Source organism: Prosthecobacter fluviatilis (assembly GCF_055388355.1).
In genome coordinates this window covers 6,142,751-6,199,728 of record NZ_AP043782.1, presented here as the reverse complement: position 1 = coordinate 6,199,728, position 56,978 = coordinate 6,142,751, and the positions used below count along the sequence as shown (strand labels likewise).

General features: G+C 62.6%; 49 protein-coding genes (1 of these 49 cut by a window edge). 24 read left to right on the top strand and 25 right to left on the bottom strand.

Features of this window, described 5'->3' with window-relative positions:
* Positions 1-69 carry the 5' portion of an SET domain-containing protein gene (locus tag ACZ5WW_RS24290; protein WP_377163825.1) on the bottom strand. 582 nt of this gene lie to the left of the window's left edge, so the window shows 69 of its 651 coding nt (coding positions 1-69); its start codon is at positions 67-69; the stop codon falls past the left edge of the window.
* A 182-nt stretch (positions 70-251) separates the two neighbouring features.
* Here ACZ5WW_RS24290 and ACZ5WW_RS24285 point away from each other — a divergent pair, with 182 nt between their 5' ends.
* The 3 genes from ACZ5WW_RS24285 to ACZ5WW_RS24275 all read left to right on the top strand — a co-directional run bounded on the left by ACZ5WW_RS24285 (position 252) and on the right by ACZ5WW_RS24275 (position 3,044).
* Positions 252-1,763 (top strand): peptidylprolyl isomerase, encoded by a 1,512-nt coding sequence (locus ACZ5WW_RS24285; protein WP_377163823.1) that lies wholly within the window; start codon positions 252-254, stop codon positions 1,761-1,763.
* A 30-nt stretch (positions 1,764-1,793) separates the two neighbouring features.
* On the top strand, positions 1,794-2,135 hold the full coding sequence (locus ACZ5WW_RS24280) for a tetratricopeptide repeat protein (RefSeq protein ID WP_377163821.1): 342 nt from the start codon (positions 1,794-1,796) through the stop codon (positions 2,133-2,135).
* 138 nt (positions 2,136-2,273) lie between these two features.
* A complete protein-coding gene (locus tag ACZ5WW_RS24275) occupies positions 2,274-3,044 on the top strand; it encodes an SDR family NAD(P)-dependent oxidoreductase (RefSeq protein WP_377163819.1) in 771 nt (256 codons plus the stop codon).
* A 259-nt stretch (positions 3,045-3,303) separates the two neighbouring features.
* On the opposite strand, the gene ACZ5WW_RS24270 is transcribed toward ACZ5WW_RS24275, so the two are convergent.
* Complete coding sequence (locus tag ACZ5WW_RS24270; RefSeq protein ID WP_377163817.1) at positions 3,304-4,014, bottom strand: class I SAM-dependent methyltransferase; 711 nt, start codon at positions 4,012-4,014, stop codon at positions 3,304-3,306.
* Positions 4,015-4,124: 110 nt separating this feature from the next.
* On the opposite strand from ACZ5WW_RS24270, the gene ACZ5WW_RS24265 reads away from it, so the two are divergent.
* The 6 genes from ACZ5WW_RS24265 to ACZ5WW_RS24240 all read left to right on the top strand — a co-directional run bounded on the left by ACZ5WW_RS24265 (position 4,125) and on the right by ACZ5WW_RS24240 (position 7,761).
* Entirely contained in the window at positions 4,125-4,982 is an 858-nt protein-coding gene (locus ACZ5WW_RS24265; protein WP_377163815.1) for a hypothetical protein, read from the top strand.
* A 29-nt stretch (positions 4,983-5,011) separates the two neighbouring features.
* A complete protein-coding gene (locus ACZ5WW_RS24260) occupies positions 5,012-5,503 on the top strand; it encodes a hypothetical protein (protein WP_377163813.1) in 492 nt (163 codons plus the stop codon).
* A gap of 18 nt (positions 5,504-5,521) precedes the next feature.
* Positions 5,522-6,091 carry an anthranilate synthase component II gene (locus ACZ5WW_RS24255; RefSeq protein ID WP_377163811.1) on the top strand — a complete coding sequence of 190 codons (570 nt, stop codon included), beginning with the start codon at positions 5,522-5,524 and terminating at the stop codon, positions 6,089-6,091.
* Between the two features lie 20 nt (positions 6,092-6,111).
* A complete protein-coding gene (locus tag ACZ5WW_RS24250) occupies positions 6,112-6,969 on the top strand; it encodes a hypothetical protein (protein ID WP_377163809.1) in 858 nt (285 codons plus the stop codon).
* Positions 6,970-7,057: 88 nt separating this feature from the next.
* Entirely contained in the window at positions 7,058-7,300 is a 243-nt protein-coding gene (locus tag ACZ5WW_RS24245) for a DUF6868 family protein (protein WP_377163807.1), read from the top strand.
* A gap of 62 nt (positions 7,301-7,362) precedes the next feature.
* Positions 7,363-7,761 (top strand): hypothetical protein, encoded by a 399-nt coding sequence (locus ACZ5WW_RS24240; RefSeq protein ID WP_377163805.1) that lies wholly within the window; start codon positions 7,363-7,365, stop codon positions 7,759-7,761.
* Positions 7,762-7,903: 142 nt separating this feature from the next.
* Here ACZ5WW_RS24240 and ACZ5WW_RS24235 read toward each other — a convergent pair whose 3' ends face one another.
* Together ACZ5WW_RS24235 and ACZ5WW_RS24230 are read right to left on the bottom strand one after the other, a co-directional pair.
* On the bottom strand, positions 7,904-9,685 hold the full coding sequence (locus ACZ5WW_RS24235) for a glycine--tRNA ligase (protein WP_377163803.1): 1,782 nt from the start codon (positions 9,683-9,685) through the stop codon (positions 7,904-7,906).
* Between the two features lie 377 nt (positions 9,686-10,062).
* Positions 10,063-10,956: a LysR family transcriptional regulator gene (locus ACZ5WW_RS24230; protein ID WP_377163801.1), complete on the bottom strand. Its 894-nt coding sequence runs from the start codon at positions 10,954-10,956 to the stop codon at positions 10,063-10,065.
* Between the two features lie 93 nt (positions 10,957-11,049).
* On the opposite strand from ACZ5WW_RS24230, the gene ACZ5WW_RS24225 reads away from it, so the two are divergent.
* A complete protein-coding gene (locus ACZ5WW_RS24225; RefSeq protein WP_377163799.1) occupies positions 11,050-12,345 on the top strand; it encodes a cation:proton antiporter in 1,296 nt (431 codons plus the stop codon).
* Between the two features lie 110 nt (positions 12,346-12,455).
* Here ACZ5WW_RS24225 and ACZ5WW_RS24220 read toward each other — a convergent pair whose 3' ends face one another.
* The 3 genes from ACZ5WW_RS24220 to ACZ5WW_RS24210 are packed head-to-tail and all read right to left on the bottom strand — an operon-like array spanning position 12,456 to position 16,784.
* Positions 12,456-14,015, bottom strand: coding sequence for an NAD(P)/FAD-dependent oxidoreductase (locus tag ACZ5WW_RS24220; RefSeq protein ID WP_377163797.1), 1,560 nt, complete (start codon positions 14,013-14,015; stop codon positions 12,456-12,458).
* A gap of 28 nt (positions 14,016-14,043) precedes the next feature.
* Positions 14,044-15,495: a cation:proton antiporter domain-containing protein gene (locus tag ACZ5WW_RS24215; protein ID WP_377163795.1), complete on the bottom strand. Its 1,452-nt coding sequence runs from the start codon at positions 15,493-15,495 to the stop codon at positions 14,044-14,046.
* Between the two features lie 38 nt (positions 15,496-15,533).
* Positions 15,534-16,784 (bottom strand): NAD(P)/FAD-dependent oxidoreductase, encoded by a 1,251-nt coding sequence (locus ACZ5WW_RS24210; RefSeq protein ID WP_377163793.1) that lies wholly within the window; start codon positions 16,782-16,784, stop codon positions 15,534-15,536.
* A 181-nt stretch (positions 16,785-16,965) separates the two neighbouring features.
* Between ACZ5WW_RS24210 and ACZ5WW_RS24205 the strand changes: the two genes are divergently transcribed.
* Positions 16,966-18,261, top strand: a complete 1,296-nt coding sequence (locus tag ACZ5WW_RS24205; RefSeq protein ID WP_377163791.1) for an alginate export family protein — start codon at positions 16,966-16,968, stop codon at positions 18,259-18,261.
* 62 nt (positions 18,262-18,323) lie between these two features.
* On the top strand, positions 18,324-20,867 hold the full coding sequence (gene hrpB, locus ACZ5WW_RS24200) for an ATP-dependent helicase HrpB (RefSeq protein ID WP_377163789.1): 2,544 nt from the start codon (positions 18,324-18,326) through the stop codon (positions 20,865-20,867).
* Between the two features lie 7 nt (positions 20,868-20,874).
* Here the strand turns inward: hrpB and ACZ5WW_RS24195 are convergent, their stop codons facing one another.
* From ACZ5WW_RS24195 to ACZ5WW_RS24175, 5 genes are all read right to left on the bottom strand, one after another.
* Positions 20,875-21,984 carry a hypothetical protein gene (locus tag ACZ5WW_RS24195; RefSeq protein WP_377163787.1) on the bottom strand — a complete coding sequence of 370 codons (1,110 nt, stop codon included), beginning with the start codon at positions 21,982-21,984 and terminating at the stop codon, positions 20,875-20,877.
* A gap of 54 nt (positions 21,985-22,038) precedes the next feature.
* Positions 22,039-23,115, bottom strand: a complete 1,077-nt coding sequence (locus tag ACZ5WW_RS24190) for a L,D-transpeptidase family protein (protein WP_377163785.1) — start codon at positions 23,113-23,115, stop codon at positions 22,039-22,041.
* A 39-nt stretch (positions 23,116-23,154) separates the two neighbouring features.
* A complete protein-coding gene (locus ACZ5WW_RS24185; RefSeq protein ID WP_377163783.1) occupies positions 23,155-24,474 on the bottom strand; it encodes an outer membrane protein assembly factor BamB family protein in 1,320 nt (439 codons plus the stop codon).
* Positions 24,475-24,548: 74 nt separating this feature from the next.
* Entirely contained in the window at positions 24,549-25,463 is a 915-nt protein-coding gene (locus tag ACZ5WW_RS24180) for a hypothetical protein (RefSeq protein WP_377163781.1), read from the bottom strand.
* A gap of 6 nt (positions 25,464-25,469) precedes the next feature.
* Positions 25,470-26,720 carry an OmpA family protein gene (locus ACZ5WW_RS24175; RefSeq protein WP_377163779.1) on the bottom strand — a complete coding sequence of 417 codons (1,251 nt, stop codon included), beginning with the start codon at positions 26,718-26,720 and terminating at the stop codon, positions 25,470-25,472.
* A gap of 164 nt (positions 26,721-26,884) precedes the next feature.
* Here ACZ5WW_RS24175 and ACZ5WW_RS24170 point away from each other — a divergent pair, with 164 nt between their 5' ends.
* The 4 genes from ACZ5WW_RS24170 (at position 26,885) to accC (ending at position 30,885) form a co-directional block, all read left to right on the top strand.
* Entirely contained in the window at positions 26,885-27,796 is a 912-nt protein-coding gene (locus ACZ5WW_RS24170) for a PfkB family carbohydrate kinase (protein WP_377163777.1), read from the top strand.
* Positions 27,797-27,924: 128 nt separating this feature from the next.
* The gene (gene menB, locus ACZ5WW_RS24165; RefSeq protein ID WP_377163775.1) at positions 27,925-28,737 is read left to right on the top strand and encodes a 1,4-dihydroxy-2-naphthoyl-CoA synthase; all 813 of its coding nucleotides are present in this window, start codon (positions 27,925-27,927) and stop codon (positions 28,735-28,737) included.
* Positions 28,738-28,842: 105 nt separating this feature from the next.
* On the top strand, positions 28,843-29,424 hold the full coding sequence (accB, locus tag ACZ5WW_RS24160) for an acetyl-CoA carboxylase biotin carboxyl carrier protein (protein ID WP_377163773.1): 582 nt from the start codon (positions 28,843-28,845) through the stop codon (positions 29,422-29,424).
* A gap of 105 nt (positions 29,425-29,529) precedes the next feature.
* Complete coding sequence (gene accC, locus ACZ5WW_RS24155; protein ID WP_377163771.1) at positions 29,530-30,885, top strand: acetyl-CoA carboxylase biotin carboxylase subunit; 1,356 nt, start codon at positions 29,530-29,532, stop codon at positions 30,883-30,885.
* Positions 30,886-30,968: 83 nt separating this feature from the next.
* Here accC and lepB read toward each other — a convergent pair whose 3' ends face one another.
* The 4 genes from lepB to lepA all read right to left on the bottom strand — a co-directional run bounded on the left by lepB (position 30,969) and on the right by lepA (position 35,803).
* Positions 30,969-32,189 carry a signal peptidase I gene (gene lepB, locus ACZ5WW_RS24150; RefSeq protein ID WP_377163769.1) on the bottom strand — a complete coding sequence of 407 codons (1,221 nt, stop codon included), beginning with the start codon at positions 32,187-32,189 and terminating at the stop codon, positions 30,969-30,971.
* A gap of 84 nt (positions 32,190-32,273) precedes the next feature.
* Positions 32,274-32,678, bottom strand: a complete 405-nt coding sequence (locus tag ACZ5WW_RS24145; protein WP_377163767.1) for an ACT domain-containing protein — start codon at positions 32,676-32,678, stop codon at positions 32,274-32,276.
* A complete protein-coding gene (locus tag ACZ5WW_RS24140) occupies positions 32,675-33,823 on the bottom strand; it encodes a histidine decarboxylase (RefSeq protein WP_377163765.1) in 1,149 nt (382 codons plus the stop codon). Before ACZ5WW_RS24140 ends, ACZ5WW_RS24145 begins: the two co-directional genes overlap by 4 nt.
* 183 nt (positions 33,824-34,006) lie before the next feature.
* Entirely contained in the window at positions 34,007-35,803 is a 1,797-nt protein-coding gene (lepA, locus tag ACZ5WW_RS24135) for a translation elongation factor 4 (RefSeq protein WP_377163763.1), read from the bottom strand.
* A 103-nt stretch (positions 35,804-35,906) separates the two neighbouring features.
* Between lepA and ACZ5WW_RS24130 the strand changes: the two genes are divergently transcribed.
* Positions 35,907-36,203 carry a 4a-hydroxytetrahydrobiopterin dehydratase gene (locus ACZ5WW_RS24130; RefSeq protein WP_377163761.1) on the top strand — a complete coding sequence of 99 codons (297 nt, stop codon included), beginning with the start codon at positions 35,907-35,909 and terminating at the stop codon, positions 36,201-36,203.
* An 18-nt stretch (positions 36,204-36,221) separates the two neighbouring features.
* Here the strand turns inward: ACZ5WW_RS24130 and ACZ5WW_RS24125 are convergent, their stop codons facing one another.
* Positions 36,222-38,732, bottom strand: a complete 2,511-nt coding sequence (locus ACZ5WW_RS24125; protein ID WP_377163759.1) for an Amuc_1098 family type IV pilus outer membrane protein — start codon at positions 38,730-38,732, stop codon at positions 36,222-36,224.
* A 211-nt stretch (positions 38,733-38,943) separates the two neighbouring features.
* On the opposite strand from ACZ5WW_RS24125, the gene ACZ5WW_RS24120 reads away from it, so the two are divergent.
* The 4 genes from ACZ5WW_RS24120 (at position 38,944) to ACZ5WW_RS24105 (ending at position 46,007) form a co-directional block, all read left to right on the top strand.
* Positions 38,944-39,927, top strand: a complete 984-nt coding sequence (locus ACZ5WW_RS24120) for a malate dehydrogenase (RefSeq protein WP_377163757.1) — start codon at positions 38,944-38,946, stop codon at positions 39,925-39,927.
* A 95-nt stretch (positions 39,928-40,022) separates the two neighbouring features.
* Positions 40,023-41,435 (top strand): DUF1501 domain-containing protein, encoded by a 1,413-nt coding sequence (locus ACZ5WW_RS24115; RefSeq protein WP_377163755.1) that lies wholly within the window; start codon positions 40,023-40,025, stop codon positions 41,433-41,435.
* A 64-nt stretch (positions 41,436-41,499) separates the two neighbouring features.
* Positions 41,500-44,601 carry a DUF1553 domain-containing protein gene (locus ACZ5WW_RS24110; RefSeq protein WP_464694193.1) on the top strand — a complete coding sequence of 1,034 codons (3,102 nt, stop codon included), beginning with the start codon at positions 41,500-41,502 and terminating at the stop codon, positions 44,599-44,601.
* Positions 44,598-46,007, top strand: a complete 1,410-nt coding sequence (locus tag ACZ5WW_RS24105) for a DUF1501 domain-containing protein (protein ID WP_377163751.1) — start codon at positions 44,598-44,600, stop codon at positions 46,005-46,007. The genes ACZ5WW_RS24110 and ACZ5WW_RS24105 overlap by 4 nt, the downstream gene beginning before the upstream one ends.
* An 85-nt stretch (positions 46,008-46,092) precedes the next feature.
* On the opposite strand, the gene ACZ5WW_RS24100 is transcribed toward ACZ5WW_RS24105, so the two are convergent.
* Both ACZ5WW_RS24100 and ACZ5WW_RS24095 read right to left on the bottom strand, forming a co-directional pair.
* On the bottom strand, positions 46,093-47,688 hold the full coding sequence (locus ACZ5WW_RS24100; RefSeq protein ID WP_464694192.1) for a hypothetical protein: 1,596 nt from the start codon (positions 47,686-47,688) through the stop codon (positions 46,093-46,095).
* A 441-nt stretch (positions 47,689-48,129) separates the two neighbouring features.
* Positions 48,130-49,125: a ThuA domain-containing protein gene (locus ACZ5WW_RS24095; protein ID WP_377163747.1), complete on the bottom strand. Its 996-nt coding sequence runs from the start codon at positions 49,123-49,125 to the stop codon at positions 48,130-48,132.
* A gap of 101 nt (positions 49,126-49,226) precedes the next feature.
* On the opposite strand from ACZ5WW_RS24095, the gene ACZ5WW_RS24090 reads away from it, so the two are divergent.
* Positions 49,227-50,759, top strand: a complete 1,533-nt coding sequence (locus ACZ5WW_RS24090) for an outer membrane protein assembly factor BamB family protein (protein WP_377163745.1) — start codon at positions 49,227-49,229, stop codon at positions 50,757-50,759.
* Between the two features lie 306 nt (positions 50,760-51,065).
* Here ACZ5WW_RS24090 and ACZ5WW_RS24085 read toward each other — a convergent pair whose 3' ends face one another.
* The 6 genes from ACZ5WW_RS24085 to ACZ5WW_RS24060 all read right to left on the bottom strand — a co-directional run bounded on the left by ACZ5WW_RS24085 (position 51,066) and on the right by ACZ5WW_RS24060 (position 55,183).
* Complete coding sequence (locus ACZ5WW_RS24085) at positions 51,066-52,034, bottom strand: peptidylprolyl isomerase (protein ID WP_377163743.1); 969 nt, start codon at positions 52,032-52,034, stop codon at positions 51,066-51,068.
* Positions 52,035-52,083: 49 nt separating this feature from the next.
* Positions 52,084-52,404, bottom strand: coding sequence for a hypothetical protein (locus ACZ5WW_RS24080; protein ID WP_377163741.1), 321 nt, complete (start codon positions 52,402-52,404; stop codon positions 52,084-52,086).
* 203 nt (positions 52,405-52,607) lie between these two features.
* On the bottom strand, positions 52,608-52,838 hold the full coding sequence (locus ACZ5WW_RS24075) for a hypothetical protein (RefSeq protein WP_377163740.1): 231 nt from the start codon (positions 52,836-52,838) through the stop codon (positions 52,608-52,610).
* 101 nt (positions 52,839-52,939) lie between these two features.
* Positions 52,940-53,296: a dihydroneopterin aldolase gene (locus tag ACZ5WW_RS24070; RefSeq protein WP_377163738.1), complete on the bottom strand. Its 357-nt coding sequence runs from the start codon at positions 53,294-53,296 to the stop codon at positions 52,940-52,942.
* A 120-nt stretch (positions 53,297-53,416) separates the two neighbouring features.
* Positions 53,417-54,472, bottom strand: coding sequence for an NUDIX domain-containing protein (locus ACZ5WW_RS24065; RefSeq protein ID WP_377163736.1), 1,056 nt, complete (start codon positions 54,470-54,472; stop codon positions 53,417-53,419).
* Positions 54,473-54,595: 123 nt separating this feature from the next.
* Positions 54,596-55,183: a PEP-CTERM sorting domain-containing protein gene (locus tag ACZ5WW_RS24060; RefSeq protein WP_377163734.1), complete on the bottom strand. Its 588-nt coding sequence runs from the start codon at positions 55,181-55,183 to the stop codon at positions 54,596-54,598.
* Positions 55,184-55,331: 148 nt separating this feature from the next.
* On the opposite strand from ACZ5WW_RS24060, the gene ACZ5WW_RS24055 reads away from it, so the two are divergent.
* Positions 55,332-55,967 (top strand): hypothetical protein, encoded by a 636-nt coding sequence (locus tag ACZ5WW_RS24055; protein ID WP_377163732.1) that lies wholly within the window; start codon positions 55,332-55,334, stop codon positions 55,965-55,967.
* Positions 55,968-56,098: 131 nt separating this feature from the next.
* On the top strand, positions 56,099-56,962 hold the full coding sequence (locus ACZ5WW_RS24050) for a sugar phosphate isomerase/epimerase family protein (protein WP_377163730.1): 864 nt from the start codon (positions 56,099-56,101) through the stop codon (positions 56,960-56,962).
* Positions 56,963-56,978: the final 16 nt, after the last annotated feature.

The following is a 56,978-nucleotide window of genomic DNA, read 5'->3' as shown; positions in this document are numbered from 1 at the left end:
AAAAATGCCGCGGTTATGGATGGAGGAGGAACGAACGGTCCAGTAGCGTTTCGTGGGGGCTTGGGGCATGAGAGCGGGCAGTCGGCAGAAAAACGGAGCGCATGAAGTGTGCCGGGCTCCTGCAATGTCAAGGGATGAGGCCGAATGTTTCCCGCCTTCGCCTTCTCTATTAGACGGAGGGACACCACTTTCCGGTTGCCGCCGGGGTGCGGTGGGGCTTATTGCGCGCCCTTCAACCGCCCCGAACTACCATGCTTGAATTTTTCCGCCGCCACCGTGGTGCCTTTCTCATCACCCTGACGACTGCCATCATCATCTCCATGTTCTGGTATGGGGTTTCGCAGACCTTCCAGAACAGCGAACGGAAGATCCTCCCCACCGACGTGGCCCTGACGGTCTATGGCAAAGACTACACCGTGGCCGATGTGCAGCGCACGCAGCGCGCCGTGGAGTTTTCCCAGTACTACCTGCAGAGCAGCGAGATGCTCTCGATCATGAGGATCACCCCCTCCTCCGGCGGGCTGGACTCCTTTGCCAACCTCTTCGTGGCACGCCACCTCATGGAAAAGCTGGGCATCCGCCCCAGCGCTGCGGAAGCACGCGCCGCTCTGGAAAAGCTCCCCGCCCTGCAGGACAACGGCAAGCTGGACGTCTCCCGCGCGCAGATGCTGGAGCAGCTGGCGGCCTCCATGGGCTTCGACAGCGAAGCCCTGCTGGACATCATGAAGGACATCGTCGGCCTGCGCAAGCTGCGGGACGTGGTGACCAAGAGCTACACGGCCTCCCCTCTTTCCGCCGAAAAGCAGTATGCCAGCAGCTACCAGACCTTCAAGGGCTCCAAGATCGTCTTTGAGACCGAGACCTACAAGAAGGCCGCAACCGTGACCGACGACGAGATCAAGAAGTACTACGACGAGAACAAGGACGGCTACAAGACCCAGGAGAAGCGCGCCGTCAGCTACGTCTTCTTTGAAAACCCCAAGGACCTCGAAAAGAAGCCGCTGGAAGAGCGCGAAAAGGCAAAAACCGATGTGACCAAGCGCGTGAATGCTTTCATCGACCTCACCACCAAGAAGCAAAAGAGCCTGGCTGACGCAGCCAAGGAGACGAAGGAAAAGGTCGAAACCACGCCCGCCTTTGACCAGGTGAGCCCCCCTGAGGCCTTCAAAAACGAAAGCGATGTGGTCTCGCAGATCTTCGCACGGGCCAAAGATTCCAAAGCTTCGACGGAAGTCGTGGAAGGCATCAAAGGCTGGTATGTCTTTGAAGTGAGCAAAATCGAGGAACCCAAGCAGCAGGCGCTGGCCGACGTGAAGGACAAGATCAAGGACGTGCTGCTGGGCCAGAAGGCCGACGAGGCACGCACCAAGGCAGTGAACGAAGCACGCCTGGCGCTGGCCGAAGGCCTGAAAGCCGGCAAGAAGATCGAAGACCTCGTGAAGGCGCAGAAGCTCACCCTGCAGCCCCTGCCAGAGATCGACGCAGCCAACCCGCCGCAGGAAGTGCCCAACAGCTTTGACATCGCCCAGGAGGCGGCCCTCACCGCCGTCGGCGGCGTCTCGCGCGCCGTGGATGTGGACAACGGCAAGGCAACGCTGCTGGTCTATGTCAGCGCCAAGGAGCTCCGCAAACGCCCAGACTCGGCAGATGTGCGCAAGTTCCAGGTGGAAACCATCTCCGGCATGGAGCGCGCCCAGCTTTTCAAGGCCTGGTTCAAGAAGCAGCACGAAACAGCCCGCATCTCCTACGCCAAGCTGGGCTGAGGCCGCGCCTTTCCAAGCCAATCGACGCGCATGAGCGACACGCCAGCCACCGTCGAAGAACTGTACGATGAAGCCAGCGGGCACGTCGCCCTCGGGGAGCTGCCGGAGGCCATCGCGCTGTACCGGCGCTGCGTCGCGCTGGACCCGAACCACTTTGAGAGCTGGCATGCCCTGGGCATGGCGCTGCTGCGCCATGGCGAGGTGAAGGAAGCCATCGGCGCCGGGCTGATGGCCACGACGCTGCAGCCCAACGACCTGCTGGCCTGGACTGCGCTCTCGCAGATGTATGTGACGAACAAGCAGATCGCCGAGGCTGAGGATGCCAAAGGCAAAGCCCGCATCCTTTCCCTGGGCGGCAAGGTGGTGAAGTAACCGGATTGGAACTTCTTAAATCAAAAATCGATTGTTGATTTTTGAAGTGTCCAGACTGCGCCAGACACCACCAGCCTACGGTCACAAGAGCCGCGCTTTCCACTCGCGCAGGACAGGCGCGCATGCTAAACCGCGCGCATGTCCTCCCCACTCTTCAACCTCTCTGGAAAAACAGCACTCGTCACCGGCGGCAGCAAAGGTCTTGGCAAAGCGATGGCTCGCGGCTTTGCCGAAGCCGGCGCGGATGTCTTCATCTCCAGCCGCAGTGCGGAGGAGCTGGCCGCAGCTGCAGCGGAGATCGGCGCAGGACTGAACGTGAAAGTCGAGTGGATGGTGGCCGACATGGCGGACCGCGCGGCCGTCAAGGCGCTGGCCATGGAGGCGGAGAAGCGTCTCGGCAAGATCGACATCCTCGTGAACAACGCCGGCATCAACAACCCGCAGGCCATCGACGAAATCACGGACGAAGTGTGGGACCGCAATGTGGAGGTGGACCTCACCGCCGTGATGTCCCTCACCCGCGCCGTGGTGCCCGGCATGAAGGCGCGCCAGTGGGGCCGCATCATCCACATCTCCAGCGTGCTCGGCGTCGGCGGCCGTTTGAAGCGGAATGTGTATTGCGCCTGCAAGGCGGCCCTCATCGGCCTGGCACGTGCCAGCGCGCTCGATCTCGGGCCCTACGGCATCACCGTGAACTGCCTCTGCCCCGGCCCCTTCCTCACAGACATGCCCGGCAAGCTGCTGAACGACGAGGAAAAAAAATACTTCGCCGACCGCACCGCCCTCAAGCGCTGGGCCGCCCCCCGCGAGCTCGCCGGCCCAGCCCTCATGCTGGCCAGCGAAGCCGGCGCGTACATCACCGGACAAGGCATCGTGGTGGACGGTGGCGCTGCGGTGAACGTGCTGTAATCGAATCCACTGCTTTCTCCCACTTATCCACTTCCCCATCAGGAAAGCAGAAGAGAGGGGATAAAGAAAGCCACGAGATACGCGGCTGCTGCTTGAGGACAAGCAGCCCTACCGCCACCAGTCCTCGCATGCCCGGCGCAGGCAGGGCGGGCTGTCCCCTGCCTGCCGTCGCCGGAGCCCAGAGCGTGCTTGAAACGGATCGGCACCATGAGATGCCTCACTGCGCTTTCAGAGAGCGCGAAGGGGAAGATTTCACTGTCTACTTCACCTGTGGTGCAGGCGTTGACACCGCACCCTTCTCGTCCTTCCCAAAGAACATCAGATGCTGCCAGGGCAGGCCGTCGTACTCGCGCACGAGCTTGAAGCCGTTGGCGTTCATCTCCTTGTTAATTTGAGCCTTGCTCATCTTGTGCTCGGGCTTGATCGGCACGTTTTCATCCTCTGCACGGAATTCACAGAGCACGAGCTGCCCGCCGGGCTTCAGGGCGGCGCGCATGGCGGCCAGCATCTGCACCGGGTGACTGAACTCATGGTAGACGTCCACCATGAGAATCATGTCGCAGGTGTTCGGCGGCAGCTTCGGGTCATGGTAGAGACCGTCGATGGGCACGATGTTTTTCAGCCCCTTGCTCGCGATGTTCTGCTTGAGCATCTCGATCATCTCCGGCTGCACATCCACGGCATAGACCTTGCCCTTCTCCCCCACCATCGCGGCCAGGGGGAGGGTGTGGTAGCCGTTGCCGCAGCCCATGTCACACACCACCATGCCGGGCTTTACCTGGAGCTGCGCACGCATCTGGGAGGGGCCCTCCTCCTGCTCGCGCACACGGCGTATGAGCCACTCCGCGCCTTTCCAGTGCATGGTCCTGGCGATCACGCGCCCCTCATATTCCGTGAGCGGAGGCGGGGCCTCCTGCGCGGGCAGACAAGGGCAGGAAAGCAGCAGGAGGAGCGGAAGGAGCAGACGCATGGCGAGAGCAGTAAACGGCGGAAACCATGCAAATGTAGCGAATGGAAAGCTTCAAGACTTTTCCAGACTCGCACTGGAAATCCCGGGGCGGCTCCGTATCATCTCCCATCATGACTCGTCGTTTCATCGCCCGCCTGCTGCTGCCCCTGCTGGGAGCCGCCAGCATCGCCGCGCTCAGCGCCCAGGATGCCCCGGTGCCCAAGCCCCCTGAGAGGCCCGCCATCCCCGAGGATGTGGTGGGAGATGAGCATGTGCGCGAGGAATACGGAGTGAACCAGTTCACCACGCCCTCCATTCGCAAGCTCTTCGACATGCTCAACAACGTGGGCAAGCTGCGCTTTGACAGCCTCAAGCGCCCCTTCACGGACAAGACGCCCGCAGACCGCGTCGTCGTCGCCATGGGCCTGGGCACGCTCATTGCAGACGGCTTTCTCATCGTGCAGTGCGAGCGCGTGGAGGAGATGGAGTCCGTAGGCCGCGCCATGATCAAGTACGGCAAGGCGCTGGGCGCCGGCAACCGCATGAACAAGCACACCGGCAGCCTCTTTGAGTACAGCCTGAAGGGCAACTGGCAGGACCTGCGTGTGGAGCTGGCCAAGACCCAGTCTGACGTGGAGGCCGAAATGGTCATGCTGCGGGATGTGGACATCGCGCACCTCATCAGCCTCGGCGGCTGGCTGCGTGCCCTCGAGATCGCCACCAAGAGCATCAGCGAAAACTACGCTGAGGAAAAGACCCGCCAGCTGACGCGCCGCGACATCGCCGAGTATTACATGATGAGCCTCGACAGCCTGCACCCGCGCATCATGAAAAACCCTTCTCTGGTGGAAATCCGCAAAGGGCTGGAAGGCATGCTGCCGCTGCTCGATGTGCCAGAGGGCAAGTCCCTGAAGCTGGAGGAAGTCAAGGCACTGTACCAGAAGGCCTCCGCTATCTGCCACATCATCACCGACAAGATGAACGGCTGAAGCCGTTCGCGATACGTAAACCATCTCTCATGGCCAATCTCACTCCACAGCAGCGCCAGCTCGTCGAACAATGGGCGGCTGAAGGTGCCTCCCTCAATCAGATCCAGGACCGCCTGCGCAACGAATGCGCCACGACACTGACGTACATGGAGACACGCCTGCTCATCTTGGAGCTGGGCGTGAAACTCCAGGACAAGCCCCGTGAAGCCCCCCCGGAGGAAAAGCCCGGCCCGGCACCTGCACCCGCCGAGTCTCAGGAGGACGCCGTGGCGGATGAAGTGCTGCCTCCCGATGGCTCCGCAGGCGGCGCCCTCAAAGTCTCCGTGGATGACCTCCCGCCTCCCGGCGCCATCATCAGCGGCAAGGCCACCTTCAGCGATGGCGTCACCGTGCAGTGGTTCATGGACCAGCAAGGCCGCTTTGGCATGCGTGGCCCCGCCCCCGGCTACCAGCCGCCTGCCGCCGACATTCCTGCCTTTCAAAGCGAGCTCGACACCATCCTCCAACTGCGCGGCTTCTGATTTCGCCGCATTTTCCGCATGCTTCTGATCATCGACAACTACGACTCCTTCACCTACAACCTCGTCCAGTACTTCGGCGAGATGGGGGCCGTCATGGAAATCCGCCGCAACGACCAGGTGACGCTGGATGAGATCGAGAAGCTGAAGCCCGACCACATCTGCATCTCCCCCGGCCCGTGCACGCCCAAAGAGGCAGGCATCAGCTGCGCGGTGATCGAGCGCTTTGGCAAAAGCACGCCCCTCCTCGGCGTCTGCCTGGGCCATCAGGCCATCGGCCACGTCTTCGGCGGCGATGTCGTCCGCGCAGGCCGCCTCATGCACGGCAAGACCTCGATGATCAACCATCAGGGCGAGTCCGTCTTCAAAGGACTGCCGCAGCCCTTTGAGGCCACGCGCTACCACTCCCTGCTCGTCAAACGCGACACCCTGCCCGACTGCCTCGCCATCACCGCGACCTGCAGCGACGACGAGTCCGAGATCATGGGCCTGCGCCACAAGGAGCTGCCCATCCACGGCGTGCAGTTTCATCCCGAGTCCATCCTGACGCAGGAAGGCAAGCGGCTGCTGAAGAATTTCCTGGAGATGTGAGGCAGAGATAAGGTGAGCCCATGGACGACGCAGAACATCTCCGCCGTTTTGAGGATCACTCGTTTCCGCACGAGCAGTGGAACCACCGTGCGCACCTGAAGGTGGCGTATCTCTACCTGCAGCAGTTCCCCTTCCCCGAGGCCCTGGAGCGCATGCGCACCGGCATCAAGGCCTACAACGCCGCCCACGGCATCCAGGACACGCCCACCGGCGGTTATCACGAGACCCTGACGCAGGTGTGGCTGCAACTGGTGTCCACGACCCTGCGCCAGTTTGGCCCGGCTGATACGGCGGATGCGTTCTTTGACGCCCAGAGCCAGCTCAGCAGCAAGCGCGCGCCGCTGCTTTTTTATTCGCGTGATCTCATCATGTCCGCCGAGGCGAAGCGGGCATTTGTAGCGCCGGATCTGGCTGCGCTGCCGCAGCCGCCCGCCACGGAAAATCTCCGCGCCGCCCCTACTGCGCCAGCCCGCTCTTCAAAGCCGAGCACGGTCACGATCGCCGTTCGCCTGCTGTGGCTTTCGCTCGCAATCGGGGTTCCGCGACTGTGGATCGACTTACCGATCATACAGCACATGGAATATCCCGAATTAGTCGGGCTCACTTTCCTGCTGACGTTTGGTTTTTTGGCGTGGTTGACCACAATGATTGATGAAGGTTTTCACTGGGCGCGCGTCACCTTCCTGATTCTCCTGGCCCTCGGCCTCCCTTTCTGGTTAATGCATTTATTTAAATACTTTAACTATTCATTCTTGTCAGGAATGTTCAACCTCGTACAGAGCGTGCTACAGGTGGCAGGAGCGGCCCTGCTCTTTACCGCCAGCTCCCGCCCATGGTTCCTTCCATCGACGCCCCCCGACAAAGCGCAGGCAGCGTGAATGCACTCAGCGTAGCAGGCAGACCTCCTCCGCCCGCACGCCCACGACAAAGCACCTGACAAACCCGCAAACGGACGGATGCTCCCCCATGAGCATTGAGACCACGCGCAGCTTTCTCCTGTGGTGCCTCGGCATCAACTACGGCGTGCTCATGCTGTGGTTTCTGGCATTCAGCCTGGCACACGACACCATCTACCGCCTGCATGTGCGATGGTTTCGCCTAACGGTGGAGCAGTTTGATGCGGTGCATTACGCTGGCATGGCGGTCTACAAGATCGGCGTCCTTCTGCTGAATTTGGTGCCGTATGTGGCGCTGAGGATCATGGGTTGAGGAGCAACCCCAGAACGCTCGTTCGAGCCCGACAGGTATGTCAGCCATCCACTCGTCCAAAAATGCCCGGTTCTACTGAAGTCTTGAAGCGCATGCTGAAAGACAGCAACGGTGCGTACTCCGATTTCGAGTATGTGCCAAACTCGACGGAGACGGATCTCATGATCGACTGCGGCGTGCTGTTCCTCATGGCGTTTTGGTCGGGACCGGCGGTCATGGGATTCAAAAACCTCTGCGAATCGCTGCACGCCATCGAGCTTCCGAGTGGTTTCCTCTTTCGAGTTTTGGATTGGGATGGCGCGACTCACTTCCTCGACCGACTTTCTCAACATGATTTGATCATCGGGGGAAACGCCGAGGCTTTCTGGTTTCGTAAGGGGAAGATCATCGCCGCGACTCACGTGGGGACATCGTCGCCGGAACGGATTATGAAGATCATTGACCGACTCGCTCAGTCATGAGCCAGGAGTTCGCCAGCCGAACCTCCCCACAGCGCTGCGAATGATGGCCACTGGAGAGGGATCATCCTGATCCCTCCACACTCCGAGTTCACCCGCTGTTTCCAAAGTGGGGGATCAAGATGATCCCCCTCCTAGACATGGTTTACGACACCAGCGGCAGCAGTTTGCCCAGCAGATCGCTGATCTTCACGCGCTCCTGCTCGCCGCTGTCGCGGTGGCGGAGGGTGACGGTGTCGGCGAGTTCGGGGCCTTTTTCGCCGCAGGTTTCGAAGTCGATGGTGACGCCGAAGGGAGTGCCGGCTTCGTCCTGACGGGCGTAGCGGCGCCCGATGGCGGCGGTCTCGTCGTAGAAGCAGTTCATGTGCTTCTTGAGGAGCGCATAGACTTCGCGAGCCTTGGCGACGAGTTCGGGCTTGTTCTTCAGCAGCGGGAAGACGCCCACTTTGACCGGAGCCACACGTGGATGCAAGCGCAGGATGGTGCGAGTCTCAACCTTGCCATTCACATCAGCTTTTTCTTCTTCGACAAAGGCTTTCGCGAGAACGGCCAGCGCCATGCGGTCGAGACCGGCGGAGGGCTCGATGACGTGGGGGACGTAGTTGCCTTTGAAGAGGCGCTCGAACCAGGCACGCACATCGGCTTCGGGCATCGGCTCGCCCTTGGTCTTGGCGGCTTCAGCGGCGAGGCGCTTCTGGATGAGGGCTTCCTTCTGCTCTGGCGTGAGCTTGGCAGCGGCGGTCTTGAGTTCTTCGTCGAAGACTTCGAGCGACTTGGTGCTGTGCTTCTGGTGCTGGGAGAGGTCGAAGTCGCCACGGGCGGCGATGCCCTCCAGCTCTTCGGTGCCGAAGGGGAATTCGCAGAGGATGTCCACGCAGGCGCGGGCGTAGTGGGCCAGGTCTGCAGGCGTCTGCCAGTAGTACTCCAGCACATCGCCGAGGCCGATGCCTTCGTAGAACTTGGTGCGCTGATCCACCCAGTAGCGGTGCCACATCTGCCAGCCCCAGTTGGGCTTGGGCTCGCTGAGGTCCGCACCTTCGCTCCAGGCCATGACTTCGCCGGAGATGATCTCCACGGCTTCGTCGGGCTTGATGAAGAATTCGAGCTCCATCTGCTCAAACTCGCGGCTGCGGAAGGTGAAGTTCTTCGGCGTCACCTCATTGCGGAAGGCCTTGCCGATCTGACCGATGCCGAAGGGCACCTTCACGCGGCTGGAGTCATACACGTTCTTGAACTGCGCAAAGATGGCCTGTGCGGTTTCAGGGCGCAGGTAGGTGACGTCCGCCTCGGTCGCGGTGGGGCCGAGGTAGGTCTTGAGCATGAGGTTGAAGGGACGAGCCTCGCCGAGTGCGCCGCCGGTTTCGGGGTGAAAGTCCACGCTGCCAGTCATGGCGTCGATCTTCTCCTCATTGAGCAGCTCGATCTCCTCGGGCTTGCCTGCGGCTTCACCGGCGTTCTGGGCGATGAGGGCGCGGATGCGCTTGCGGAAGCTTTCGATGTGCTCGCCGTTTTTCAGCAGGGCGGACACGGGGCGGTCCCAGCGCCAGCCGGTGGGAGAAGTTGCACCGCTGTATTTCATGACGACGCCGTCCTGCGGCTCCACATGGTCGGCGCGCACGCGCTTGTTGGTCAGCGAGCACTCACGCATGAGGTCGGCAAAGGTGTCCACATGGCCGCTGGCCTTCCAGATGGCGGGATTCATGAGGATGCTGGCATCCAGGCCCAGCACGTCCTCGCGCTCGCGGGTCATGGTGTTCCACCAGACGTTGCGCAGGTTGCGCTTCAGCTCGGCACCGAGGGGGCCGTAGTCCCACACGCCGCCACAGCCGCCGTAGATCTCGCTGCTTTGATAGATGAAGCCGCGGCGCTTGCAGAGGGAAACGATCTTCTCCATTTGCGCGATAGAGTTCTTGGCGTCGGTGGACATGATAGGTAGTCGATTGAGGGTATGGGATGTGCCGAATGGCTGGACTGCCACCGGCGAGATGGGGGCGCGAAAGGAGCACCGCCACGCCTGCGGTGCAACGCTTTTCAGGAGAAGACGGAGGGCTCTATCCTGCTCGCACTCTTTCATTGCGTATCGCATCGCCGCGGAGGAGAGCAATGGGGAATGCAAGACTGCTGGCTGATTGCGGGAGCGCTGATCGGCAGACAGGAGCGTCCGTCGTGCTTCCCCGGCTTGCGCTGGCAGGCAGTACGACAGGCACTCATGCCTGTCGATCAGCGCATGATGCCCCCCCCCTGGCGGCAAAGCACTCACGAGCGACTCTGCAAGATCGAAGACGAGGACGGTTCATTCCCGCCTCACTCCCACAACCGCCCATTCTTCAGCCACTCTTTGACGAGTCCGCGAAAGGCCGCCACGGCGGGGTCTTCGCCCTCCTTGGCCCAGACCATCACCAGCGGGATGGTCTGCTGAGGCTTCAGCGGAATGAGGGCGAGGTTTTTGTTGGCTGTGCTTTCCGGCACCACGCCCACACCGGCACCGGATTCCACGTATTGCAGCACCGTGCCGATGAGGCTGGGCATGTGCTTCACGCGTGGCACAAAGCCCGCAGCCTGGCACGCCGCCTGAATGGCATCGTGAGAGCCTGCGCCCTCGCGCCGCGCCAGGATGATGAGCGGCTCTCCGACCAGCTTTTTCCACGGCAGCGAGGCCAGCCTGGCCCAGGGGTGATCCAGCGGCACGGCGGCGCAGAATTTCTCCTCCCGCAGCAGCAGGGTCTGCAGGCCCAGCGCCTCATGCGCCAGCACGGGGCGCGTGAGGCCCACGGAGAGACGCCCTTTGGAAACCATCTCCCACACGCGCTCCGGGGTGCGCTCCTCCAGGATCACCGTCACACGCGGATAGCGCCTGCCGTATTCCTTGAGCAGGCGCGCGAGAAACGGACGTGTGGGCGGCCCGATGTAGCCGAGGCGCAGCTCGCCCTCCTCGCCCTTGGCGGTGCGGTGCACGCGGCGCAAGGCCTCGTCCAGACGCTCCAGGATGAGCCCAGTCTCGTGCAGCAGCACATTTCCCGCAGGCGTCAGGCGCGGGGAGCGGCGCTCGCGCTCGATGAGCTGCGCGCCCAGCTCACGCTCGATCTCCTGCACCGCACGGCTCAGCGCCGGCTGGGCGATGCGGAGCCGCCGCGCCGCACGGGAGAAGCTCAGCTCCTCCGCCACGGCCTGGAAATATTTCAAATGTCGCAGTTCCATGATGTGTGCATTCTATACCGAACGGGCATCAAAGGTATATCAAAAGTCTATTTTCGTTACTGAAGCACCTGATCCACAAATGGGCCTCGCGCAATGAACAACGTCTCCCTCGCCGTACAGTTTTTCCTCCAGATCGCCGTCATCCTGCTGGCCTGCCGTGTGGTGGGCGCCATCGCGGCGCGCTTCGGCCAGCCGCAGGTGGTGGCGGAGATGATCACCGGTGTGCTGCTGGGGCCATCGCTCTTCGGCCTGCTGGCGCCGGAGTGGCAGCAGTGGCTCTTTCCCTGGGACAAGGCGCAGAAGCTGCGGGACACCTCCTGCTACCTCTTCCCCGCCTCGCAGCTTGGTCTGGCGCTTTATATGTTCATCGTCGGCATGGAGTTCCGCATGGACATCGTCAGCAAGCGCATGAAGAGCAGCGTGGCCGTCTCCATCGCGGGCATGGTCACTCCTTTCCTCCTGGGTGCAGGGCTGGCCTGGGTGCTGTTTCACCACACGGAGCTCTTCCCCAAGAAGACCTCCCTCACCGAGGCCATGCTCTTTCTGGGGGCGTCCATGTGCATCACCGCCTTCCCCATGCTGGCGCGCATCATCCACTTCAAAGGGCTGGCCGGCACGACCATGGGCACCGTGGCCATCGGCGCGGGTGCCATCGATGATGCCACCGCCTGGATCCTCCTGGCCGTCGTCCTAGCCAGCTTTGACAACAACATCGGCCACGCGCTTTACAACATCGGCGGTGCAGCAGGCTTTGTCACCGTAGCGCTCCTGATCATCCGTCCGCTGCTGTCACGCTTCTCTTCCCTGCTCATTGAAAAAGACAAGCTCAGCGACGCCGGCCTCGTCATCGGTCTGGCCATGATGTCTCTGGGAGCGTGGTTTACCGACATGATCGGCCTGCACGCCGTGTTTGGCGCTTTCATCATGGGCGCGGTGATGCCACGTGGCATCATGGTGCGCGATCTTTGCGCCCGCATCCAGCCGCTGGCCGTGGCGCTGCTGCTGCCGCTCTTCTTCACCTACTCCGGGCTGAACACCAAGATCGGCCTGCTCAATACCTGGTACCTCTGGGGCATGTGCGCCGCCGTGCTGGCCGCCGCCGTGCTGGGCAAGTGGATCGCCTGCACGCTGGCTGCACGCGCCACCGGCATCTCCGGCCGCGAGGCCATGGGCATCGGCATCCTCATGAACGCCCGCGGCCTCATGGAGCTGATCATCATCAACATCGGCCTGCAGCGCGGCATCATCTCCGAGGGTCTCTTTGCCACGCTCGTGATCATGGCGGTGGTCACCACCCTCATGGCCTCTCCCATCTTTGAGCGCCTCGTCGGCTCCGGCACCTACAAGCCCGAACCTGAGCCCGACGCCGAGCCTCAGCTGAGCTTCTGAAAAGCTGCTGTGTGAGTGCAGCCTGAGCCTTGAACATGGTGAGCGGCCACAGGCACCGCCGGGCTGATCTGCCGTGACTGCAACCGCGCGGGGCCCACGCCCCGGTGCCCTCAGAGAACTGCGGGCACCGTCTGTGGTGGCAGGTGAGAGGCGGCCACGTCCTCGGCTGTCTCTCCCCAGCTCTTCCAGCCTTCCCTGAGCTCCAGCACCGCCCACTCGGCCAGCATGCCAAAGAGCTTGATGGCGTCATGGCGGTGAATCCTGAAGCCCCGGATGAGGCTGCGGCGGTTGCGGTTGGTTTTGCCGAGCTCCTGGTCACGGCGGCGGCGGCGCGCGATCTGGGCGAAGCGCCGGTTATAGGTGCTCATGATTTTGTAGATCAGGCCTTCCCCGGTGGCAAAGGGTGGGGTGTGGAGGGCTTTGTCCCCCTGCTCAAACGGATGACGTGCCACGCCCCAGTAGTACAGACCGAGATCGAGCCGGTAAGCCAGGTCCATGAGATCAAACTCGCCCATGTACTCATACTTGTCCCTGTAGAGGGCACGGAACCAGCAGCGGTGGCTGGTGGAGAAGGTATGGTTGTACTCCGGCACCAGCCAGGCCATGGAGGCCCCTCTGCGCTGCTGCGTGATCAAATTCGCGGCGCTGCTGGTGGTGTAGGAGATCCAGTCCATGCCGGGGCTGTAAAAGGGGTCCATGAAAGCAGCGGCATCTCCCACCAGCACAAAGCCGTCTCCGGCAAAGGTGGTGCTGTAGTAGGCGAGGTTCTTGCGCCAGTGCACATCGCTCTCATCAAACTGGGCGTTCTCCAGCAGATCGCGTGCGACGGGGTGCTTCATCAGGAAGGTCTTCAGCCGCTCACCCACCTTGCCGCCGTCCTGCGGGAAATCGACGACACGCTGGTCAAAGACCACGCCCACGCTCATGTCTCCGCCTTTCAGCGGAATCCACCAGCTCCACCAGCCATCGCCGATGACGTGGTTGGTGGCTGTGCCGCGCACGCAGTAGAGCGCGGCAGACCACTCCGGGTATTTTTCCGCCAGCTCGCGGCCGTCCCAGTCCCGCACGCCTTTCCAGCGCGACCACGCGGCGGTGGTGGGATGCTCGAAGTTGGACTTCCACCAGTCGTTCTTGCGGGCGATGAGCGCGGCCACGCCGGAGGCATCCACGATCCATCGCGCCTGCACCGTATGGGTCGTGTCTCCCTGTTTGTAAGTGACGGTCTGCAGACCGCCGCTTTCCAGCTGCACGCCGTTGATGGTGACCGGTCGCAGCAGCGTGGCTCCGGCTGCGCAGGCGCGGCGCAGCACCTCCTCATCAAAGGTGGAGCGATCGAGCTGGTAGGAAGGGAGCTTGACCTGGTATTTGGAGCCGAGCTCGCTGGCCTCGGCGATGGAGGCCGTGTCCTTGTTGGCAAACCAGAAGCGCAGGCCCTGCTTGCAGATGTGGGACTCATTGAGGTACTGCGTGAGGCCCAGCACCCTGCCCATGAAGTAGGCGCTGACCTCCACCGTGGCCTCTCCCACGCGGCGGCCCAGCCTTTCGTTCTTTTCCAGAATGAGCACCCGTATGCCTGGATTGTGCCGCAGCAGCAGCGTGGCGGTGGCGGCCCCGGAAAGAGCACCGCCCATGACAATGACGTCGTAAGTGGCGTTGGTTTCAGAATTCATGGCGTTCATGGATGGTGCGAGATCACGCTCACGCAGCCAGAGTTGTGCGTGAGTCGTCCATCACCGTCTGCCTGCTGCCAAACAGCGTCAGCAGCGGCCCCGTGAGCATGGTGGTGGCCAGCGCCATGATCACCAGCATGGCAAAGATGCGCGGCGAGAGAATGCCGAGGTCATAGCCGATGTTCAACGCGATCAGCTCCATGAGCCCGCGTGTGTTCATCAGCGCCCCGAGCTGCAGGGACTCGCTCCAGTTCATGCCCGTCCAGCGCGCGGCGATGGCGCTGCCGCCCAGCTTGCCCACGGTGGCCACGGCGATGATGCCCAGGCACAGCGCCCAGCCCTGCACATCATTGAGCAGACCGATCTGGGTGCGCAGCCCGGTGAAGGCAAAGAACAGCGGCAGCAGCAGCACGGAGCTGAAATTCTCCACCCGCACGCTCAGCTTGTGCCGGAAGCCGCCCGCCTCTGGCATGATGGCCCCTGCCAGGAATGCGCCAAACAGCGCGTGGATGCCGATGACCTCCGTGGCCAGCGCCGACCCCACCACCACGCAGATGACCGTGGCAAGCACGCCACGCGAGGGCGCCTCGCTTTCCATCCCCTCATTGCCAATCCAGCGCGGCAGCAGCAGCCGCACGCCTTTGATCATGATGGCGATGAAAGCCAGCACCAGCAGCAGATTCAGCGCGGAGGCGCCAACGCTCGTGGCGCGTGCGATGGCCACCACAAAGGCCAGGATGCTCCACGCCGTAACGTCGTCAACCGCAGCGCAGGTGATGGCCGTGCTGCCGAGAAAGGTGCGGCTCATCCCGCGCTCCTGCAAGATGCGCGCCAGCACCGGAAAGGCCGTGATGCTCATGGAGATGCCCATGAAAAGCGCGAAGGCCATGAAGCCCGTACCCGGCTGCGCGAGGTCCGTGTACAGAAAATACGCCAGCACCACACCGAGGAAGTAGGGCAGCACAATGCTCGCGTGACTCACGATCACGGCGGCCTCCGCCTTTTTCCGCACTTGCCCCATGTCCACCTCCATGCCCACCACAAACATGAACAGGCACACGCCGATCTGGCTCAGCAGCTTCAGCACTCCGAGGGACGTGGCGGGAAACACAAACTGAAATGCGTCCGGTGCCACCCAGCCAAACAGAGACGGCCCCAGCAGAATGCCCGCCGCCATCTCCCCCACCACCGCAGGCTGCCCGCAGCGCACAAACAGCATGCCCGCGAGCCGCGAGGCCACGATGATGACGAGGAGCTGCACAAACAGATGGCTCAGGGGATCATTCACATTGGCACTCAGCCCGGAGAGTACCGCGGCCACGGCGGAACCCGCCGCTGCCCCGCTGGCATGTGGCGCAGCCACCTTGGCGGCCACTGCCCCCTGAGGCGCAGGCAGCGCTGCCCCCAGGTGCAGCACCAGCAAAATGCCTGCACCAAGTACAGAAAGCGTGACGAGATAAAACAGAGCGCTGCGTTTCACGGGGGAGGTGGTTAAAGGTGGAAATCACAGGAAGCCGCTCACGCCGCCAGCAGCGGCTCGCCGTAGGGCAGGTCGTCTGGCAGCGGCACAAACTCGCGGATCTGGCTCCAGAGCACGCTGAAGTCCTTGTTCACGTCGCCTGAGAGGCAGTCGGTGATGGAGCCTGCGGCGTCCGGGAAGCGCTTGATCACCTCACGGAAGGAGAAGTCCGGATTGTAGAAGGCATAGACAAGCTTGCGCATGTTTTCCACGCCCTGCCGGATCGTCTCGCCATACTCGGTGAAGCGCGCCGGAGAGAGATCCCCTTCGAGAATGCCCTGGTGGATGGTCTCACCGGAAAGCACGCCGCATTTCAGCGCCAGCATGACGCCGCTGCTGAAGACGGGATCGAGAAACGCAAAGGAGTCCCCCACCAGCAGCAGCCCGGGGCCGGCGCAATGCCGCGCGTGATGCGAGTACTCGCTGGTGATGCGGTATTCACCATTGGAAACGCCCGTGCCCAGGTGGTCTTTAATCCACTGGTTTTCCTCCACCTCGCGCTTGAAGATTTCCTTCGGATCCTTCACACCGCCACGCGTAAGGTACTTGCCCTCCGCCACCACTCCCACGCTCACCATGTCATCGTGCTGCGGGATGTGCCAGAACCAGCCTTTGTCAGGAATGTAAGCGACCATCGTCTGGCCTTCGTCGATGCCGGGCTCGCGGGTGGAGCCCTGGTAGTACGTCCACACCGCCACTTTGTTGAGGTAGGGGTCGCGCATGCGCCAGCCGTTGCGCGTGGCGGAAAAGGCTTCCTTGCCGGTGCAGTCCAGCGTGATCTTGGCGCGGTATTCGGTGACGTTGCCGTCCTTGTCTTTGGCACGTGCGCCAGCCACGCGACCGTCTTCCTTGATCAGTTCCAGCACGGTCGTCTCCTCCTTCACCTCAGCGCCTTTTTCGCGTGCATTGTCCAGCAGCATCTGGTCAAACTCCGAACGCAGAACCTGCCACGTCTGCGCCACGCTTTCGCGGTCATAGCGGTTGAAGAAATAGAAGGGCTGCGAGGCCTTGCCGCTGGGCTGCACAAAGGCCACGCTGTACTTCTTCACAAAGTGGGACTTCTTCATCTTCGGGATCATGCCCAGCCGCTCCAGCGGTCCGTAGGTGAAGGGAATGAGCGACTCGCCAATGTGGTAACGCGGGAATTTTTCGCGTTCGAGGATGAGTACCTTGTGGCCGTATTCAGCCAGAATGGCGGCAGCGCTGGAACCCGCAGGCCCGGCGCCAATGATAAGCGCGTCGTAGTTCATGGAATGAGAGATCGCCTTTGGGGCCCGCATGAATAACCGCCCGCCCATGATAACGGAAATCTCATCTCGCTATGGCTTTGATGCCACTTCGGCATGCACCAACCACCATAACAACCCAGCATCAAAACCATGCCGAAAGTCTATTTCCGTTATTGCGCCATCTGTTGAAAAAATGAAGCTCATGCGCACTTCCCTGCTCCTGCCTGCACTCCTGCTCCTGACCGCCCACGCACGGGCCGAGGGCATCGCCGACCAGCTCAAATGGAACTTCCAGGCCCGCACCCGTGCCGAGTCACGCAACAACACCTTCGATTTCAACTCCGCGAAAAACTCCGTCACGGACGACACCTTTGTGCTGGCTCGTGTGCGGCTCGGGGTGGAATGGCAGCCGGATGCGTGGGTACGCATCGCCCTGCAGGGGCAGGACACGCGTGAGGCTTTTTCCAAGCGCGCCAACGTGCCGCTGCAAAACGGTGCGGAAGGAGACGACAGCTTTGACCTCCGACTGGCCAGCATCGAGCTGGGAAACCCAAAGCACTTCACCGTGAAAGCCGGACGCCAAGTGCTGAGCTATGGAGACGAGCGGCTCGTCGGCCCGCTGGAGTGGCAGAACTTCAGTCGCACCTTTGACGCCGTGAAGCTGCACTACCAGGCGCCGACCTGGTGGCTGGATGCCTTCACCTCCAGCGTGGTGCGCATCCGCCGTTCGCAGTTCAATGTCTCGGACTGGATCAACGACGCCGCCTCACGAAACCAATTTTTCAGCGGCCTCTACTTCAGCAGCCAGGCCATCCCCTTTCAGACCACGGACCTTTACGCCTTTCACCTGCACGAGGAAAACGCTGCGGGCGTGTCCAATTTCGTGACCTTCGGCACCCGTCACAAAGGAGACCCCACCAAGCTGCGCGGCTGGGACTACACCGTGGAGCTCGTGGGCCAGGTGGGCCAGCTCAGCGGCAAATCCCTCACCGCCTACGCCTACCATCTGGAGGGCGGCTACAACTGGCTCAAAACCCCGTGGAAGCCCCGCCTCGCGCTCGAATACAGCGCAGGCAGCGGTGACAGCAATCCCAACGACGGCCACGCGCACACCTTCCAGAACCTCTTTCCCACCAACCACCCTCCCTACGGCTTCATGGATCTCTTTTCCTGGCAGAACATGCAGAACGTGGCGCTGCGCCTGGCCGCCAATCCCACCGCCAAAACCAAGACCACGCTGGACTTTCACTCCTTCTGGCTCACCACCACCGGAGACGCCTGGTACCGCGCCAACGGCACCACCACCGTGCGCCCCGTCAGCCCCAATGCCAACAGCCACGCCGGATGCGAACTGGACCTGACCGTGAGCACCAAGCTCACCCCGCACCTCGATCTCCTGCTCGGCTACTCCCACTTTTTTGCCGGTGCCTACCTCGCCGCCACAGGCCCGAGCGATGATGCCGACTTTGGCTACTGCATGCTGACGCTGAACTATTGAGCGCCAGCAGGCTCATTTTTTCGTGTATTTGATGGCATTCATGGGCCACCACATGGGCGTCCATGTCCAGCCCAGCCACGCTTCCCATCTTCGAACTCCGCCAGACCTTCACCGCCGCGCTTCTTGATCCGGCGCTGCCGAATCTGCTCATCAAAGCGCCCACGGGCTCCGGCAAGTCCACGCAGATCCCGCAGTTCGTGCTGGACTCCGGCCTGCTGGCGGAGGGAAAGCGCTGCATCGTGCTGCAGCCACGCCGAATCGCCGCACGCATGCTGGCCCAGCGCGTGGCGCGCGAGCGCAATGCACGCCTGGGCGGCGAGGTGGGCTATCAGGTGCGCTTTGAAAACATCACCAGCAAGGAGACGCGCCTGAGCTATGTGACCGAGGGCGTAATGCTGCGCCAGATGCTGGAAGATCCGCAGCTCGAACGCGTGGGCTGCATCGTCATCGACGAATTCCACGAGCGGCATCTCGATGGCGATCTCGTGCTCGCCTTTGCGCGCCAGCTTCAGCGCACACGGCGGCCCGATTTGAAAATCATCGTCATGTCCGCCACGCTGGTGCCGGGACCGCTAGTGGATTTCATGCAGCCCTCCAAGCTGCTGGAATCCGAAGGCCGTACCTTCCCGGTGGAGGTGCACTACCAGGCCCCGCTCCAGCTCAAGACCGGCTACCCGGAGCCGATCTGGGACCAGGCCGCGCGTGCCTGCGAAGACCTCGCAAACTCCCCCGGCTTCAGCGGAGACATGCTCGTCTTCATGCCCGGCGGTCATGAAATCAGGAAGACCATCGCCGCCATTCAGGGCCGCAGCTTTGCGCATGGCCGCCGCGTGGTGCCGCTGCATGGCGAGCTGACACCGCAGGATCAGGATGCCGCCGTCACACCCGGCGAGCAGCCCAAGATCATCGTCAGCACCAACGTCGCGGAAACCTCCCTCACCATCGAAGGCGTGCGCGCCGTGGTGGATGGCGGCCTGGCCCGCACGGCCTCGTATGATCCGCGCCGTGGCATCAATACGCTGACTGTGCAAAAGATCAGCCGAGCCTCCGCCGAGCAACGTGCCGGACGTGCAGGCCGTCTTGGCCCCGGCATCGCTGTGCGACTGTGGACTCAGCGCGAGCATCTGCTGCGGCCCGAGAGCGAACTGCCCGAAGTGCAGCGCCTCGATTTGAGCGAGGCGTTGCTCGCATTGCGCGTGCTTTCACGCGAGCCCTTCGACTGGTTTGAGCCGCCCACGCCTGCCTCGCAGTCGCGTGCCGAGGGTCTGCTGCACGATCTCGGAGCACTTGATCACGAAGGGCACATCACCGCTCTGGGAAAACAGATGAGCCGATTCCCACTGCATCCGCGCTTTTCCCGCATGCTGCTCGCCGCCGCGCAGTTTGGCTGCCTGCGTGAGGCCACGCTCTGCGCTGCTGCTGCACAGGGGCGGGACATTTTGCTCGTTGGCAAAAACAACGCCTCGCACAAAAACGAGGACCTGTGGGAACACGACGATGTGACGGAGTTTCAGGCCATCCTGCGCGCCTTCATCCGCGCCGAGGCCATGAACTTCAACCCCGATGAGTGTGCACGCTACGGCATCCATGCCACCGCCTCGCGCGAGGCCGCACGCAGCGCCGATCAATTTCTGCAACTCGCGAAACGATCCGGCCTGCTTATCAATGACGAGGTCGCCGATCCCGTCGCGCTCGCCAAAACCCTGCTCGCCGCATTCAGCGACCACCTCGGCGTGGAGACCAGCACCGGCATCCGCATCTACCGCCTCGCGGGTGGTTACAGCGGCCACCTTGGCAAGGACGCACACATCCGCCCGCCGCGCCTCATCGTCGCCTCCGAAATCGTCGAGGTGCAGGGCAAGGCGCTCACCGTGCAGCTCAACAACTGCACCCGCATTGAAGAGGAGTGGCTGCGTGAGCTCTTCCCCGAAGATTTCACCACCGGCAACCGCGCGGCGTATGATGCCGTGAACCGCCGTGTGATGAATCTCGAAGAAGTCCGCTTCCGCAGCCTCGTGCTCAGCAGCCGCGAGCGCGGCGAGCCCGATGAATCCACCGCCGCCAGCCTGCTCGCCGCCGAAGTCATCGCAGGCCGCCTGCAGCTCACGAACTGGAACGAGAAAGTGGAGCAGTGGATCACCCGCGTGAACTGCCTGTCCAAATGGATGCCCGACCTCGAAATTCCCGCCATCGGCGAAGAGGACCGCCACCTCATCATCGAGCAGGTGTGCACCGGCTGCATCGCCTACCGCCAGCTCAAGGACCGCGATATCTTCCCCGCCCTGCACCAGTGGCTCAGCCACAGCCAGCGCGAGCTCCTCGACAAATACGCCCCCGAACGCTACCCGCTCAAGAACGGCAAGACCGCCCGCATCGTCTATGACGAAAAGCAGCCACCGAGCGTGAGCGTGGTGCTGCAGCAGATGTACGACGTGAACGAAAATCCGAAGGTCGCCGCCGGACGCATCAGCGTGACGGTGCATCTGCTCTCACCCGCACAGAGACCGATTCAGACGACGGGAGATATTGGACGGTTTTGGAGAGAGGGATATCCGGCGGTGAAGGCGCAGCTGCGGGGGCGGTATCCGAAGCATGAGTGGCGGTGAGACTCAGTCATCGAGGAGATAGCATCTCCCGAGCCTCCTGCTCACCCTCGACATGAATCTTCACAGATTTTTCCAGCGATTTAATCCGCTTTTGATATTCCAGCCCAGGATAGAGTTTCCGGGGCAGCCCCGTGAGTTTTTCAAACAGGTAGGCGGCCTCTTCACCAGGTGGATAATATCCATCCGCTGCGACAGCCTGCAATGTCCTGCTCCACTTGAAGGTCACTTTTGCAAAAGGCTTCTCTTGTCGCGTGATCCGATAGACTGAATCCGTATACGAATCACTCTCCAGATCTTTCAATTCAAACTCAACTGTCGTACCATCGGAATTCACGCGCTTGGCAATCATGAAAGGCTCCTCTGGAGGATTGTAAGGCACCTCTTCATGCCATGAGGCCTTTTCAATGAGTCTGTCTCCATTCCAGCGGCAAAAACTCCACTCTCCCCAGATGGCTCGACGCCCCGAATTGGAGTGCAAAATCACGTAGCTTCCTTGTCCCACAGGCTTGGCCATGGAGTCGGCGACACACGCAAGGCTCTTGGTTTTGGCATTCCAGCGGAACATGAAATACTCCTGGAAGTACTTGTCCACATAAGCAGCCAGGATGACCTCTGGCACGCCATCGCCAGACAGGTCTTCGAGTTCAAAGGGGTGCTCTGCGGGAGTTACGGGAAGGTAATCATCGTCGCTTTTCTTCCATCCTTTCGGGCGCCAGACAGGTGCAACGTCTATCAGCGCACAAAGTTCCCACCGTCCTGCATTCAGCCACGCCAGTCCCACCACTTTTTCTTCAGTCGCCAGCATCTCAAACGACGGATCAACCTGAAGCTCCATCAGAGCAAAGCGCTGCCCGCTGCCAAAGAGATCCCCATGCAGCACGTAACAGCCTTTGCTGGTCGTGAAACTGGAGACCGCAGCCCGTTTCTCCTTCGATGATGTGAGCGGTGCCATCTCTTTTTCAACCTGCTGGAGCAGTGCCGTGGAAAACTCCGCTGACTTTTTCGGCGGGATCATCAGAAAGCTGTGATCAGCCTGTATTTCCGCATGGCATTCGGCGGCCTGCATCCATAGACACATCAAGGCAGCAAGAAATGAAAATGGTCGGCAGGCAGTCATGATTTTCCCATTCGACATCAATCATGCGTGAAAGTCACGGCTTTCACAAAACAATCACGGCACAATCAGAACCCGCGTGCCTTTGCTCACCAGATCATGCAGCAGGATCAGGTCTGCCTTGCGGAGGCTGAGACAGCCCCAGGTGAGGTGATGATGGCCGTCGGGCCAGTCGCTGATCCAACCGTGAATGCCGACGCCGTCTCCCAGCGGTGTGCCCCGGGGAGACATGGCACCACGCTGCGCCGCGGCGGCGATCTGATCGTGCTGTCTCTGGGTGATGCGACTCTCCATTAAGGCGATGCGTGCGTCGTGGGTGTTGGGGTAGTTCAGACGCAGCCATGCAGCACCGAGGTAAGCGCCGTAGGTGCCATCGAAAGGGCCTTGGGATTTTTGAGTGATGCGGTATTCGCCCACGGGCGTGCGGTTGTCGCCATCGGTGGTTTTTCGCTGCCTGCCGTCCTGCCCCAGAGCCATGGGCAGCGTGTGTTTCACCTGTCCTTTTTCGCAGACGTAAAGCTGGTAGGAATGCTTTATCGCGATGACCACGCGCTCCTCTTTCGCGGGCACCAGCAGGCGCGAATGACTCCGGATGAACTTTGAAACACTCATCGGCCAGGTGGCCGCTTCGGCAAAGAGACAATGCCGCAGCGTGACCGTGAGCTGTGCGTGACCGCCATCTTTGCCGGGGGCGATCTGAGCGATGCGCTGTCGGCGCTTCACGGTGTCGCCAGGTTTGAGGTCGCATTGGTGAATGCCCGCATAGCCGGTCAGGACACACTGCGGCTGGCCGTTTTCGAGAAAGCGGTGCTCGATCCAGGCCTCGCCGTCCTTGACCTCGGTCACAGTCCCGGCCGCCATGGCATGCACCGGCAGCCCGGCATCCGTCTCGCCGCCGCCGCTGCCATTCCATGTCTCATGCGACTCCAGCGCGAGAGCGTCGATGACCACCTCATCCACCTTCCAGCTCTTGTACCATCTCCGAGTGGCGAGGTCCTTGTAGCCTGCGCTGCCATCGGCCCCGCCCACGGGAAAGTCGAATCCATCTGCAAGATCAGGCGCCAGGAACGGCGTGAGATCCTGAGCTGAAAGCGCACAGGTGCAGAGAAGGCAAAACAGTATCTGCAGTTTCATTCACGAGTTCATGACGACACTCGTGAATTATGAGGTGTCTCACTCCCCGATGCAATACAGCGTCTTCGCGGAGCGCAGAAAGAGCTGCCCGTTGCTGATGGCAGGAGTGGCGCTGCGGTCGGAGGTGTCGCCTTCGATCGTGTTGCGGGAGATGAGTTCAAACTTGGGGCCGAGCTTGACCACGAGCACCTCGCCACGGCGGCCCATGTGGTAGAGGTGGCCGTTGGCGACGACGGGAGAGGCGTAGTCACCTCCTCCGCCACCGCCGCGACGTCCGCCGCCGAATCCTTGACCACCGCCACTGCTGGGGGCAGCCGTGCCGCCTTCGATGCGTTCGCTGTAAATCTCCGCACCCGTTTTCGCATCGCGACAGGTGGCGATGGAGCCGCTGATCCAGTAGAGGCGGTCTTCCCAAAGAATGGGTGTGGCGATGCGCGAGCCGTTGGGGCCGGTCCAGAGGGTGTTCGTGGCGCTGACGTCGCCTTTGCCGCCAGCCTTGATGGCCACGGAGCCGCCGCCGCGTTCGCTCATGGCATAGACAGCGCTGCCATCCGTCACGACGCTGTTGCACACAGAGTCGCTCTGCAGGCCGGTGGCGTACCAGCGCAGCTTGCCGGTGTCGGGATTGAAGCCCCACACCTCTCCAGGCACGGCAATGGCAAGATCAGCTCCGGCGAGAACGGGAGTGCCCCAGGTGCCGGCAAATCCTTCAGAGGGAGCCTTCCAGAGCTGCTTGCCGGTGTTTTTGTCAAAGCCATACAGCGTCTGGCTCTCCACCAGCGCGGGCACGATGAGGATGTCTCCATGCAGGATGGGGCTGGAGGCGCTGCCCCAGTTGCGGCGGTCGTCCCAGTCACCCACATCCGCCTGCCAGAGCGGCTTGCCCTCCAGGTCAAAGGCATGCACGCCGGATTTGCCGAAGAAGGCGAAGACGCTTTTGCCATCCGAGACCGGCGTGTGGCTGGCGTAGCCGTTCTGGGCAAACATGCCGCCGTAGGGCTCTTCAGGCTGCTTGGCGGGAACCGATTTGTCCCAGAGGATCTTGCCGGTGGTGCGGTCCACGCAGACGAGATGGCGCTTCAAAGCCGTGATATCTCCCGCCGACTGTGGACCATCGGTGGCGTAGCCGCTCCAGCAGGTGACGAAGATGCGGTCTCCCACCACGATGGGGCTGGATGAACCCGGGCCGGGCAGCGCGGTCTTCCACTTGAGGTTTTTGGTGGCGCTCCACTCCACCGGCACCGGCTTGTCATCCGGGGCGATGCCGCTGCCGTTCGGCCCGCGAAAGCGCGCCCAGTCCGCAGCAGTGGCGGCGAATGTGGAGGACAGCAGAACCAGCAGAGAAAAGCGCGTGATCATGAGCGCATGCAACCCGGCTTCGGGGTGGTGGTTGCGCGGCAGAGCGCGAATCGTCGGCGGATTTGAGAGCGGGCTCAGACGACCGTCTGCCTGATGGCAAGCTCGCGCGCCTGCTCCACCCAGCGCTCACGGCGAATGCGGTCTTTGAAGGCGAGGCGTGCGGAGACCTCTTTGACGTGGTCGTCATCCCAGGCGGCAATCTGCGCATGCGTGTAGACGCCCAGCTCATGCAGCCGCTGCTCCAGCACGGAAGAGATGCCTTCAATCACGGTGAGGTCGTCCGTTTTTTCGGGCCGGGACTTGTAGATGAAGCCGAGCTTGGGATCGAGCGCTGAGTCAGACTGTGGCGTGAGCTTGATCTCGGGCTGAGGCTGAAATTCCACCTCGGGCAAGGCGGGCAGCAAGAGCTCGGTCAGGGGAGGAAGAAGGGCCGCAGGCGGCAGTCCTTCAGAAAGGGCAGGCTCATCTGCCCCTGTCTCAGGCGTGCCCTTGGCATGCGGAGCAGAGATGATGGCGGCGAGGGCCGACTCATGCGGGACCTGAGGCAAGGCCTCTGCGGGAGGAGACTCTGCCATGCCTGCAGGCGGCGGTTCTGGCGCCGGGGCTTGCTCCGCTGGGCTGGCCTCACTCGCGGGCGCGGCAGGGGCGGCTGGCGGTGGGATGTCTTGCCCAGAGGGGGCTTCTGCCGCGCGGGCAGGCGCGTTCTCTTTTTTGGGCATGTAGATGACCTCGGTGGCCATCGGCACTGCAGGCCCCGAGTGGATGGAGTGGTCCCCCACCTTGCGCTTCAGGCTGGCAATTTCATCCTTCAGTGAGGAGGCCTCTCCGAGGAGCAGGCGCGTCTGGCGCTTGTAACGCCCCCAGGTGGCGTAGCCAAAGAGCAGCCCCACAACAAAAAAGACGCTCCCCAGCACGCAGACAAAGGCACCGCTGTGCATGAGCATGTAGAACAGCGGCTCGGTGGAGAGGGATTCAAAGTCGAATTTCATGGACAGTTATTTGATGAGGAGCTCGACACAGCGCGGGCTGGCAGGAGCCGCAGGCGAGCCGGCGGGCACGGGGTCAAACACCACAGCCTGCATGTCTGCGGTGGGCGCACCCTGCTCCACGAGGAAGGACATCACGGCATTGGCACGCGCCTTGCAGAGGTCTTTCTCGGCTTTCTCAGGCCCGGCGGGATCTGGATGGGCGCCGATGACCAGCCCGAGCCCCGGCCCGGCAGCCAGCAGTGCAGGTGCCAGCGTGACGAGCTTGATCTGCTCTTCGGGCTGGAGCTGTGCAGAGCCCGGCTCAAAAACGATCACACACCCGCGCAAGGTCTCGCGCATGGACTCGAGGGTGGCGGCAGGCAGCTTTGACTGAGGCTGAAACCCTGGAAAATGGTAGAGCGAGGGCATCAGCGTGAACTTCGCCTCCACCTTGGCGGAGCCGGTGACCGGCCGCAGCAATGCCAGCCACACGCTTTCCAACTGACGCGTGGCCATGCCTGTGAGGTGCGGGATGCCGTCGCTCCGAATGTCAAAAGACCGAGGCGGCGGCAGGCTGAAAAAGCTATTCACAAAGGCCGTGAGCTGCTCTGGCCTGGCAAAGGGTGCGGGGAGCACATGCGGGCTGGCTTTCAGCGCGGCGGGGTCCACCTCCCTGGCTCCGGCCACTTCTGCGAGTGTCGCCACGAGCTCCTGCTTCAGGGCCGTGTCTGGCAGCAGGCCGCTGAGCACGATGGCCCCTTCCCTGGCGTGGATGTGGAGCTCCGCCGGCACTCGCAGGGTTTCGATGATGGGCTTGAGCAGCGGGCTGCCTGCGCCCAGCGGCGGCCTGACTCCCTCCGGCCATTTCACCTCAGGTACGGCGTGCAGGTCGTGGGTGTCGATGACGAGATCAGGACGCAGATCCTCAAGAAGGCGGCTCACCTGGCCGATCTCTTCGCTGTCAGGAAACCAGCCGCTGAGGCGGAGTGTGCCTGCGTCCAGTCTGGCATGGAGGCTGGCTGGCACGACGATGCCCTCTGCGGCAGTCTGCAGCCGCAGGGGCACGAGCGTGCGGATGGCGGCCAGCGCCTTGTCACGCGCAGGTGGGTCGGGGGCCTCCCCCCTGACGGCGATGTCGAAAAAGCGCAATTCCACCACGGGGTCGCGCACTCCGGCGGCCTTCAGGCGGTCCACGGCCTGCTGGGTGAGCCCAGGGAGGTTGTCACGGCAAAAAAGCCAGGCATGCACCCCCGTGGCCACAGGCAGGAGGATCAGCATGAAAAAACAAAGACCGAGGCGCATGAAAGTGTGGCGGAGTGGCAATTGACACCGGGGAGGTGGAACCGATACTCCGCGTCCCCGCTGGCGGCAGCACCGTTAAAGTTCGCCGCCAGTGAGGCAAGGACTAACTGTTTCACCTTATCTAACCAAAATACACGCCCATGTCAGTCGTCATCGCCGGAACCGTCGCCCTCGACAATGTCAAAACCCCGCAGGACTCGCAGGAAAACCTGCTGGGAGGTTCCGCCAGCTATGCAGCGCTGGCAGCCAGCATCTTCTGCCAGCCCATCCATCTCGTGGGAGTCATCGGGCATGATTTCCCCAAGCCGCACCTCGACATGCTGGCCTCCCGTGGCATCACCCTGGACGGGTTGGAGCGCAGCGATGGCGAGTCCTTCACCTGGACCGGCGAGTACCATGAGGACATGAACAACCGCACCACGCACAAGGTGGGCATCAACGTGCTGGAGCAGTGGCAGCCCAAGCTCCCTGCCGCAGCCAAAGCCGCCAAAGTCGCCGTGGCCGCCAACATGAGCCCGGACAACCAGATGCAGATGCTGGACCAGATCCAGGCGGACTTCGTCACCGCAGACACCATGGATCTGTGGATCAGCATCGCCAATGAGCGCCTGCACGATGTGCTCAAGCGCATCGACCTCCTGGTCATCAACGACGGCGAGGCCAAGGAATTTGCGGGCACGACCAACCTCGTGGAAGCCGGACGCCGACTGCAGGCCAAGGGCCCGCGCTTTGTCATCGTCAAGCGAGGCGAGCACGGCAGCTTCCTCTTTGGCGAAAAGCCGGAGGAGTTCTTTGCCTGCTCCGCCTACCCGCTGCACAACGTGTTTGACCCCACCGGCGCAGGCGACTCCTTCCTCGGCGGCCTCTCCGGCTGGCTGGCAGCGAATGGCAAGACCAAGCCCACCTTTGAAGACCTCAAGACCGCCGTCGTGCACGGCAGCGTCACCGCCAGCTACACCTGCGAAGCCTTCAGCACCCACAAGCTGCAAACCGTGACTCTCGCAGACATCGCCGCACGTATCTCAGAGCTGCGTACTTATACAAACTTCTGAGTTTGCCATGGTTGGCCGTAGTTTGCAGTGGTTTGCGATTGTTCCCAAGCCACCGCAAGCAAGCCTCTGGAGGCCCGGCCAACAACTGCAAACCATCGCCAACAACTGCCAACCACCGCAAACTCCCCATGTGGACCCCCATCAAGACCTTCAAGGACATCAAGCTGGAAAAGACCAGCGACGGCATCGCCAAGATCACCATCAACCGGCCCAAGGTGCGCAATGCCTTCCGCCCGCTGACGGTCAAGGAGATGCTGGAGGCCTTTGACATCGTGCATGAGGACCGGGACGTGGGCGTGATCATCCTCTGCGGCGAAGGCCCCCTGGCCTTCTGCTCAGGCGGCGACCAGAAGGTGCGCGGAGACGCAGGCTACATCGGCGATGATGGCGTACCGCGCCTGAACATCCTGGACGTGCAGCGGAAGATCCGCACCCTGCCCAAGCCCGTGGTGGCCATGGTGGCCGGTTACGCCATCGGCGGCGGCCACGTGCTGCACGTGGTGTGTGACCTGACCATCGCCGCAGACAATGCACGCTTTGGCCAGACCGGACCGAAGGTGGGCAGCTTTGACGGCGGCCTGGGCTCCAGCTACCTGGCCCGCATTGTGGGCCAGAAGAAGGCCCGCGAAATCTGGTACCTCTGCCGCCAGTATGACGCCAAGCAGGCGCTGGAAATGGGGCTGGTAAACACGGTGGTGCCGCTGGACCAGCTCGAAGAGGAGACGCTGAAGTGGTGCCGCGAAATGCTGCAGCACTCCCCGCTGGCCATGCGCTGCCTCAAGGCCGCGCTCAACGCCGACTGCGACGGCCAGATGGGCCTGCTGGACCTGGCCGGAAACGCCACGCTGCTCTACTACATGAGCGAAGAGGCCAAGGAGGGCAAAAACGCCTACGTGGAAAAAAGGAAGCCTGATTTTTCCAAATTTCCGCGAGTTCCCTGAAAGGTACGGAAAGATTCGAACTTAAAAGTCAAGGCCGCCTTTATGGTTGCCACATCTGGCTGAGTTTGTATGATCGTGCCCGTTCGTTGACACACTCTCCCCGACATGGCCAAACGCACCAAATCCAAACCCGCCGCCTCCGCCCCCTCTTCTTCATCGTCCACCTCGAACGATCTCAATCAGATTCGTGAGATCGTCCAGCTGATGGCTGGGAACGATGTTTCCTATTTCTACAGCGAGCGCAACGGAGCCAAGCTTGAGCTTCGCCGTGGTTCCGACCTTGAAGCAGTGAAAGACCTGCTTCAGAGCCTGCCCATCTCCTCCGGCGCCCCGATCAGCTACGCTCAGGCTCCGGCCCCGAGCCTGGCCCCGGCGCCAGCGCAGCCTGCGCCTGCCGCAGCATCTCCTGCCGCACCGGCAGCAGGCGCTTCCGCACCTGAGGCCGTGGGTCCCACCATCAATTCCCCGATGGTGGGCACCTTCTACCGCAGCTCCGCCCCCGGAGAAAAAGCCTTCGCCAATGTAGGCGACCATGTGGATGAAAACACCACCGTCTGCATCATCGAGGCCATGAAGGTCATGAATGAAATCAAGCCTGAAGGCGTGCGTGGCACCATCGCCCGCGTGCTGGTGGAAGACGGCAAGCCCGTCCAGTACGGCCAGCCCCTCTTTGAGTTGAAAGCCTGATTTCCGCCCTCCCTGCCACTGATCTCCTGATGCCCTGGCACTACCGGGCCCGGCTCAAGCCAGCAGCCGGGCCTGCCAGACCTCCACTCCCTCTCTAGCGCTCTCATGTTCAAAAAAGTCCTCGTTGCCAACCGTGGTGAAATCGCCCTCCGCGTCATCCGTGCCTGCAAAGAACTCGACGTCAAAACCGTCGCCGTTTATTCCGAAGCCGATGTCGATTCGATGCACGTTCACCTCGCCGATGAAGCCATCTGCATCGGCCCAGGCCCCAGCACCGAGAGCTACCTGAAAATGAGCCGCATCATCAGCGCGGCGGAGATTGCCAATGTGGACGCCATCCACCCCGGCTACGGCTTCCTCTCCGAGAAGGCCGAGTTTGCCGAAGTGTGCGCCCAGTGCAAAATCAAGTTCATCGGCCCGTCCGCCCGCGTCATCAGCATGATGGGTGACAAGAACGTGGCTCGCGAGACGGCCCTGAAGGCAGGCATGCCCATCACCCCCGGCTCGGACGGCATCATTCAAACGGAGGAGGAGGCCCTCGAATGGGCACGCAAGATCGGCTACCCCGTCATGGTCAAGGCCAGTGCAGGCGGTGGCGGGCGCGGCATGCGCCCGGTGCTCAATGAAGCCACGCTGCGGTCCAGCTTCCAGGCGGCCTCGTTGGAAGCCCTCAAATGCTTTGGCGACGGCTCCATGTACATGGAGAAGCTCGTCGAAAAGCCCCACCACATCGAGTTCCAGGTGGTGGCAGACTCCCACGGCAACGTCGTTCACCTCGGTGAGCGCGACTGCTCCATGCAGCGCCGCAACCAGAAGATCATCGAGGAGTGCCCCTCCCCCAAGATCTCCGCCAAAATGCGCAAGCGCATGGGCGACGCCACGGTGAAACTCTGCAAGGAGATCGGCTACGAGAACTGCGGCACCATCGAGTTCCTCGTGGATAACAAGTGCGAGAACTTTTACTTCATGGAGATGAACACCCGCATCCAGGTGGAGCACCCCATCACCGAAGAAGTGTATGGCTGCGACCTGATCAAGGAGCAGATCCGCATCGCCGCAGGCCTGCCGCTGAGCGAGCACGTGGTGGACGCCCAGCCTCGCGGCCATGCCATCGAGTGCCGCATCAATGCGGAAGATCCTGCCCGCAACTTCACCCCCAGCCCCGGCAAGATCAACCTCTGGTACACCTCCGGCGGCCGTGGCGTGCGCGTGGACACCCACGTCTATTCCGGCTATGCTGTGCCACCCTATTATGACTCGATGATCGCCAAGCTCATCGTCACCGGAGCCACGCGTGACATCGCCATCCGCCGCATGCGCCGCGCACTGGGTGAGTTCACGGTCGAAGGCATCAAGACCACGATCCCGCTGCAGAGCCAGATCCTGACCACCTCGGACTTCCAGAACGGACAGTACGACATCACCTGGGTGGAAAACTTCCTGCGCCAGCAGGGCCTGTAAAACGGCTGAATTTCGCGAAGCGGGGAAGGCCCATCAGCCTTCCCCGTTTTTTTGTGCAAACGTCCCAGCCTGGGGCGGGGCCTCTAGCGGATCAGGCCCCAGTTTCTTCCCAACGGGAAGTAGCAGAACAGTCCGGGCCCCACGAGATTGCGCTCCGGCACGGCTCCCCAGTAGCGGCTGTCCGAGCTGTTGTAGCTGTTGTCCCCCATGGCCCAGTATTCGCGCAGGGCATCGCGGTTGCTCAGCTCACGCACCGTGCCTTCAGAAAGGAACCCAAAGTTGCCGTAACCCCTGTAGCTGCCCTCCTTGGCAGCCACACGCTTCATGCCAGACTCCTCGGCGGGCTTGCCGTTCACCCACAGCTCGGGAGATTTGACTTCGAGCCGGTCTCCGGGCACGCCCACGAGCCGCTTGATGTAATGCTGAGAGCCTTCCTCAACGCTCACCCGCATGTAGGGGCTGCGGATGTTCTTGGTGGTGAAAACGAACACCTCGCCCCGTGTGGGGCGGCGGAAGTTGTAGGCAAATTTGTTCACCAGCACATGGTCCCCGGTGTCCAGGGTGCCGCGTGCCAGCAGCTGCCCTTCGGTGACGTAGGTGCCGCCTGACTGCCCGATCTTTTGCTCCACTTGTGCATCTGGGGTGATGTTCTGACCGTCCGCGCTGACGGGGAGATTCAGGTAGCGCTGCATGCCCAGATTAAAACCGTCCGGGTCGGTGGCCAGCTGGCGCATGGGTGCCCAGATCCACTGCGTGCCGCCGTCTTCAAAATGCAGGCGGCAGTGCGCGAAAAAGCCGAGGTAGCTGTGCTCCGTCAGAGGAGGCCCGTCTTTCCGCAGGAAACCCGAACGACTGGCCACCACATTGTAGTAGCTGCGACCGGCCACCCAGTCCTTGCAGCGGACAAACAGATTGGGTGTCACATCCTGGTCGGTGTGATTCGCGACCAGCCCATACAGAGTCGGCTGCATGGAGCCGGTGGGAATCTTGAACGGCTGCGCAATGTAGCTGCGAATGCCAAGCGCGATGACGATGGCGACAAAGAACACCTCCACATTTTCGCCGATGTCCGAGTGCTCCTCATGCGGCAGCGCTTTCTCACAGGCCTTGTTGATCTCATCATTCAAGGTGCTGATGAGCGCCTTGTCCCGGGCGCGCATGGCATCCTCCAGGCGGCTGCGCAGGGCGGTGATCTCGTCCAGCTTTGCCTGGGGCAGAATATCACGCTTGTAGTTGATGAAGCGTGTCACGCCCTTGTGCAGGAGCTTGGCGTGCTTGAGGTAGCGTGGGGTGAGGAAAAACATGGGGTGGGAACCGGTGCCTGATACTAGAAGGCGGCGCGCAATGCTCAAGTGCCGTCGTCGTTTCTGCGCTGATTTGCCACGGCCTCAGCCTCGTGGCTCCACCACGAGCACATCTCGCAGCACTTCGGCGGCTCGCGCATTGTCAGAGCATACGAGGCTCGCGGTGGTACTGGCAGCGTCCCGCCGCAGGATGTGCATGGAGCGCAGGTCCAGCCCGGCATCCCGGAGTCTCAGGGCCACGGTGGCAAGCGCCCCCGGCCTGTCCTCCAGCCGCACCAGCAGCGTGTCCTGGGTGATGACGCGGAAGCCGGCGTCGCTTAGCACACGCAGCGCCTCGTCGTACCGGTCCACGCTCATCACCACGATGCCGTGGTCCTCCACACTTTCGACATCGATCTCCTCGATGTTGATGCCGCTGCGGGCCAGAGCGGTGGTGAGCTTGGCGGCGATGCCGAGCTCGTTCGGCACAAGGACGGTGAGCTGTTTCATGGGTGGCGCAGGGGGCAGAGTTTCAATGCAGCGGCAAAATCTGCCACAAAGGCGTCGATGGTGGCCCGTGTGACGTGTGGCATCACGATCAGGTGGCCGATGTTTTTGCGCGGGGCGATGATCCACTTCTCCATCATGGAGGGCGGAGGCTTGGGAAACACCACGGTGACGGAGTTCGGATGCCGCCAGGCCTCGATGCCATGCGCGAAAAAACGCTGCACGGCGTATTCAGCATGGCCGAGGCAGGTCTGCACCATGTCCCGCAGCCCCTCCTCTCCGAGCGTTCGCAGCCGGTGCCACAGCAGCAGCGGTGAAAAGGCGCTGCGTGAACCTGCGATGGTGGTGTCCAAAGCACCGATGTACTCGATGGAGCGAGCAATGCGGTCCACGTACGCCTTGCGCGCCAGAACCACGCCGCACGGCACGGGCGCACCGAGCATCTTGTGCCCGCTGATGGAAATGCTGTCTGCACCATGCGCAAAATTCCACGGCTGCGGCGCATCCACAAAAGGCAGGATCATACCGCTGAGCGCGGCATCGGCATGGATGTAGGCGTTCCCGATGGCGAGATCCTCCAGGATCTCCCGGATCTTTGCCAGATCATCCACCGCGCCCTTCATGGTGGTGCCGATGTTGGCAAAGAGGATCGGCGGCACATCGCGGTGGATGCGCAGCGTCTCACGCAGGTCGGTGTAGTCCATCTGACCGTCCGGCTGGCTTTTGATCATGATGTTGCGCGTGTGCTGCAGCCTCAGCACCTTGGCCACGCTGTAGTGTGTGTCCTCGCTGAAGTAGCAGATGCCGTCCGGGTACAGCTCCCTTGCCACATAGAGGCCGTACATGTTGCCCTCGGTGCCGCCGCTGGTCACATAGCCCCACCATTCCCCCTCAGGCGCATGGGTGAAGCGCGCAAAGTCCGCCAGCACCTCGCGCTCAAACTCCATGGTGTTCAGGCGGTAGTTCGTGCGATGAAAAGGGTCGCCCACATTGTTGATGCTGAACTCCAGAAACCGGAAGAGCTCCGAGTAGTCAAACGCCTGATTCGTCGGATACCCCACATTGCGCAGGCTGGCCTCGCACAGCCGCTCGTGCAAGGCATCGAGCCGCTGCTGGTCTGCCGGTGAAAGGCTGTTTGGTTGCGCCACATGAGAGAAAACGCCGCAGGCGGAGCCGGCGTTTCCATGGTTTTCAGAGCAGTGCTCAAAATTCCGCCCAAACACAGGGTGGCTTGCCCGCCCCCATTGGCTGGGTCAGGCGCTTGCCAGCGGCTTTTCAAGGGGGGAGGGACTGGGCGCAGAAGCTGATTTCGCAGCCTCTCCGCAAGCGCCTCAGTTCGTCTTCAGCACCTCGATGAAGGCTTCCTGCGGGATGTTCACCTTGCCGATGGCCTTCATCTTTTTCTTACCTTCCTTCTGCTTGTCCAGAAGCTTGCGCTTGCGGGAGATGTCACCGCCGTAGCACTTGGCGGTCACGTCCTTGCGCAGGGCGCTGATGCTTTCGCGAGCGATGATCTTGCCACCGATGGCGGCCTGAATGGCGACAACGAAGAGCTGCTGGGGAATGACCTCCTTGAGCTTGGCGCAGAGCTGGCGGCCGCGGCTTTCGGCCTTGCTGCGGTGCACGATGCAGGAGAAGGCGTCCACGGGGTCGCCAGCGATGAGAATGTCCATCTTCACCAGCTCAGCGGGCTCGTAGCCGGCGTGCTCGTAGTCCATGCTGCCGTAGCCGCGGGTGATGGACTTGAGCTTGTCATTGAAGTCCACCAGGATCTCATTCAGCGGCAGCACGGTGTGCAGCAGCACACGGCGGTCGTCCAGCGTTTCGGTGTTGTTCACCACGCCGCGCTTGTCCATGACGAGCTGCATCATGTCGCCGATGTGCTCATTCGGGATCATGATGTTCACCTTCACCATCGGCTCGCGGATTTCGTCGATCTCCTGCGCGGAGGGGAGGAAGCAGGGATTGTCCACCTCCATCTCGGTGCCGTCGGTCTTGCGGACCTCATAAATGACAGACGGGTAGGTGGAGATGACGTCCATGTCGAACTCACGGCGCAAACGCTCCTGCACGATCTCCATGTGCAGCAGGCCCAGAAAGCCGCAGCGGAAACCGAAACCGAGCGCGGCAGAGCTTTCCGCCATGAAGGTGAAGGCGGCGTCATTGATCTGGAGCTTGCCCACGGCGAGCTTGAGAGCCTCGAAGTCGTCCGTGCTCACGGGATAGATGCCACTGAAGACCAGTGGATGGATTTCCTTGAAGCCGGGCAGCGGCTCCGGAGAGGGCTTTTTGGACTCGGTGATGGTGTCGCCGATCTTCACATCCGCCGTGGATTTCACGTTCGCAATGAGATAGCCGACATCACCGGCCTCCAATTTTTCGCAGGTGGTCATCTTCGGACGGAAGATGCCGACGTCCTTGATTTCGTAGTCCAGACCGGTGGACATCATGCGGATCTTCTGCCCACGCACGATGGTGCCGCTCATCACACGCACGTAGCTGACGACACCACGGTAAGCGTCAAACACGGAGTCAAACACCGAGGCGCGGAGGTAGCCGTCGCCCGGGTCCGTAGGTGCCGGCACATAGGCCACGATGGCTTCCAAAATGTCCTGAATGCCGATGCCCATCTTGGCGCTGGCAGGCACGGCCTCGTCCGAGGGGAGCTGGAGAATGTCCTCAAGCTGGCGTTTGCATTTGTCGATGTCAGCGCTGGGCAAATCGACTTTGTTAATGACGGGGATGACGTGCAGGTTTTGCTGCAGGGCGAGATTGAGATTCGCCACGGTCTGGGCCTCCACGCCCTGGCTGGCGTCGATGAGGAGGAGAGCCCCCTCACAGGCGGCGAGCGAGCGGCTGACCTCATAGCTGAAGTCCACGTGCCCGGGGGTGTCCAGCAGGTTGAGCTTGTACATCTGCCCGTCCTTCGCCTTGTAGTTCATGCACACCGGGTGGGCCTTGATGGTGATGCCGCGCTCGCGCTCCAGGTCCATCGCGTCAAGAAGCTGATCTTGCTGCTGGCGCACCGTGATGGTCTGGGTGAATTCCAAAAGACGGTCGGAGAGCGTGGTCTTCCCGTGGTCAATGTGGGCGATGATGGAGAAATTGCGGGTGCGGGAGATGGACATTCAGGTGGCTTTGGCGGGAGAGGGCCGTGTATGTAGTCCAGAGGAGGAAAGAAAGCAATTCCGATGCTTGCTGCTTGTTTTGAGCCGTCCGATGGTCCCAGCCATGAAGCCAGAGCTTTTAAGCGAATCCGCCGTCCTGCAGCAGATGAGCGCTCTGCCCCACTGGCAGGTGGAAGGCAGGGAGCTGGTCAGGGAGTTTCGCTTTCCAAGCTATCTGGCAGGCATTGAATTCGTCAGGCGTGTCGCAGCGCTGGCCGAGGCCCTGAACCACCACCCGGACATGCTCGTCGGCTGGCAAAAGGTCGCGGTGCGGCTGACCACACACAGCGCTGGCGGCCTGACGCGGCTGGACTTTGAGCTGGCAGGCCAGATCACAGCCGCCGAGGCTGCGCCTGCCTGAAGCGCCTGAAGAAAGGTTTTAGGGGGCCACAGCCGCCGTGTCACGGCTTACCTTGCGGCCGGAGGGGTCCACCACGTCCACGGTGACGAAGATGATGACATTCTTCGTGTCCGTCTGCTTGGTGTTGCTCTTGAACAGCCGACCCACGACGGGCAGATCTCCCAGAATGGGAACTTTGTCCTCGACCATGGTACGATTCTGAATCTTGACCCCGCCCAGCACCACTGTGGCGCCGTCATAGACTTTGACTGCGGTGCTCACCTTCTGGACCTTGAAGATCGGCTGCAAAATTTTGTTGGGGGTGATCAGTTCGTCTGGCGAGCTCAGAGGAAGATACCCGGTGGTGCCGCTGGCGAGCTGGAAAGGCAGCACACTCAGGCTGGCAGGCACATAGATGGGCGAGCCATAATTCACAAACCCCTGAAACTCAGTGAGCTCCGGTGCAATGGTAAGCTCCACCGTGCGGCCATCTTCTGAAATCACAGGCTCCACTTCCACCTGGACCCCGGTTTTTCTCATTTCAAAAGCCGTGGGCGTGGTCGGCGTGGCAATCATCTGCGGCTGAGCACCGCCGATTCGGATACGGCCACCACCCTGCGGCAGTCTGGGCGGGTCAAACTCAGTGGGATAAATGAACTCCTGGGTCACCTCAGCGACAGCCTTCAGGCCGCTTTTGGTAGTCACACTTGGGGAGGCGTTGATGTCCACCCCCTTTTTCTGAGCAAGCGCACGCAGGACGGTCTGAAATTGGGGATTGGTGAACACCCCGGCAATCGAGAGAGCCCCCGGAGCCACATTTTTGGTTGCAGTGACCGACCCCGTCTGGAGCAGATTGTCAAGAGAGTTTGCCGTAGTCGCGAAGTCACCGGAGCGAAGGCCTGCGGTGATGGGCCCGCCACCGTAGGGGAATGGCGCCGTGGTGCCTTCCGGTACGGGTCCGGCAAATGCTCCGGAGGCTGGAAGGGAGGGAAACACCTGCTCACCACCCACCGTGAGTGCGGGAACGACATAGGGGGTGTTGAAAGGATAGTTGCCCGGCACGGTGGGGGTGCCATTTCCGGCACTGCCCCCGCCGATGAAGACGTTGCCATTGGTCCCTGCTGCACCCATGAGCCAGTCAAACCCCAGCTCCTCAAGGTTCTTCTGATTGACCTCCAGCATGCGCACATGGATGACGGCCATTTTTGGCGAAGCCTTGGTCGCTTCTTCGACGATCATTTCCACCGTCTCCATGTTGGCGATGGTGTTGCGAACCGTCAGCGTGTTGTTGGACGCATTGTAGCTGGCGCTGGTGCCCTCAGGGAAGGTCACCCCGCGTGTTTCGAGGAACTCTTTCGCCCCAAGGCGGCGGATGATGAGACCGCCACCACCGCCACCGGCCGGAGCTTGGCTGGCAAAAGGATCTGTCGGCGGTGCAGCTCCGGGGTCGCCGCCGGGAGCGTTCTGAATAAAGTCAGGCGGCACCCGGAAGGAGCGGGTGACGATCGCGCTGTTGCGCTCGCTGAGGGAGACAAACGTAACGGCGTGTTCGTCCACCTTGTAGGAGACATCGCACATCTCGCTGACGTAGCGCAGCAGCTCCTCCATGGGGACCTTGAGGAGATTCAGGCTGACGGTTTTGCTGCGGGCCTCAGACGGCACACTGACGACAAAGCTGATCCCCCTGCCCTCGGGGTCCAGGTCACGGCTGCGGACACGCAGCAGCTCGACAACTTCTTCAAGGGTGGCACCGTCAAATTCGACCTTGGGAAAGGTGATGGAGCGCAGCTTCTGCCTGATCCTGTCGCTGCCAGTCTGCTGATTGGCGAGGGAGGCCGAGCCGGCCCCAAACAGAGAGCTGCGGTCCAGGTGTGTGAGAGGCACAGGGTCTTCCCATGTCTGGGTCACCTGGTTGAGCATCTTGGAACGCTGATGATTGTAGGCGCTCCTGTAGTATTTTTGCTTTTCCTGCTCGGCAGTTTCCATGCCGCGCCGGGCGGCGCTGTTGGTGGAGTCGATTCGCAGAACATCCTGGTAAGTGGCAATGGCCTTGTCCAGGTCTCCCAGCTGAAGGAACGAGCCGGCCTTGAGCAGCATCGCCTGCACCGCACCCACGTTGTCCACATGCTTTGCCGTCAGGGCAGGCGGGAAGCGATCCGGGTCTGCGAGGCGTGTCTTGAGAGAGAGCACACGTTCATCTTTGGGCGCGACCTCGGGTGCCAGCAGCTTGTCGAGCACCTTGCCGGCGGCGGCCAGGTCTCCCTTGGCGGCCAGTTCCTGGGCCACCAGGCAGCCAGCCACCACACAGCCGTTGCGTGCGGCCATGCGTGATTCCTGGGCGAGCGGGATATTGGGCAGCGCCTTGTAGGACTCTTCAAAAACGGTCAGAGCTTCGGCCGCCTTTTCCTGATCGATCAGCTGATAACCGCGCTCGATTTCGGTGTTCAGGGTGTTCACCTGAATCGCCCGGCGGCGCGCCTCTGCCTGGGCCATGGCCGAGACTGATTGCGCGCTGGCAGGCATGACCGCGTTTCCACCTAAAATAATCATCAAACACGCAGCAGCACCGCGAGTGAGCAGGCGGCATGGCAACACGGATTCAGGATGTTTCGGGAAAGGCTGCAGGAGCATCAAAGTTAGGAAAAATCGAATTTATAACAGGACTCCGTCTTCCGCCCAAGCATTTTCTGCCATGATTCTCAGCCCGCAGTTGCCCTCCCGCCGCATCTTGCTCTTGTGACTCTCCCATCCCCAATCATCCATGGCCAAAGCACCCATCAAAGTCGCAGTCACCGGCGCCGCCGGTCAAATCGGTTACGCCCTCCTTTTCCGCATCGCCTCCGGAGCCATGTTTGGCCCGGACCAGCCGGTGATCCTCCAGCTCATTGAGGCTCCCTTTGAGAAGCCGCTGGCCGCCCTCGCCGGCGTGGCCATGGAGCTGGATGACTGCGCCTTCCCCCTCCTGAAGGGCATCGTGCAGACCTCCGACGCCAGCGTGGGCTTCAAGGACGCCAACTGGTGCCTCCTCGTGGGTGCCAAGCCCCGCGGTCCCGGCATGGAGCGCGCCGACCTCCTCAAGGACAACGGCAAAATCTTCATCGAGCAGGGCAAGATCATCGACGCCGTGGCTGCCGACGACGCCCGTGTGGCTGTGGTGGGCAACCCCGCCAACACGAACTGCATGATCGCCGCCTCCCAGGCCAAGCGCCTGACGCCGGACCGCTTCACCGCCATGGTGCGCCTGGACCAGAACCGCGCCCAGACCCAGCTGGCCCAGAAGGCCGGTGTGGACCTCACGGAGGTGAAGGACATCTTCATCTACGGCAACCACAGCCCGACGATGTTCCCCTCCTTTGCCCACGCCACGATCGGTGGCAAGGCAGCCGCCGACGTCATCAATGACAAGGCCTGGCTGGAAGGTCCTTTCCTTGAAACCGTTGGCAAGCGTGGTGCGGCCATCATCGCCGCCCGTGGCGCCTCCTCCGCCGCCTCCGCTGCGAACGCCCTCGTCGATCACGTCCGCTCCCTCGTCACCCCAGGTGCGATCCATTCCATCGCGGTGAAGAGCAACGGCCTCTATGGCTTCGATCCTGAAGTTTGGGCCGGCATGCCTGTGCGCACCACCACCCCGGGTGCCTACGAGGTCATCACCAGCTACGAAATGGACGACTTCGCCAAGTCCAAGATCGCCGCCACCAACAAGGAGCTCGTCGATGAGCGCTCCTTCGTGGCCTCCATGCTGTAATACAGCCCCAGAGCAATCACGAGGCGGCACCTTTGCGGGTGCCGCTTTTTTGTGCCCTCGTGAAGAATCCCCCTCCCCGCCGACGTTAAGGCAGCATGTTCTCTTCACGGCGCGATTTTCTTCAGACCACTGGCTGTGGCTTTGGCTACCTGGCCTGGCAGGCCATGGCGCAGAGTCAGGCGGCGCTGGCAAACCCGCTCGCGATCAAAAAGCCGCACCATCAGCCCAAGGCCAAGCGCGTCATCTTTCTCTTCATGCAGGGCGGGGTGAGCCACGTGGACTCCTATGACTACAAGCCGCGCCTCTTCAAAGACGACGGCAAGATCATCGAGGTGGCGGATTCCCGCTCCGTCGCCAAGACCGGCAAAGGCGCGCTGCAGCGGGTGATGAAGCCGCTCTGGGACTTCAAGCAGCACGGTGAAACCGGCCGCTGGGCCTCCAATCTCTTTCCCCACATCAACCAGCATGTGGACGACCTCTGCTTTCTCCACGGCATGCACACGGAGGGCGTGGCTCACGGCCCCGCCACCCTCTTCATGCACACCGGCACCACCAGCAACATCCGCCCGAGCATGGGCTCCTGGGTGATGTACGGCCTGGGCGCTGAAAACGAAAACCTCCCGGGCTTCATGACGATCAGCCCGAGCCTCGGCAACGGTGGTCCGCGCAATTACGGCAATGCCTTCCTGCCCGCCGTCTTCCAGGGCACTCCCGTGGGCCGCTCCGGCCAGCCCGCGAAGGAATCGACCATCAAGAACATCACCAACGCCATCTGGACGCCTGAGCAGCAGCGCAAGCAGTTCGGCCTCCTCAGCGCGCTGAATGGCGAGCAGGCCGCCCGCGCCATGCCCGGAGACACGGACATCGACGCCGTGATCCGCAGCTACGAACTGGCGTGGCGCATGCAGAACAACGCCCCCGGCGCCATGGACATCGGTGGTGAGTCGGAGGCCACGCTCAAGCTCTACGGCATCAACGAAAAGCCCACCGACAACTTCGGCCGCCAGTGCCTCATGGCCCGCCGCATGGCCGAGCAGGGCGTGCGCTACATCCAGGTGAACTACGGCGACAACTCCAACAACCCCGCCTGGGATCAGCACTCCAACCTGCCCAAGCATGGCGACCACGCCGCCGCCGTGGACAAACCTATCGCAGGGCTGCTTTACGATCTCAAACAACGCGGGCTTCTGGAGGATACCATCGTGTGGTGGGGCGGCGAATTTGGCCGCACTCCGTATGCCGAGAAAAACGGCACCGGCCGCGACCACAACCCGCTCGGCTTCACCGTCTGGGTGGCAGGCGGCGGCTTCAAGCCTGGCTATGCCCACGGCATGACTGACGACATCGGCCACATGGCGGTGGATGACAAAGTGCACATGCACGACCTGCACGCCACCATCCTGCACCAGCTCGGCCTCGACCACGAAAAGCTCACCTTCCGCCACGCCGGCCGCGACTTCCGCCTGACGGATGTGCACGGCCATGTGGTGAAGGAAGTGCTGGCGTAAAACGAATTTCCAAATTCGTTTGCCCCGGCGGTACAAAACCCCGCCCGCAGAGCGTCTTCCTCGCATGGGCATCGGCCGCATGCGTTTCATCCACTTCACGATCTTGATGCTCGTGGGTGGAGCGTGCGCCTCCGCAGCGACAGAGCCCAGGCTCCGCTTCAATCAGGACATCCGCCCCATCCTTTCGAACAAATGCTTCCGCTGCCACGGCTTTGATGAAAAGGGGCGCAAGGGCGATCTCCGCCTGGACCAGCGGGAGGTGGCCATCGCCACCCGTGATGGCACGCAGGCCATCGTTCCAGGCAAGCCGGAGCAGAGCGCCGTGATGCAGCGCATCCTCACCACGGATGCAGACGACCTCATGCCGCCGCCGGATTCCAAGCTCTCGCTGACCGACGCGGAGAAGCAGACACTGCAGCGCTGGATCGCCGAGGGAGCGGAATACGAAGCGCACTGGTCGCTGATTCCTCCCAGAAGTGCCGCGCTGCCGGAGGTGCAGGACAAGGCATGGCCGCGCAATGAGATCGACCGCTTCATCCTCGCACGGCTTGAAAAGGAGTCGCTGCATCCCAGCCCGGAGGCCACGCGCGAGACATTGCTGCGGCGCGTGAGCCTGGACCTCACCGGCCAGCCGCCCACGCTGCAGGAGCTGGCACACTTTCTCTCCGACACCAGCGGCAAAGCCTACGAGCATGCCGTGGACAGCCTGCTGACCTCCAAACATTACGGCGAGCGCATGGCCGTGGAGTGGCTGGATGCCGCGCGCTACGCGGACACCAACGGCTACTTTGGCGACAAGACCCGCAGCACGTGGCCGTGGCGGGACTGGGTGATCGACGCCTACAACCGCAACCTGCCCTTTGACCAGTTCACCATCGAGCAGCTCGCAGGCGATCTGCTGCCGAATGCGACCACGGCGCAGCGCATCGCCACCGGTTTCAACCGCAATCACATGGCCAACAACGAGAGCGGCATCATCGATGAGGAGTACCGCGTGGAGTATGTGGCCGACCGCCTGGAAACCACCGCTGCTACGTGGATGGGCCTCACCATCGGCTGCGCACGCTGCCATGACCATAAGTATGATCCCATCACGCAGCGTGAGTTCTACCAGCTCTTTGCCTTCTTCAACAACCTGCCCGAGTCCGGCCTCATCAAGACCGACAATCCAGCACCGCTGCTCAGCGTTCCCACCCCGGATCAAGAACGCGAACTGCAGCGCCTGACCACGGCCACCCAGCAGGCGGAAGAAGCCTTCACCCCATTAGCAAAGGCGCTGCAGCAGCAGATTGCAGACTGGGAAAAAACGGCGCAGGCAGAGCTGAAGCCCTCACCGGCAGGCAGGCTGATCGCGCATTTCCCGTTTGAGGGGCAGATCGAGGGTCGTCACCTCGGCACCAGCCTCGTGTTTCAGAGCGGCATCCTCGGCCAGTCGTCCAAGTTTGACGCAACGCAGCATGTGGAGTGGGCCGGTGCTTTTGACACAGATGCCGCGTGGACGCTCGGCCTGTGGCTCTCGGCCGACACATCGCTCGCGGGCGTGCTCTCCAAGATCGAGCCCGAGGGCCGCCGTCGCGGGCTGGAGGTCATCTGGCAGAAGGGCCGCTTTCAGATCAATCTCGTCAGCCAGTGGGGCACCGACGCCATCGAGCTCGTGACGCAGGAACCGGCCACTGGCAAAAAATGGCATCATCTGGTAGTGAGTCATGATGGTTCAAAGCGCGCCGCCGGCATGCGGGTCTTCATCGACGGTCAGCCTGTGGCGGTGAAAGTCATGAACGACAGTCTGAAGGGCAGCACGCAGTGCGCCGAGCCGCTGCGCATCGGCAGGCGCGATGCGGGGCTGGGCTTCTACGGCCAGCTCGATGAGCTGCGTCTGCTGCAGCAGCCAGTCACTCCGGAGGCGGTGCAGTCGTGGTTCTGGAGCGAGCGCCTGCGCGGCATCGTGGCCACGCCTTTGGCCAAACGCCCTGCCGCTGACAAAACCCTGCTGCAGGACTGGCATGTGGAGCATCGCGCCGATGCCCGCACACGCACCGCGCACCAGCGCCTGAATGACACCAGGGCCGCCGAGGCCACGCTGCGCGAAAGCATTCCGACCACGCTGGTGATGCAGGAGATGCCAAAACCGCGTGCAGCGCATCTGCTCACACGCGGACAGTATGACCACCCCGCCGAGGAGGTGCAGCCCGGAGTGCCGGCATCGCTTTCCAAATGGCCGCAGGACGCACCGCGCAACCGCCTCGGATTCGCACGCTGGCTTGTCTCAAAGGACAATCCTCTCACCGCGCGTGTGGCGGTGAACCGGCTGTGGATGCAGTGCTTTGGCGAAGGGCTGGTGCGCAGTGTGAATGACTTTGGCTCTCAGGGAGAGGCTCCCAGCCATCCGGAGCTGCTCGACTGGCTGGCGGTGCGCTTCATGCAGAGCGGCTGGGATGTGAAAGCCCTGCTCAAGCTCATGGTCATGAGCGCCACCTACCGCCAGAGTTCTCAATTTTCGGCCAAAGATCCCACTAACCGCCTGCTGGCACGCGGCCCCTCCTTCCGCCTCAGCGCCGAGATGGTGCGAGATCAGGCGCTCGCCGTTTCCGGCCTGCTGGTGTCGAAGATCGGCGGCCCGAGTGTGAAGCCTTACCAGCCGCCTGGCCTCTGGGAAGCCGTGTCCTACAATGGCGAAGAGAGCTATGTGCCGGACAGCAGCGACGGCCTCTGGCGCCGCAGCCTCTACACCTTCTGGAAGCGCCAGTCGCCTCCCCCTGCCCTGCTCACCTTTGACGGACCCACGCGTGAGAAATGCACCGTGCGCCGCACCCGCACCAACACGCCGCTGCAGTCACTGGTGCTGCTGAATGACGAGACCTACATCGAAGCCTCGCGCGCACTCGCCGCATGGTCGCTGGCGCAGCAGGGCGGCGAATCCGAGAAGCTCTCGCTCACTTTCCGCCGGGTACTCTGCCGTGCGCCAGAAGCCGGTGAGCTGGAGCTGCTGCGCAGTCTTTTGAGCCGACAACGCACACGCTTTGCCTCCGAGCCCGAGGCCGCTGCGAAACTGATCGCTGTGGGTGCCTCGCCTCTTGGCAGAACGCTCGATCCCGCCGAGCTGGCCGCGTGGACCGTGACGCTGCACACGCTTTTCAATCTCGACGAAACCATCACACGCCGATGAACGCCGCCCTGATGACCCGCCGTGAGCTTTTTGGCCATGCTTCCTCAGGCATCGGCACCGCCGCGCTGGCCTCGCTGCTGGGCCAGGGGCAGGCGCTGGCCGCGCCGCATTTCGCGCCCAAGGCCAAGCGCGTGATCTACCTCTTCATGCACGGTGGGCCGTCGCAGCTCGATCTGTTTGATCACAAGCCTGGCCTGCAAAAGCTGCACGGCCAGGAGTTCCCCGCCTCCGTGCTCGGAGATCAGCGCCTCACCGGCATGACCAGCGGGCAGAAGAGCAAGCCCATCACCGCGTCGATGTTCCGCTTTCAGCAGCATGGCCAGTCCGGCGCATGGATGAGCGAGTTGCTGCCGCACATGGGCCGCGTGGCCGATGAGATGTGCATCATCCGCTCCATGCACACGGAGGCCATCAATCACGATCCGGGCGTGACGCTGCTGCAGACGGGCCACCAGCAGCCCGGGCGCCCGAGCTTTGGCGCGTGGGCCAGCTACGGCCTCGGCAGCGAGAATGCCAGCCTGCCCGCCTTTGTGGTGCTCATCTCACGCGGCAGCGCCGCGCGCCCTGCCGATCCGCTCTATGCGCGGCTGTGGGGCTCCGGCTTTCTGCCTTCCAATCATCAAGGTGTGAGCTTCCGCAGCAGCGGCGATCCCGTTCTCTATCTCTCCAACCCTCCCGGCATCAGCGCCGCCACACGGCGCGATGAGCTGGACATCATCCAGGCGCTGAACCGCAAACAACTCACGCAGCAGCTCGATCCCGAGATCGACACGCGCATTTCGCAGTATGAAATGGCCTACCGCATGCAGAGCAGCGTGCCGGATCTGATCAGCCTCAAGGACGAGAGCGCCGCCACCTTTGAGGCCTACGGGCCGCAATCACGCGTGCCCGGCAGCTTTGCGGCGAACTGCCTCCTCGCGCGCCGAATGGCGGAGAGCGGCGTGCGCTTCATCCAGCTCTACCATCGCGGCTGGGACCAGCACTACAATCTGCCCAGTGATCTGCGTCTCCAATGCCGCGACATCGACCAGCCCTGCGCCGCGCTCATCAGCGACCTCAAGCAGCGTGGCCTGCTGGACGACACGCTCATCGTCTGGGGCGGCGAGTTTGGCCGCACCACCTACTCCCAGGGCAAGCTGGAGCCCACCAATCACGGCCGCGACCACCATGGCGGCTGCTTCACCATGTGGCTGGCCGGGGGCGGTGTGAAGCCCGGCTTGCAATACGGCGAGACCGACGACTTCTGCTTCAACATCGCCCGCCACCCTGTGCATGTGCATGACCTGAATGCCACGCTGCTGCACCTCCTCGGCATCGACCACGAGCGCCTCACCTACCGCGCCGAAGGCCGCGACTTCCGCCTCACGGATGTGCACGGCCGCGTGCTCAGAGACCTGCTGGCGTAAAACGAATTTCCAAATTCGTTTTGGAAAAGTGAAGCAGGCAGGTGAATCAAAATCCCCTGCCTGCCCCGGCCAAGCTCATGCGCACTCAGCGCAGGTAGAAATCTTTGACGCGCTGAAAGTCATCCTCCGGCAGCATCTCGGCGCGGCCGTCGTTGCGGATGACCACGCGCGTCTCCTTGCCACCGGCGCCTTTGCTGGTGAAAGGAGCCGCCAGCACGATGCTGATGCGCGGCGAGTCCGGAGTCAGTGTGCTGTCGTAGAGCCAGGGCTGGGGTTCCTCGCCCGGCTTGGCGGCCAGCGTGAGCAGCTCGGGTTTGGTGAGGGCGCCGGAGTCGATCAGTTCCTGCAGCTTGGCGGGGTACTTGCCGCCGTGCCCTGCGGCATACGACTTCAGCGCGAGGAGCACCTGACGGCCGTTGCTAAGCGTTTTCGCCTCGGCACCACGCTGCTGTACGGTGCTCAGCGCCGGGACGACCAGCGAGGAGATCACCGCCAGGGAGGTGATGCTGGAGAGTGATCCGGGGTTCATCGCGGGAATGCTGCTGTTGCTGACGTTCAGGACGCCATCCGGCAGATTGGCGTAGCAAAAGGCCTGCGGATAGCGCGCATGGCTGGAGATCATGTTGATCAGAGACACCGCCATTTCATTGGCCGACTTGTCCTTGTCTGTGGATTTGGCGAGGGAGGCTGCAGCCTCGGTCTTCAGGACATCGATCAGGGTCACCATCAGGCGCTTGGAGAGAAACATGCCGCCGTTGCCTTCCGCTGGCATGCCCTGCCACACCCGGGCAAAATCTGGCTGGCTGCTGAGCTTGGCATCCTTGGCCATCACGGCGTCATGGTAGGCCGGACGTGTCGCGATGATGAGGCGGTCACCTGCCGCATCCAGCGTAAAGATGGGCTGGAAGTCCATCGGTGGCGGCCCCATGGGTCCGCGAAAGCGACCCACCACGGCACCGTTGACCTCCTGCACTTCCACCGGCGAGCCCGGCGCCTGAAACATCGGCAGCACCTGTGTTTTGAGCACGTCTTTGATCCAGCCCAGCTTGTCGATCACGATGGCGGCGTTCACCCCCGGAAAGGTCACCGCCGAGCCCGGTGCGGAAAACGTCTGCTCAGGCACCAGCGTGGCAAAGAGGGCCACCCGCACGGAGAGCTTTTCCAGCATCTCGCGGTAGGACATGCCCAGCATCGGCTGCCGGGCGGAGGCCATCGCCTCGATCATGGCCCGCTGCTCCTTCGGGGAAGATTCCAGAATCACCGGCCAGGCCTCAGCCATGAGATCCTTCAGATGCAACGGAAACTCCAGCGCGAGATCCGTGTCCTGCGGGGCCAGGGCGGGGGTCAGCAGGGGCTCCGCCGGTCCTCCGCTCAGCGTAAGAAAGCCTTTCCGGCCTTCGGGCGTGTAGGCAAAGCTGCGGTGGTGATTCAGGCCCTCAGACACCTTGCGCGAGCTCGTCCCGCTGGCCTTGATGGAGTAAAAGCCGGTCAGCGCCATCATCCTCTGAAAGGAAAAATTCGGCGGCAGCTTGGCCTTTTCCTCGGCAGGCATCTTCTTGAAGGCCTCCTCCATAAAGGCGCCCAGCAGCCCGGCCACATTTTCCTCCTCCCCATACGTGAAGGAGGCCCCGCCCACCTCCAGCCTGGAGGCCACCGCCTGGAAATGCGGCGAGCCGCCCATAGAAACGAGCGTGAGCCCGGGACTGCCTGCCGCAGCAGCTGGTTCAGTATTTTTGTTACACTGGGCAAGACCCAGGAGCGCGAGGACAGGAAGAATTCTGAGAATCATGGAGCAGAATGATGCCAAGGACATCAGCAGAATCAATTCCAGAACTGTGGCAAAAATATACCCAACCCCCATCATCAAAGTACTGCATCCCGCTTGCGGTACTGCATTTCGAAGCGTCCCCGCCAGCCCGTGCATCCATCAGCGTACGGCAGGCACAGGGGCGTGCGCACGTCCTCGCAGCGGGCCGGTTTGGCGGAGAGTCCGATGGAATGTGAGGTTGCCTGGGACGCCAAACACGACCGACCTACGGCCAGGGCGCCGTGTCGTTCACCTGTGCGAGAACAGCCCTCGCTGAGACAGAAGTACAGACCCTTTTTCCAATACTCCGGGGGATTACTTCACCAGCACGAAGTCATCCGGCTTGAGCCCTTTTTGGAACTCGCCGAAGCCGTACATCGTGGGCTTGTAGTCGCCCACGGGGGTGACGTCCGCCTTTTCAGGCACTTCGAGGCCGAGCCCCCAGTGCAGGCCATTGACGACCAGGCGACGGAGGCCTTCGTTGGTCAGGTCGGTGGCGGCGCCCATGGTGGAGGCGAGGATCTTGTTTTCGGTGCCGGCGTCATTCTTCACCACACGCAGCCAGGCCACGGGCATCATGGGACTGTTCACGTCCTGCTCCACCTTGGCGGCGGTGGCTTTGCGGTAGGTGGCGGGGGCGGTGTCGGGCGTCATACCCTGGAGGATCTGGCCGCGCACCAGCACGACGGCATCGGCGGGCGGGGCGGCCTCATACACGTCGGTGTTGGCAAAGAGATCGCTCACGCCGCGCAGCACGGGGTGGTTGGCGTTGGCGGCCTCGATGACGCCTTTGGTGGCCTCCACCTTGTGCTTGCCCCAGTGGCTGACCCAGGTCTCGCCGAGGACTTTTTTGCCCCAGCCGCCGTTGCTGTTCCAATTCCAGGAGGCATAGGGGCTGTCCTTGGGATAGCCGCTGAAGGCGTGCGTGCTGGTGCGCAGGGCCACGATGGGCACGCCACGGTTCACCGCAGCCTCAAATTTCCTGGTGGTGGCCTCGTCCCAGTGGCGGAAGCGCAGCAGCATCACGATGGCATCGGCACTGTCCAGCGCCTCCGGGTGCGTCAGGCTGGCACCGTTCTTGGGGTCGATGGTGCCATCTGCGCCCAGGCTGAAGAGCACGGTGCATTTGAAGCCGTGGCGCTGGCTCAGGAGCTTGCCCAGCATGGGCATGGCCTCCTCGCTGCGGTATTCCTCGTCTCCGGAGAGCAGCACGATGTGCTTTCCTTTGGTCGTGCCGGCGGGTTCATAGACGACGTGGTCAGCAGCCATGAGACCGGATGCGGCAAGGAGGGAGAGAAAAAGATGTTTCATGAACGTGGGTTGGAAGTGGGCGAGGATGAGACATACGTCAGATAATGCCAGCCATTTCCTCCGACCTGCGGCAGACGTAGAATGCAGCGCACCCTTTTCCCATGATTCCCAAATTTCCCCTCGTTCTCACCTTGCTGGTGGGCGGCGTTTTCACCTGGATGTGGAGCACCGATCATACCTTCCGCGCCGCCAGCATCATGCTGCTGCTCCCGCTTTGGCTGCTGCTCATGAGCCTGTGGTGGGCGCTGCACAAGAAAGGCGTGCGGCTCCGGCGCCTGGGCGTCTTCGCGCTCGGCATCGCCTGCATCTGGGGCTTGTTCAAATACGCGATCCGCTATGACGGCAGCGCAGACGGCTCGGCCATGCCCAGCCTGACCTGGCGCTGGCAGAAGCCGGAAGCTCTGCCCGCCTTGAAAGCGGCTGCGGCAGACGCAGGCACGGCCCCCTCTCCCATGCCGGCGGGTGCAGCAGACATGCCGCGCTTCTTTGGCCTGAAAGGAGACGGCGCCTACCCCGAGCCCAACTGGCAGACGGACTGGGCGGCACATCCGCCGCGCGAGGTCTGGCGCATCAAGGTGGGTGATGGCTGGGCGGGCTTTTCTGTGGCGGGCGGACGCGCCCTGACGCAGGAGCAGCGCGGCGAGGAGGAGTATGTGACCTGCTATGACCTGGCCACCGGAAAGCTGCTCTGGGCCCATGCGGACATGGCACGCTTTGACGAGCCCATGGGCGGCATAGGCCCCCGTGCCACGCCCACGGTGGATGTGGCACATAATGCGGTGCTGGCGCTCGGTGCCCGGGGCCTGCTGAACTGCCTGGACCTGGCCACCGGAAAACCACGCTGGAGCAAGGACGTGCTGAAGGACTGCGAGAGCACCAAGTCCCCCGAATGGGGCAAGAGCACCTCCCCGCTCATCGTGGGGGAACACGTGATCGTCAGCGGTGGCGACAAGGGCATCACCCTCGCGGCCTACCGCATCGCGGACGGGCAGCTTGTGTGGAAAGCGGGTGCAGACGGTGGCAGCTATAGCTCTCCTGTGCTGGCCACCGTGGCCAGGCGCGAGCAGATCGTGAGCGTAAACGCCAACTCCGTGACCGGACACGATCCCGCCACGGGCGCGGTGCTGTGGTCGTTTGACTGGCCGGGCATGTTTCCCAAAGTCTGCCAGCCCGTGCAGGTGACGCCCGAGCGCATCCTCGTGACCACCAGCTACGGGCTGAAAAGCAACCTGCTGGAGATCAAGGCGGATGCCGCAGGCAAGATGAGCGTCTCCTCCGTGTGGAGCAGCAGCGCGCCGCGCACGAAGTTCAGCAGCCCCAGCGTCCTCGGCAGCCATGCCTACGCGCTGGACGAGGGCACCCTCTGCTGCGTGGATCTGGCCACCGGCGAGCGCGTGTGGCGCGAAGGACGCTACGGCTTTGGCCAGCAGATCAAGCTGGGAGACCAGTGGCTGCTGGTGCAGGCGGAAAAGGGTCAGGTGGCCCTGGTGAAGGCCAGTCCCGCCAAACTGGAGGAAGTGTCCAGGCTGCAGGCGCTGAGCAGCAAGACGTGGAACCCGCCCACGCTCGCCGGACGCTGGCTGCTGGTGCGCAATGACCGCGAGGCCGTGTGCTACGAGCTGGCTGCCAGGTGAATGCGTGAGCGCGGCCTCTGGCTGCCGCGATGCGCTGCCAAAAGCACCGGAGAGGTCCTGCCCATGCACCCATCAGCGTTCCGCAAACATCGGCGCGCGCTGTGGTCGGACGGTTTGGCGGAGGGAGCGGTGGAGCAAAGAAGCGGTTGCGGCACCAAACACGGCCAACCTACGACCGGAGCACCACGCTAAGCGTGCAAAAGCCTGCCCAGGCTCGTTTTCAATGGCGCGTGGCGGAAAGATGTCAGCCGAAGCGGCCGCGCGCGCTGCTGCTTCAAGCGCGCCAGCCCGGCCTGCGCCGGTCTTTTACCACACTCGGTGGAAGAAGCGGCTCACCATGCTGCGTGCCGCGTCTGGCTTCATGAAGCGGCGGCCTTCCCCGCTGGAGATGGCCGGCACCTGCATGGGGCCCTTTTGCGTGATGACCTTCATGGACTTGATCTCGATGCGTGCCACGGGGCAGTCATTGGCGTCCACCGGCATGATGGAGATGCGCTGAAAGGTTTCGAGGCCGGAGACCACCTGGCCAAAGACGGTGTACTTGCCTTCGAGTGCACTGTAGTTGCCCAGGGCCACGTAAAACTGCGAGCCGTTGGAGCGGCGCTCTGGGTTGACCTTGTCCGAGCGGCGGGCCATGGCCACGGCTCCGACGCGGTGCGGGAGCTTGATCTCGGCCGGGATGGTTTTGTCCTCGCCGCCAGTGCCCCATTTGAGCCGTGCGGACTCGTCCGCCGTCAGCGGATCGCCAGTCTGCACCAGGAAGTTTTCAATGGCGCGGTGGAAGGCCAGGCCGTTGTAGAAGCCGCTGTCGCAAAGGTCGATGAAATGGTTCACCGTCTGCGGTGCGTCGTTTGGATAGAGCTCGATCATGACGGTCTCACGCGCGCCGCCAAACGCCACTTCCATGACGGCAATCTTGCGCACGGAATCCTTGGCCCAGAGGGAGGGGTCTTCCATCCGCTGGGCAGGCAGGCGCATGGAGTTGGTGGTAGGGGCGTAGGGGGTGTACTGCACGCCGTCTGTCTTGCCAGGAGTGGTGGCGGCTGCGCCACCGGCTTTGTCCACGGACTTGAAGAGCGCTTTCTGGGCCTCCTCCGCGAGCTTGTCGATTTCAGTGGTAGCGGGCGTCGTGGCAGGCGTCGTGGCCGGAGCCGCGGCGGGAGGCAGCACCGGTGCCGTGCTAGGCCGGAGGGAGTCCGGTGCCTTGAGCTGCTGGGCGGTCAATGCAGCATGGCAGCCAAAGGCAAGCAGGCAGGTCAGGAGCGGGGTCTTCACGTGTCGAATGGATTGGAAAAACAGGGGGAAAGCAGGAGCCATGCCGCAGCTAGCGCAGGGTGGGCGGGATCGTCGGGCTGCTGCTCGGGGCGGGGCGGCTGGGGGCAGGCTCGGGCGCAGGGGCCAGGGCCGGAGCTGCGGGCGCTGAAGGCTCTAGGCTCATGCCGGCGGCCTGCTCGGCACGGGCGTTGTACTGGTAGCGCATTTTGGGGTTGCCGCGCGCCTTGCGCGGAGACAGTCCCCAGCTCACATCGTAGGCATCCTGCTGGCTCACGGTGGGGAACTTCGAGTCGTAATGCTCAAAGGAGCCGCAGGATACGAGAAGCGCCGGAGCAACCAGAGCGGCAAAGATGAAACGCAGAGATGTCATTGTTTGGCAAAAGTGGATTCTAAACGAGACCGCGATACTAGGCGGGCTGCCTGTGGCTGGCAAGATCGAAGTCTGAGACGCTGCCACCGGGCCTTTTGTTCAGTCTGCGTGCGGCACGCCTCCCCGTAGGCCCATGTTTCAGCCCCCCTTCCGGAGCCTGTGACAGCCCTCACTTTGTCAGACACGAAACTATGGAAAACACCCTAGCGCGGCACCTCTGCGGTCGGCAGGTCTCCGGGCTGGGGCTCGGCCCTGGAGTTGTACTGGTAGCGCATCTTGGGGTTCCCCCGTGCTTTGCGCGGTTCCAGGCCCCAGCTGACGTCGCAGGCGTCCTGCTGGGACACCGTGGGCAGGCGTGAGTCCGCCGGGGTCTCACAGGAGGGCAAAAGCGTGGCGGCGAGCAGGGCGGCCAGAAAGAGGCGCAGAGAGGTCATGGCTGTGCAGGGTGGTGTGGTTGGCGGGTCACGGACGCGGGGTCCGGCCCTGCCCGGACAGGCAGGCGCGGGGGGCTTGGACTTTGCCCCGGCGGTTCTGTTCAGTTTCCACGCACCAGACGCACCGCCACATGGTCCGTCTCTGGCAGGATGCGCTTGCGCAGCTCGAGGCTGACCCCCTGGGCCCCAAATTCCTCCATCACGCACGCGACCATCTCGGCCGCCAGGGTCTCGATCAGCCTGCGGGGGCGCTCTGCCGACAGCGCCTGCAAGCGGGTGGCCACAGCGGCGTAGTCGATGGTGGCGGCGATGTCGTCTTGCATCGCCTCAAAGCGGGCGGCGATGCGCAGCGTGATGTCCGCCTCCAGCACCTGGCTCGTGGCGCGCTCCTCCTCCGGCACCCCGATGTGGGTGGTCAGGCGCAGGGCGGAGATACGGATTTCGTCAGGAGGGAGCATGGGGAAAGACAAAGGGAGTGGAGGGGATATTTAGCGCAAAGAATGACGAATGAGTAAGTCCGAATGCCGAAATAATGACGAAAGCGTGCTGCGCAGCTTTTGGCATTTGGCCTTGCTTGGTCATTTCTCCAAGAGCCCCCGCCTGACACACTCATCAATCAGCACGCGCGTGGGGATGTTCAGGTCCATCTGCAGCGCTGCGGCCAGAGGCACCCAGCGGAAATCCTGGGCCTCCTCATTCAGCACCACCTGCGGCTGCGCATCCGCGCAACGTGCGGTGTAGTTGAGCAGCAGGAAGTGCGCGGAGCGCTGAAACTCGGGCGGCTCGATGCAGTCCTGCACCATGATGAATTCGATGTCCCGCAGCGTGAGCGCCGTCTCCTCCTGAATCTCGCGGATCAGCGCCTCCTCGCAGGTCTCCCCGCGCTTGATCTTGCCGCCCGGGATGCCCCAGCGGTGGCTCCACTTGTGCGTGCGGATGAGAAGCAACTCGTCTTTGGAATTCAAAATCAGCGCGCCCACCGTGGCCACGGGGTAGGCCTTGTCATGCCCGCCCAGGCCACCCAGGAGCGCGGGCAGGCGGGAGAGATCTGGCACCAGCATGTCCGGCCCGGAGGTGAGGAGCTGGGCCGCCGTCTCATACCCCGTGCAGGTGGCGATGCTCACCACCCCTGCGGCTTTTCCGGCGTCGATGTCATGCCGCATGTCGCCGATGAAGGCAGTCTCCTCCGGGGTCATGTCCAGCTCTGCCAGCAGGCCGTGGATTTCCTCCCGCTTGTCCACCACGCCGCAGCGCAGGACCTCAAAGGCAGCCCGCACACCCAGCGCCTCCGCCTGGGCCGTGACATGCGGCAGGGGCGCGCTGCTGAGCACCACCATGCGCCTGCCTGTGACTGCGGCAAACTGGATGAACTCCAGCGCGTGAGGCAGGATCTCCAGATCCTCATGCGCATGGGTGAAATGCTCCAGGTAGAGCTCCTGCAGGCGCTGCAGCGGCACCTCAGGCAGCACCTCGGCAAAGAATTCGGTGTAGGGCAGCCGGAAGCGTGCCCGGAACTCCTCCCGGCTCATTTCCGCCGCCCCGACGCTGCGCAGCATGCCATTCACAGCGCCCACCACCCCTGGCAGGTCATCCACCAGCGTCCCGGACCAGTCGAACAAGAGATTCCGAATCATGTGCCGCCCGCCTTAGCCGCAGCCCAGCCTCTTTGCAAACCCTCTCCCCTCTGTCGGTGGCCGATGGCCAGCAATCAGCGGTCAGAGCCCCCGCCCTGGTCTCACAGTCCTCCCCTGCCCCGCTCACCTCCGGCGGCGCAGCATCCACAGCCCCGCCACCCCCAGCAGCATCAGGCTCCCCGGCTCCGGCACCGGCACGGGCGTCGTCACAAAGTCGATGCTGTAATTGATCTGGTCTGAGCCCTCCTGAATCCAAAAGGTGTAGTTTCCCGAAGGCAGCGGCCCGTCAAAGCCGATGCCGCCAAACTCCGGCCCCAGGTCCAGCAGCATCAGCAGGTCGTTGTAGGTGTTGCCAAAGCCATCCTGCGCGTAACCCCAGAGTGCATTGCTCAAATGCTGCGAGGGGTCGCTCAGATTGATGGAGCCCCCGTTGGCAATGGCCATGAAGGAATCATTTCCCAGGCTGCCGCTGGCGCTGGAATACCCCACCAGATTGATCCCCGTGAGGTAATAGCCAGGGGCGATCGTGAAATTCCAGATGTCCGCATCCAGCGGCGGCGCACCATTGAGAGCGCCCATGGTGCCGGTGATCAGATTGCTGCCGGCGCTCAGGGTGCCCAGCAGCGTCGGTGCTGCCCCGTCATCCGAGAGGTCGCCGTTCAGCCCCTCGTCCCAAGTCAGCGCCTGCGCCATGCCGAAAGGCAGGAGCAAAACGGCTAACAGAACAAAGAAACGAGAAATCGGCATATTATGGTAATTATATTAAACTTAACTAATATTGTCAACACAAGTGATTCATTTCTCAATGTGAAATGTCCCCAAGCGCTCTTCCCGCTCGCTTCCATCCCACCTCCCCTGCATGCTCGCCCGCATGCGCCTGCTGATCGCCCTGCTTGCCCTCCTCTGGCTGCCCTCCTGCGTCCATGTCTTCACCACACGTTACGACTACCAGTCCAGCACCCCGGCCCCCACGGCAGGCGGCAGCGCCTTTCGGGTGGAGTTCATCCCCAAGGCCACCGAGTCCGGTCTGGCGCTGAGCGCCGTGGTCGTCGGCAGCGCGGTGGTGTCTGAAGTGGGTCCCTACCAGATGCGCCTGCACGCCTTTGGCCAGCCGGGAGATCAGCAGTGGTTTGAAGTGAAAAGCCTGCGCCTCAGCGGGGCGGAGGGCTTTCAGGCCCCTATGGAGCCAAGGGGCTTTGCCGGCCGCGCCGGATTCCAGCCCGCAAAAACAGCCGGTCTCACCCGCGCCAGCCTGCTGCTGGGCCCCTACGTCAGCCTCGATGCCGAAAAGCAGCACGACATCGTGCTCGATGCCGAGGTCCTCGTCATGCGCCGCAGCGGCCCCACGCGCGGCACCCTGCGCATTCCGCTGGTGCTCACCAAGACCAAACGCCGGGACAGCACCAACGTCATCGCCGAGATCGCCCACGACATCCGCAACCGCGACACCGCAGACATCCCCGCTGGCCTCCCCCCGCCGCCGGAAAAGCCGTAAGCACGCGCACCACTTTGCCGCTGGACAGTCCGCACTCGTTCGTCTCCAATGCCGCGCCTCCGGCTTTTTCTCTAAAAACAGCCGGGGTGATTTCCACCTAGAAACGCAAAACCGACAACCACACACACACCATGGGCAAAATCCAATTCGGCTCCGAAGTTTACACCTGGTTCATGCAGGGCACCGGCAAAGGCTACGACAACAAGCTCGACCACATGATCAAGGTCGCCTCAGAAGCAGGCTTCACCGGCATCGAGCCGATGGTGCTGGAGATCTCCCAGAGCGCCCTCGGCTGCTCCAAGTACTGGCTCGGTGACTTCATCGACCCCATCAAGCTCAAGGACGTGCTGCAGAAGTACAACGTGCAGCTCGCCGGCCTGGCCCTGGTCTGCGCCTGGGACGGTGAAACCGAAGCGCCAAACGAAAAGGAAGCCGCTGACTTCACGCTCAATTTCCTCAAGCACTTCCCCGGCTCCATGCTCGGCACCGTCACGCTGCCAAGCGGCCGCAAAGACAACCTCCAAAATCGCCGCCTCAACATCGCCAAGAACGTCAACGCCGTCTCCAAGCGCGCCGCTGATCTCGGCATCAAGGCCTCCTACCACCCGAACTCCCCGCCCGCCTCCCTCGTCCGCACGCAGGAAGACTACGACGTCGTCCTCAGCAGCCTCGACCCCAAGGTCACCGGCTGGACCCCGGACGTGGGCCACATCATCCGCGGCGGCATGGACGTCATCGCCACTCTCAACAAGTGGCAGCACCTGGTGAACCACATTCACTACAAGGACTTCTCCGGCAACGGCGCCGAGCCCTGGGCCCAGATGGGCACCGGCAAGCTCGACTTCCATAAGATCACCGAATGGCTCGTCGCCCGCAACTACTCCGGCTGGATCATCTGCGAAGACGAAGCCCACTGCGCCGTGGACGACCCCGATGGCGTCACCAAGCAGAACGGTGAGTGGTGCAAAGCGAACTTGCTGCCGATTGTGGCGTAAGTTAGGACTCACGGAT

Coding starts and splice junctions, on each gene's coding strand:
- ACZ5WW_RS24285 (WP_377163823.1), top strand. CDS start 252: ATGCTTGAATTTTTCCGCCGCCACCGTGGTGCCTTTCTCATCACCCTG.
- ACZ5WW_RS24280 (WP_377163821.1), top strand. CDS start 1,794: ATGAGCGACACGCCAGCCACCGTCGAAGAACTGTACGATGAAGCCAGC.
- ACZ5WW_RS24275 (WP_377163819.1), top strand. CDS start 2,274: ATGTCCTCCCCACTCTTCAACCTCTCTGGAAAAACAGCACTCGTCACC.
- ACZ5WW_RS24270 (WP_377163817.1), bottom strand. CDS start 4,014: ATGCGTCTGCTCCTTCCGCTCCTCCTGCTGCTTTCCTGCCCTTGTCTG.
- ACZ5WW_RS24265 (WP_377163815.1), top strand. CDS start 4,125: ATGACTCGTCGTTTCATCGCCCGCCTGCTGCTGCCCCTGCTGGGAGCC.
- ACZ5WW_RS24260 (WP_377163813.1), top strand. CDS start 5,012: ATGGCCAATCTCACTCCACAGCAGCGCCAGCTCGTCGAACAATGGGCG.
- ACZ5WW_RS24255 (WP_377163811.1), top strand. CDS start 5,522: ATGCTTCTGATCATCGACAACTACGACTCCTTCACCTACAACCTCGTC.
- ACZ5WW_RS24250 (WP_377163809.1), top strand. CDS start 6,112: ATGGACGACGCAGAACATCTCCGCCGTTTTGAGGATCACTCGTTTCCG.
- ACZ5WW_RS24245 (WP_377163807.1), top strand. CDS start 7,058: ATGAGCATTGAGACCACGCGCAGCTTTCTCCTGTGGTGCCTCGGCATC.
- ACZ5WW_RS24240 (WP_377163805.1), top strand. CDS start 7,363: ATGCCCGGTTCTACTGAAGTCTTGAAGCGCATGCTGAAAGACAGCAAC.
- ACZ5WW_RS24235 (WP_377163803.1), bottom strand. CDS start 9,685: ATGTCCACCGACGCCAAGAACTCTATCGCGCAAATGGAGAAGATCGTT.
- ACZ5WW_RS24230 (WP_377163801.1), bottom strand. CDS start 10,956: ATGGAACTGCGACATTTGAAATATTTCCAGGCCGTGGCGGAGGAGCTG.
- ACZ5WW_RS24225 (WP_377163799.1), top strand. CDS start 11,050: ATGAACAACGTCTCCCTCGCCGTACAGTTTTTCCTCCAGATCGCCGTC.
- ACZ5WW_RS24220 (WP_377163797.1), bottom strand. CDS start 14,015: ATGAATTCTGAAACCAACGCCACTTACGACGTCATTGTCATGGGCGGT.
- ACZ5WW_RS24210 (WP_377163793.1), bottom strand. CDS start 16,784: ATGAACTACGACGCGCTTATCATTGGCGCCGGGCCTGCGGGTTCCAGC.
- ACZ5WW_RS24205 (WP_377163791.1), top strand. CDS start 16,966: ATGCGCACTTCCCTGCTCCTGCCTGCACTCCTGCTCCTGACCGCCCAC.
- hrpB (WP_377163789.1), top strand. CDS start 18,324: ATGTCCAGCCCAGCCACGCTTCCCATCTTCGAACTCCGCCAGACCTTC.
- ACZ5WW_RS24195 (WP_377163787.1), bottom strand. CDS start 21,984: ATGACTGCCTGCCGACCATTTTCATTTCTTGCTGCCTTGATGTGTCTA.
- ACZ5WW_RS24190 (WP_377163785.1), bottom strand. CDS start 23,115: ATGAAACTGCAGATACTGTTTTGCCTTCTCTGCACCTGTGCGCTTTCA.
- ACZ5WW_RS24185 (WP_377163783.1), bottom strand. CDS start 24,474: ATGATCACGCGCTTTTCTCTGCTGGTTCTGCTGTCCTCCACATTCGCC.
- ACZ5WW_RS24180 (WP_377163781.1), bottom strand. CDS start 25,463: ATGAAATTCGACTTTGAATCCCTCTCCACCGAGCCGCTGTTCTACATG.
- ACZ5WW_RS24175 (WP_377163779.1), bottom strand. CDS start 26,720: ATGCTGATCCTCCTGCCTGTGGCCACGGGGGTGCATGCCTGGCTTTTT.
- ACZ5WW_RS24170 (WP_377163777.1), top strand. CDS start 26,885: ATGTCAGTCGTCATCGCCGGAACCGTCGCCCTCGACAATGTCAAAACC.
- menB (WP_377163775.1), top strand. CDS start 27,925: ATGTGGACCCCCATCAAGACCTTCAAGGACATCAAGCTGGAAAAGACC.
- accB (WP_377163773.1), top strand. CDS start 28,843: ATGGCCAAACGCACCAAATCCAAACCCGCCGCCTCCGCCCCCTCTTCT.
- accC (WP_377163771.1), top strand. CDS start 29,530: ATGTTCAAAAAAGTCCTCGTTGCCAACCGTGGTGAAATCGCCCTCCGC.
- lepB (WP_377163769.1), bottom strand. CDS start 32,189: ATGTTTTTCCTCACCCCACGCTACCTCAAGCACGCCAAGCTCCTGCAC.
- ACZ5WW_RS24145 (WP_377163767.1), bottom strand. CDS start 32,678: ATGAAACAGCTCACCGTCCTTGTGCCGAACGAGCTCGGCATCGCCGCC.
- lepA (WP_377163763.1), bottom strand. CDS start 35,803: ATGTCCATCTCCCGCACCCGCAATTTCTCCATCATCGCCCACATTGAC.
- ACZ5WW_RS24130 (WP_377163761.1), top strand. CDS start 35,907: ATGAAGCCAGAGCTTTTAAGCGAATCCGCCGTCCTGCAGCAGATGAGC.
- ACZ5WW_RS24125 (WP_377163759.1), bottom strand. CDS start 38,732: ATGATTATTTTAGGTGGAAACGCGGTCATGCCTGCCAGCGCGCAATCA.
- ACZ5WW_RS24120 (WP_377163757.1), top strand. CDS start 38,944: ATGGCCAAAGCACCCATCAAAGTCGCAGTCACCGGCGCCGCCGGTCAA.
- ACZ5WW_RS24115 (WP_377163755.1), top strand. CDS start 40,023: ATGTTCTCTTCACGGCGCGATTTTCTTCAGACCACTGGCTGTGGCTTT.
- ACZ5WW_RS24110 (WP_464694193.1), top strand. CDS start 41,500: ATGGGCATCGGCCGCATGCGTTTCATCCACTTCACGATCTTGATGCTC.
- ACZ5WW_RS24105 (WP_377163751.1), top strand. CDS start 44,598: ATGAACGCCGCCCTGATGACCCGCCGTGAGCTTTTTGGCCATGCTTCC.
- ACZ5WW_RS24100 (WP_464694192.1), bottom strand. CDS start 47,688: ATGGGCGGCTCGCCGCATTTCCAGGCGGTGGCCTCCAGGCTGGAGGTG.
- ACZ5WW_RS24095 (WP_377163747.1), bottom strand. CDS start 49,125: ATGAAACATCTTTTTCTCTCCCTCCTTGCCGCATCCGGTCTCATGGCT.
- ACZ5WW_RS24090 (WP_377163745.1), top strand. CDS start 49,227: ATGATTCCCAAATTTCCCCTCGTTCTCACCTTGCTGGTGGGCGGCGTT.
- ACZ5WW_RS24080 (WP_377163741.1), bottom strand. CDS start 52,404: ATGACATCTCTGCGTTTCATCTTTGCCGCTCTGGTTGCTCCGGCGCTT.
- ACZ5WW_RS24075 (WP_377163740.1), bottom strand. CDS start 52,838: ATGACCTCTCTGCGCCTCTTTCTGGCCGCCCTGCTCGCCGCCACGCTT.
- ACZ5WW_RS24070 (WP_377163738.1), bottom strand. CDS start 53,296: ATGCTCCCTCCTGACGAAATCCGTATCTCCGCCCTGCGCCTGACCACC.
- ACZ5WW_RS24065 (WP_377163736.1), bottom strand. CDS start 54,472: ATGATTCGGAATCTCTTGTTCGACTGGTCCGGGACGCTGGTGGATGAC.
- ACZ5WW_RS24055 (WP_377163732.1), top strand. CDS start 55,332: ATGCTCGCCCGCATGCGCCTGCTGATCGCCCTGCTTGCCCTCCTCTGG.
- ACZ5WW_RS24050 (WP_377163730.1), top strand. CDS start 56,099: ATGGGCAAAATCCAATTCGGCTCCGAAGTTTACACCTGGTTCATGCAG.